The following is a 55361-nucleotide window of genomic DNA, read 5'->3' on the forward strand; positions in this document are numbered from 1 at the left end:
TGGCACCGGGAAGGACGTCGACGAGAAGAAGCTGGAGCGCGTGCTGCGCGAGCTGGTCAATCTCTCGCCGCGCGGTATTCGCGAGCATCTCCACCTCAACCGCCCGATCTACGCGGTGACCTCGGCCTACGGCCATTTCGGCCGCACGCCGGATGAGGAGAAGGGCACCTTCACCTGGGAGCGGACCGATCTCGAGGGACCGCTGAAGTCCGCCTTCGGACGCTGAACCGGCGGCTTGCGGGTTGATCGCGTCGGTCAAGCCGCAACCTGACCGGCTTTACGGTCGCCAGCGCAGCCATCCGCTCAGGGCGCGGCAGGAATGGCTGATGCAGGTCGTCCTGCCGGTCGCGGCTTTCGCGGCCGAGTGCGCGACCGATCCGCGGCGAGCCTTTCCGGCCTCCATAGCTGAGGTCTGGCTGGAAGTCGGTTTCGGCGGCGGCGAGCATGCGCGCGCGCTTGCGGCAGCGCACCCCACCGCGGGGCTGATCGCCTGCGAGGTCTTCGAGAACGGGCTGTGTTCGATGCTGTCCGCCCTCGTCCCGGATGACGGTTCGGAGAAAATTCCGCTCTTGCCCGCCAACCTCCGGCTTTGGAGCGACGACGCACGGACGTTGCTGGCCGCATTGCCCGCCGGGTCGCTGTCGAGACTATTCCTGATGTTTCCCGATCCCTGGCCGAAAACGCGGCATGCGAAGCGCCGCTTCATGCACCCGGCCAACATCGCCTTGGCGGCGCGTGTGTTGCGGCCGGGCGGTCTCTGGCGAATCGCGACGGACGATCCGACCTACCAGGACTGGACCACCGAGGTTCTCGCCACGCAGCAGGATTTCGACGTGCCGCCGCCCGCGACCGAACGGCCCGACGGCTGGCCGCCAACCCGGTACGAGGCGAAGGCCGCTTTGGCTGGACGGCCGTCGCTTTACTGGAACCTTACCCGCCGGCCGTGATCGGGGCTGGTCCGCGGACTTTCGCCCAGTTTTGGCCGGGCAGCTCAATGAGATGGTGCAGTAGCCAGGCGGCCAGGATCGGCAACAGGATCGCCGGCGGCACCCAAAGCCAGACGAAACGCCAGGGATCGCCACTTGCCAGATTGCCCGCCGCCAGCATCAACGCGCGCTGAACCGGCGCGTGGATGAGGTAAAGCGGGTAAGAAACAGCGCCGAGCCACAGAAGCGGCGGCAGGCACAACAGTCTCCTCGTCAGCCGGCCTACTGCGCTCTGAGCCCACAAGCTCGTCAGGCAGACCGCCCAAAACAAGGGCGCGCCGATTTTGGCGAACCCTCCGTCGAAGACAGCCGATAAAATGCATCCAATGAGGGCAACGGCGAAAAGCCCGCTCGATTTCGCCTCTCGCCGCGCCAGCGCATCACTCGCGACGCCGAGCGCGAAGTAGGCGGCCTCTTGCGGCAGGAAGGCACGGCCGAACTGCCACTCGGGCGGCAGCAACTCCAACGCCCGGCCCGCGATGCTCAGGATCAGCAATCCGGCGACCAAGGGCGCAGGGCGGGGGCGCCGAAGAACAAGGATCGCGGCGAGGCACAGATAGAACTGCCACTCCGTGCTGAGGCTCCAGGCCGGTCCGAGGATGGAAAACTCGGCATCCGGCAGCATCGCCGGAGGGAAAAGGCCCTGCGCCATCATCAGGTGGACGGCGAGATGCGTCATCGCCTGCGGCGGCCAGCCGGCGGCCACGATGTCGCGCGCCTCCGGCCGGCTCAGGGCGGGCAGCACGGCGTAAGGGTCGCCGAGCGATAACGCCGCGCATGCCGCCATCAGCGCGACGAGGTAAACCGGCAAGAGTCTCGCCGCCCGCGCGCGCAGAAAAGCCATCGCGACGGTCCGGCCAGGCCGCTCGCTTTGCCAGCGCCGCAGCGAGCGGAAGATCACCATGCCGCTCAGGATGAAGAAGACATCGACTGCCGCCCGGCCATGCGAGGCGCCTCGCGCCAGCCAGCCCAGCCATGAGGTTGCCGGAACGAAGGGCATCGTGTGGCCGAGCAGGATGTAGACGGCGAGGATACCCCGCAGCCCGTCCAGGCTTCTCAGTCTGTCCGTTGCCATCTGGCAACGATATCACGACCTGATTATGCCGTGGAGTGGCGTCCCAGCCGTAATTTCAGTGGCGGCTGTAGTGCGGCGTCAGGCTGGCGTGGCCGATGGCATGGCGGCGGAGGTAGATCGCGATGGCATCCGCCGGTTCGCCGTTCTTGAACGGCATCTGCGCCTGGGTCAGCGCCCAGACGGTGATGAGGTAATGATGCGGCAGACTGCCGCGCGGCGGGCAGGGGCCGCTATATCCCAAGACATTGAAGCTATTGACCGCCTGACGCGCTCCCGTAGGCCGCAACGCCGGATCGAAATCCGCATTCTGTGCCATGTCAGTTGTGGCGGCGGGAATATCGAACAGGATCCAATGCCAGAGCACGCCGACCTTGGCATCCAGATCGGCCATGGTGACCGCGAAAGCGGCGGTGCCGGATGGGGCATGGGCCCAGGTGAGCGGCGGCGACTGGTTGGCGCCCGAGCACCCACCGCGATTGGAGATCTGTAGCGGCGGCATGGCCGCGTTATTGTGCACTGCTGAGCTGCTCAGGCTGAAGGCGGCTCCCGTCGCCGCGGCCGAGGGAGTGCGCGCGGCCAATCCCAAAGCGCTCGTGAGAATCACGAGTCCCAGGACCAAACGGCGAAACCCGAGACGGTTCAGCAGCACATCCCGGCAATGCCGCGACAAACCGCTTGGCACGCCGCCGGGTTGCGAGTTATACATCACGCAACAAACACTCCCGCATATAATGGGAACAGATCACCGACCTAGAAAAGGGTGGCCAAGTGGCCGCCTTTTTTATTTCGTTTTCGAACGTTACGTCCCCCGGCCCGCATCTAGCGAGGGCCGGAAGCGCTTGGCAAGAGCGGTGGGATGAAGCTTGGCTATCCGGACAGCCGACCCGCTGCGCGCCGATGGCGCTTGCACCGGGATGATTGGATGTCTATATGCCCCTCATCCAATCATTCATGTCAGATCGAATGGGGGTGGCCCAAAAGGCCGCCTTTTTTGCATTGAGCAACGAAGACAGACCACACCACACCGGGATCGAAGCCCGAATCGCCGATATCGTGGAGCCTCGGCTGGCCGCGATGGGCTATGAGCTCGTGCGGATCGCCTTGCTCGGACGGGAGAGGCCGACCCTGCAGATCATGGCGGATCGCGCCGATGGCGGCTTGATCGCCGTCGAGGATTGCGAGGTGATCAGCCATCAGATCGGCGCCGTGCTCGACGTCGAGGATATCGTGCCCGGCGCCGCCTGGACGCTGGAGGTCAGCTCGGCGGGCATCGACCGCCCTCTGACACGGGTGCGGGATTGGAACCGTTTCGCCGGACACTCGGCCAAGGTCGAGATGTCGGTGCCGACTCTGGACGGCCGGAAGCGCTTCACCGGCACTTTGCTAGGCGCTGCTGGCGGCGAGGGCCGGCTGAAACTCGACGACGGAACCGAGGTTGTGGTGCTGCTCGCCGATATCCGGCGCGCGCGACTCGTTCTGACTGACGCCCTGATCGCCGCGACGGCCGCGCCGCCGCCGGTGAATTGATCGCCTAGCCGGCCGGCCCTGCCGACCGAATCGAGACCTGAGTGAGAGGCCACGAGTGATGGACACCGCGATAGCCCGCCCCGAATTGCTTTTGGTCGCCGACGCGGTCGCGCGCGAGAAGTCGATCGACCGCGACGAAGTCCTGGAAGCCATGGAGCAGGCCATTCAGAAAGCCGGCCGCGCGAAATACGGCCAGGAGAAGGACATCCGCGCCACCATCGACCGCAAGACCGGCGATGTCCGGCTGTCCCGCTGGACCGAGGTCGTGGAAACCGCGGAGAATGAAGACACCCAGATCCCGCTGCATATCGCGCTGAAGTTCAAGCCGGAGATCACGCTCGGCGAGTTCATCGTCGATCCGCTGCCGCCAATCGATTTCGGCCGTATCGCGGCGCAGACGGCCAAGCAGGTCATCGTCCAGCGCGTGCGGGAATATGAGCGCAAGCGCCAGTTCGCGGAGTTCAAGGACCGCGTCGGCGAGATCATCAACGGCGTGGTGAAGCGCACCGAATACGGAAACCTCATGGTCGATCTCGGCCGTGCGGAGGCCTTGCTGCGCCGCGACGAGCTGATTGCTCGCGAGAGCTTCCGCAACGGGGACCGCGTGCGCGCCTATATCTATGATGTCCGCGAGGAGCCGCGCGGGCCGCAGATTTTCCTGTCCCGCACGCATCCGGGGTTCCTGGCGAAGCTCTTCGCGCAGGAAGTGCCGGAAATCTATGACGGCATCATCGAGATCAAGGCCGTGGCGCGTGATCCCGGCAGCCGCGCGAAGATGGCGGTGATCAGCCGCGACAGTTCGATCGATCCGGTCGGCGCTTGCGTCGGCATGCGCGGATCGCGCGTGCAGGCCGTGGTGCAAGAGCTGCAGGGCGAGAAGATCGACATCATTCCCTGGAGCCAGCAGGCCGCGACCTTCGTCGTGAATGCCCTGGCCCCCGCCGAAGTTACCAAGGTGGTGATGGAGGAGGAGACCGGCCGGGTCGAGGTTGTGGTGCCCGATACGCAGCTTTCGCTGGCCATCGGCCGGCGCGGCCAGAACGTCCGGCTGGCGAGCCAGCTTACTCGCTGGGACATCGACATCCTGACCGAGGCTGAGGAGAGCGAGCGCCGGCAGGAAGAGTTCCGCCGCCGCTCCGGCCTTTTCGTCGAGGCGATGGACGTGGACGACGTGATCGCGGGCCTTTTGGTGACCGAGGGATTCACCACTTTGGAGGAGCTTGCCTTCACGCCCCTAGACGAATTGGCTGATATCGAGGGCTTCGACGAGAGCGTCGCGGCTGAGCTTATCCGCCGTGCTGAGGAAGCCCTGGTCCGTCGCAACAATGAGTTGGACGAGAAGCGCTTGTCCCTCGGCGTCACCGATGACGTCGCCGCTTTCGAGATCTTCACGCCGGCTATGCTGGTCACGCTGGGTGAGAAAGGCGTCAAGACTCTGGATGATCTCGCGGACCTCGCGTCGGACGAGCTTATTGAGATTCTCGGCACCGCCGCGCTCGATGAGGAAGCGGCGAATGAGATCATCATGCAGGCCCGCGCTCATTGGTTTGAAAATGAAGAGGGTGGTGAGGGCGTCGCGGATGAGGATGCGGATGACGTGACGCCGGGCGAAAACCCGGAAAGCGGGGAAGCGGTTGCCCACGACCGAAACTGAAACGACGGAGGCGGCTGACAACGACGCGGAAGACGAGAGCGGCCCGTCTCGCCGCTGCATCGTGACGCGGGAACGCGGTCCGGCGGAGACGATGATACGATTCGTTGTCAGCCCGGACCGCATAGTCGTGCCGGATATCTTGGCAACCCTGCCTGGGCGGGGAATGTGGTTGAGCGCGCGGGGCGATGTGTTAGAAACCGCTCTCGCTCGCAAGGCCTTCGCCCGGGCGGCCCGTGCGGAGGTGATTATCCCCGCGGGATTGCCGATGATGATCGAGACGGCGCTGTTCCGCAGGGTGCGGGACCTTCTCGGTCTGATCCGACGTGCGGGGCAGGCGGTCAGCGGCTTCGAGAAGACGCGGGAATGGCTGGTACTGCAGCGCGCGGCGCTTGTGGTTCAAGCATCTGACGGTAGCCCAGACGAGCGGGCAAGAGTTTTGAGTGGACGAGACGTGCCTGTGATCGCGCCGCTGCTGGCCCAGGAACTCGGGCAGGTATTCGGTCGGGATCGCGTTGTGCATGTGGCGGTGGCGGCTGGACGTTTGGCCGCGACGTTACGGACTGAGGATGGACGCTTGACCGGCATGCGCCGGTCGATTGCGGGCTGATTAAGCGGGCGGGTGAATGAGCGATACTAAAGATCAAGACGGCAAGGCGCGTCTGTCCCTGCGTCCCGCGGGGCGGCTGGAACTTGGGCGGACGGTCGATGCCGGTTCTGTCCGGCAGAGCTTCAGCCATGGACGTTCCAAGGTGGTGCAGGTGGAGGTGCGCAAGAAGCGCGCGGCCACGGCTCCGCTGCCGGCGGGGCCTACGCCTGCGGGCACGACCCCAGCACGGCCCAGTGGTGGGAGCCGGGGCCCAAGCGGTGCGCCAACCCGCGCGCTGACAGCGAACGAGCTTGCCATCAGGCAGCGCGTTCTCGCCGATCAGCAGCGCGACACCGCGAAGCGCGAGGCCGAGGCACGTGAGCAGGAGAAGATCTCGATCCTCTCCGCCGCCGAGGAAGCGCGCCGCCGTGAGGATGACGCGAGGCGCGCGGCCGAGGAAGCCGAACGCATGAAGGCCGAGGAGGCTGCGCGCGCGATCGCCGAGGAAGCTGAGCGGCGCGCTGCCGCTGAGGCTCACGAGCGAGCTGCCGCCGCACCTGTGCCGGTTGCCGATCAGCCGGTGGCGCCGCCACCGCCGCGTCCCGCGCCCGGTGAGACTCTGCGTCTCAAGACACCCTCTCGCCCCGGCGAGGAGGATGAGGATCAGCGCCCGGTTCGCCGTCTCGGCGTGCTGGTGCCGCCGCGCAAGCCGGCCGTCGTCGCGCCTAAGAAGGGTGCCGATGATCGCCGCCGTACCGGCAAAATCAATGTTCAGGCCGCGATCGAGGGTGACGACGAGCGGGTGCGCAGCATCGCCTCGATGCGCCGCCAGCGCGACCGTGAGCGCCGTCAGCAGGAACTCGAGCGTCTGCGCGCCGATCAGGTGAAGGTGGTGCGCGATGTCGTGCTGCCGGAAGCCATTACGGTGCAGGAACTCGCCAATCGTATGGCCGCGCGGGCCGGCGATGTGGTCAAGACGCTGATGCGGATGGGCGTGATGGCGACCATCACCCAGAGTATCGATGCCGACACCGCCGAACTCGTGGTGCAGGAATTCGGCCATCGCGTGAAGCGCGTGTCCGAAAGCGATGTCGAGATCGGTCTCGAAGGCGCGGATGACGAGGACGTTGACCTCATCAAGCGCGCGCCTGTTGTGACCGTCATGGGCCATGTCGATCACGGCAAAACGAGCCTGCTCGACGCGCTGCGCCGGACCGATGTCGCGGCCGGAGAGGCGGGCGGCATCACCCAGCATATCGGCGCCTATCAGGTGACGCTGCCTTCGCAGGAACGCATCACCTTCATCGATACGCCTGGCCATGCCGCCTTCACGGCGATGCGGGCACGCGGCGCCGGTGTCACGGATATTGTGGTGCTGGTCGTCGCGGCGGATGATGGCGTGATGCCGCAGACGATCGAGGCGATCAGCCATGCCAAGGCCGCGCATGTGCCGATCATCGTCGCCATCAACAAGATGGATAAGCCGAGCGCCAACCCCGAGCGCGTGCGCAACGAGCTGTTGCAGCACGAGATCGTGGTCGAAAGCCTCGGCGGCGATACGCAGGAAGTCCATGTCTCGGCGCTGAAGGGCACGGGTCTCGACAAGCTCGAGGAAGCGATCCTCGTCCAGGCCGAAATCCTCGACCTGCGCGCTAACCCCGATCGCGATGCGGAAGGTACTGTGATCGAAAGCCGCCTCGACCGCGGGCGTGGTCCGGTCGCGACGGTGCTGGTCCAGAAGGGCACCTTGTTCCAGGGCGATATCGTGGTGGCCGGCGCCGAATGGGGCCGGGTGCGCGCGATGCTCGATGCCAGCGGCCAGCCGGTGAAATATGCCGGTCCGTCCATGCCGGTCGAGGTGCTCGGCCTGTCGGCGGTGCCTTCCGCCGGCGAGCCCTTCGTGGTCGTTGCCGACGAGGCGCGGGCACGCGAAGTCGCCGAGTTCCGCACCCGCAAGGCGCGCGACAAGGTGACGGCGGGCCAGATCGCGGGCCGCGGCACGCTCGACCAGATGCTCGCCCGCATCCAGGCCGGCGTGCAGAAGGAAGTCGGTGTGCTGATCAAGGCCGATGTGCAGGGCAGCGCGGAAGCGCTCCAGGCCGTCGTGCTGAAACTCGCCAATGAGGAAGTGAAGGTTCGCGTGCTGCTGGCCTCGGTGGGTCAGATCACCGAGAGCGACATCCAGCTCGCGCGTGCCTCGAACGGCATCATCGTTGCCTTCAATGTGCGTGCCACCGTGCAAGCGCGGGAACTGGCGACGCGTGAGGCGGTCGATATCCGCTACTACAGCATCATCTACGATGTCGCCGACGACATCGAGAAGCTGGTGCGTGGCCGGATGGCACCGATCGTGCGCGAGAACTTCCTGGGCTACGCGCAGATCCGCAAGGTCTTCGACATCACCAAGTCCGGCAGGGTTGCTGGTTGCATGGTGACCGAGGGTCTGGTCCGCCGTGGCGCCGGTGTCCGCCTGCTGCGCGACAATGTGGTCATCCACGAGGGCGATCTGTCGCAGCTCAAGCGCTTCAAGGACGATGTCCGCGAAGTGGCGCGCGGCTACGAGTGCGGCCTGTCCTTCGCCGGGTTCCAGGACCTGCGTGAGGGCGACATGGTCGAGTGCTACGAGAGGGAACTCGTTCCGGCGTGATTGCCGAAGCTCCGACCCAGAGACAGCTTCGCGTCGGCGAAGAGATCCGCCACATCCTGGCGGGTCTCTTCGCGCGCGACATGATCCGCGAGCCGTCTCTCAATGGTGTCACCATCACCGTCACCGAGGTTCGCGTAAGCCCGGATCTCCGAAATGCGACGGCTTTCGTGACGCGTCTGGGGCGGGATGATGTGGACAAGCTGCTGCCAGCGTTGAAGCGCGCCGCGCCTTTTCTGCGCGGTCAGGTCGCGAAGGCGATCCGTTTGCGTGTGGCGCCCGAACTTTCCTTCCAGGCCGACACCTCGATCGACTACGCGATGCAAGTCAGCGCGCTGCTGCACCGGCCCGAGGTCGCACGCGATCTAGGCGCGGACGAGCAGCCTGCCGAGGGCAAGACTTCCACCGGTTAAGCGGCAGCTAGACCAGGCTCTCTCTGGTGTGAACCCTGCTCATGCCACCGCGTCATCCTCGGCGAAGGCCGAGGATCCACGCCTTGCCTTCGCTTGCGTGACGAAGGCAAGGCGTGGATGGCATGCCTTCGCATGCCATGACGGCGCTTTGAGGCACGGTTCAGTATCAAATCATCACGCTGTAGGCAGCGTGGCCGCACGTTTCGCATGCGGCCACGCTGATTGGTGGATGGCATCAAACGCGATAGCCTCGGCCTGACGCAATCTCAGTCCGAGGAGCCGCGCGTGGCGCCGATCTACATCACCTACCTCAATCGCCTCGATATCGAGGAACTCAAGATCACCGATGAGGAAATCCTGACGGCGATCGAGACCAGTCTCGCGACGCAAGGGCGCGGCGAAGCGGTGATCGAGCCGCGCATGCATCTGGAGCCGAAAGTCGCGAATGGCCATTTCAACGTATTGCGCGGTGCGCTGAAGGCTCCGATCGATTTGGCGGGCGTCAAGGTGGTCGGTGATTTCGTCGATAACTACAAGCTGGGCTTTCCCTCCGAACTCGCGGTGCTGTTGTTGCTCGACCCCGCGATGGGCGCGCCGAAAGCGATCCTGGACGCGAGCGGCATCACCGATATGCGCACCGGCGCAGTGACCGCGATCGGTGCGAAGTATCTGGCGCGCAAGGACGCCAAGGTGCTCGGCCATATCGGCGCCCGTGGCACAGCTTATTGGAACGTGCGCCTGCTCAACCACCTCTTCGACTTCGACGAAATTCGCATTCATTCCCGGCGCCGCGAGAGCCGCGAGGAGTTTGCCGAGCGGCTGCGCCAGGATCTCGGCAAGCCCGTAACCGTCACTGAGGATTGGCGAAGCTGTGTCGAGGGCGCCGATATCGTGGTCGAGGCTTCGCGGCTGAGCGAGCCGCAGCCGCTGCTGCTCACCGAATGGATCAAGCCCGGCGCGCTTGTTGTGCCCTACGGCACAATGAGCGCTGTCGAGTTGTCGCTGACCGACATCATGTCGAAGCTCGTGGTGGATGACTGGGGCCAGTGCAGTGGCGGGAAGTTCGGCAGTCTGCGCGCCCATGTCGAAAGCGGCCGGTTGTCCGAGGAAACGCTGTATGCCGAGCTTGGGCAGATCGTCGCCGGTCTGCGCCCCGGCCGGGAACGCGAGGATGAGACGATCCTGCTTTGGCATCGCGGGTTGTCGCTGTCGGATATCGCACTGGGTCATGCGATGCTGGAGAAGGGCGCGCGCCTCGGCATCGGCCAGCGCCTGCGTTTCGCCTGAATCCGATGGACGCGCTCGAAATAGGGACCGTTCCACTGCGTCCGCGCGCGGTCGCGGTCGCGGCGCGATCGGGGCTGGCGGTGCGCCTGCATCCGGCGGCCTGGGAGCGCATCGTGACGGGCCACGAGGCACTCGGCCGGCTGATCGTCTCGGGCGACGCGATCTATGGTGTGAGCACGGGTTTGGGCGCGGTCGCGGATACCCGCATCGCGCCGGACGGTGATGGGGTGCAGCGCCGTGTTGTGCTGGGGCGCATGGTCGGCGTCGGACCGCGCGCATCCGCCGAGCAAGTGCGCGCGGTGATGCTGGCGCGCCTCGCCGGTTTCGCCGAGGGGCGGTCCGGCGCTTCGCCGGAAATCGTCGCGGCCTATATCGGTCTGCTCAATGCCGGCGTCATCCCGGTCATGCCGCTGATCGGCTCGGTTGGCGAGGCCGATCTGGCGCCGCTCGCGCATATCGCCGGCGTATTGGCTGGGGCAGGCGAGGCGATGATCGACGGCGAGGCCCTGCCCGGACCCGAGGCGCTTGCTCGCGCGGAGCTTATCCCGCCGGTGTTCGGCGTGAAGGATGGTCTGGCGCTTGTTTCGTCCAACGCCGTGGCGACCGGTCTCGGCGCCCTGATTCTGGCGGATGCGGAGCGGCTGTTCGGTGCGTGGCTGGCCGCGGCGGCGCTGAGCTTCGAGGGCTACCGGGCGAATCTGGCGCCGCTCCACCCTCAGGCGGCGGCGCTGCGCCCCGCGCCAGGGCAGGGCGAGGTGGCAGCAGCACTCCTCGGCCTGTTCGAGGGCGGCGACCTCGTCCTGCCGGGCGCCGCGCGAAAGCTGCAGGATCCGCTGAGTTTCCGATGTGTGGTGCCGGTTCTGGGTGCCTGCCTCGCCGCGCTGCGTGGCGCGACGGCGGCCGTGGAGCTGGAACTTAATAGTTCGGACGACAACCCGGCGATCATCGCGGCTGAGGGAGCGGCGGACGACGCGGTGCAGCCGAACGCCAACTTCGACACGACGCACCTGGCGCTGGCTTTCGAAACCCTGAGCCTGGCTGTGGCGCGTGTGGCATCGGCGCAAGCCGCGCGGATCCTCAGGCTGATGTCGGCGGAGTCGAGCGGCCTGCCGCGATTCCTGTGTTCGGCGCAGGACGGGCGGAGCGGTCTGGCCGGGGTGCAGAAAACCGTGGCGGCGCTGGTGGCGGAGATCGGGCAGCGCGCTGGGCCGATGCCGATCTGGTCTGTGCCGGCAGCGGATGGCGTTGAGGATTATGCCACCATGGTCGTCTCGACGCTGGGCAAGCTCGGCGAGTCGCTGGAACGCCTGCGCTTGCTCTGCGGCATCGAATTGCTGGTGGCGGCGCAGGCTTGCGACCTGAGGTCTGAATTGCGGCTCGGCCTGGGCACCGCCGCCGTGCGGCGCGCGGTGCGGGGCACGGCGGCGATGCTGCTGGAGGATCGTCCGATCGCCCCGGACATCGAGGCTCTGGGTGCGCTGATCGCCAGCGGCCGGTTCGACGATTTCGCGGCAGGGATGTTTCGCTGAGCCTGACGATCCAAGGCTGCGGCGCGACCCAAAATGTCCGTCATGGCATGCGAAGGCATGCCATCCACGCCTTGCCTTGGTGGAGCAAGCAAGGCGTGGATCCTCCGCCTTCGCGGAGGATGACGTGGTAAAATGCGAACGCTCAACTGAAGACATCCCGCTGAGCGGATAGCCTTGCCTCGCGACCTATCGCAGGCTGGCCTGCGCGGCGGCGTAGGCGGCGGGCGTGGTCAGCAGGAACTGCGCCGCCTGGGAATCGAGCGCGGAGCCGAGCGCGGCGGGACAGGCCTGGCGGATCTGGAGAATGCGGCTCAGCGAAATGCCGGGACGAGCCGCGCGTGACGCATTCAGGGCCCCGGCAAGAACCTGCGTGCCGTCGGCCAGGGACTGCAGTGCCGCCTCCACCTGATCGGCGCCGCCGCTGGTGCAGACCTGCGGCATCACGCCCAAGCCCTGCAACGGCCAGCCCAGCGGCGCCAGCACGCGCGCCCAGGTGACGAGCAGATCGCCGCCATCCGGTAGCGCCGTGCCGGTCTGCACGAGACCTTTTCCCAGCGTCGCGCTGCCGACCACCACCGCGCGGCGGTTATCGGCCAGCGCCGCCGCCAGCACTTCGGCGGCGCTGGCGGTACGGCCATCGACCAATACGATGATCGGCAGGCCGCTCGCGGTATCGACGCCGCTGCCGCGCCAGAGCTGGTTGGCCGCGGGGTCACGGCCGATGGTGCTCGCGATGGTGCCGGAGACGACCAGCGTGCCCGCTATCGCGACCGCCTGGTCGAGCAGCCCACCGCGATTGCCGCGCAGGTCGAGGACGATGCCGCGAACGTTGCCCGTGGAACTCGCGATGGCCTGGCGCAGATGCTGGGCGGTGTTGCGCTCGAAGCCGGCGATCTGGATCGTGAGGATGCCGTTTTGCAGAGCCGGAAACACCGTCTCGGGCAGCAGGGCGGCGCGCGGCACCGCGATATGAACCGGCCGCCGGCTACCTTGGGGCAGGATGACAAGGTCCGCCGTACTGCCAGGCGCGCCGCCCAGCCAGTTGTCCAGCGTCGAAAGCGCTTGCCCCCGCGTCCGGTGGCCGTCGATCGACAGCACGCGGTCGCCGACGGCAAGGCCCGCTGTCGCCGCTGGCCCGCTCGGATCCACGCTCTCGATCGACGCGCCGCGCCCCCGCGAACCAAGCGCGAAGCCCGGTCCCGCCGAAAGCCTGTCGGGATCGGAGTCGCCGGGCGCGATGTAGCGGGAATAGGGGTCGAGATGGTTGAACAGCTCGTCGAAGAAACTCGTGACGATGCCAGTGGTGCCGGCGCTCGCGATGGCGGGCGAGACCTGCGTCGCCTTGTCGCAGAGCGTGGCGGCGATATTGCCCCAGCTAGCCGCATCGGTTGGCGGCGGCAGCGGCAGGGTGAGGACGGTCTGGTTGCGGCTGATCAGGTTGATCGCGGTGCTGCTCAGGGTCGGGCCAACAAGGGGGTCGAGCGCCGTGAGCCCCCGCAATCCCCATAGCGTCAGATTGGCCATCGGGATCGCGTTCAGCGTGCGCGGCGCCATGAAGGCGAAGGCGGCGCCATAGACCTGCGCGGCGAGTCTCGGGTTCCAGCCCTCGGCCGCCACGGGAGAACCGCTTTGGGCTTCGGCCGTGACCGGAAAGGCGAATAGCAGGAGAACGAGGAAGGCGCCGCGCCTCACCGGCGACCCGATCGCGGAACCGCCGAGCCTTGGCCGGATTTTGAGCGAGGCTGAGGCCGCCCGCCCTCGCTTCCGCGCGAACCGTCCGTGATCTGGAACAACAGGCCCCCCGTCAGTGGCCGCGCTTCCACCAAACGCACCGCGACAGTTTGCGCGAGGTGATAAACGACCCGGCTGCGGCGTCCGCTCAGGCTCTGGGTGGCTTCGTCATACATCCAGAAATCATCAGGGAGAGCAGAGAGCGGAACCATTCCGCTCGCACCGCTGTTAGCCAATGTGACGAAAATACCAAAGCGCGTAACGCCAGAAATGCGTGCGTCGAAGATGAAGCCGATCTTTTCCGCCATAAAAGCCGCCATGTAGCGGTCAGTCGCATCGCGCTCGGCCTGCGCGGCGCGGCGTTCAGTGGTGGTGATGTGTTCGGCGGTATCCTCGAGTCGGGCTTCCTCATCCGCCGTCATGCCGTCATCGCCGAGCTTCAGCCCTTTGATGAGCGAGCGATGCACCAGCAGGTCCGCATAGCGCCGGATCGGGCTGGTAAAATGCGCGTAGCGGGTGAGGGCGAGGCCGAAATGGCCGATATTCTCGGGGCTATAGGCAGCCTGGGATTGGCTGCGCAGCACTGCCTCATTGACCAGCGGCGCCTCCTCCGTCTCCGCGACGCGTTGCAGAACGGCGTCTAGGTCGCGCGGATGCAGCTGGTCACCGGGCGGCAGGGAGATGCCCATGGAATGGAGATAGGTGCGGAGCCCTTCGAGCTTCTGTTCCGATGGCGGCGCATGGACGCGATAGACCACCGGGCGCTGTAACCGCTCCAGCTCCTCGGCGACCGCGATATTGGCGAGAACCATGAACTCTTCGATGAGCCGATGGCTGTCGAGGCGCGGGCGGCGGGAAACGTTGGCGATTTTGCCTTCCTCGTCCAGCGCGACCTTCCATTCGGGCAAATCGAGGTCGAGCGTGCCGCGTGCCTGCCGCGCCCCGAGTAGCAGGCGGAACGCGCCATAGAGATCGTCGAGCGGTAGGCCCGGCGTTTCGCGCCCGGCGTTATGCGCTTCCTGAACCTCCTCATAGGTCAGGCGGGCGGCGCTGCGCATGAGGCCTCGGCCGAAGCGATGGGAGAGCTTGCGGCCGTCTCGGGCGATGCGCATCTCGGCAAAGAGGCAGGCGCGGTCCTCGTTCGGCCGCAGGCTGCACCAGCCGTTGGAGAGCGCCTCCGGCAGCATCGGCACGACGCGATCGGGGAAATAGACGGAATTGCCCCGGTCACGCGCCGAGCGGTCGAGCGGCGAATCCGCCCTCACGTAATGCGCGACATCGGCGATGGCGACGAATAGGCGATAGCCGTCGCCATCGGGCGTGGCGAATACGGCATCGTCGAAGTCCCGCGCATCGGCGCCGTCGATGGTGACGAGGGGAATGTCCCGCAGATCCTCGCGGCCGTCCGGCCCGACGCCGCGCGCGCGTTCCGCCTCGGCGACCACTTCATCGGGGAAGCTGTCGGGAATGCCGAGAGTCGCGATGACCAGCAGGCTAACGGCTTTCGCGGCGCCGGCATCGCCGAGGCGTTCGAGCACGCGGGCGGGTTTGAGGCCGAGACCGCCATGCGGCAGGGGCTCGGCGCGGACGATCTCGCCATTCTGGGCGCCGCCATCCTCGCCAGGCGGCACGATCCATTCGGCCTTCACCTTCTTGTCGGTGGGCTCGATCCGCATGAGGCCGCCTTTGCGGCGGAAAACACCGATGACGCGGCCGGGTGTCGCCTCGATGCGCTTGAGGGTGCGGCCCTCAAACTTCCGGGCGCCGCCACGGCCCTCGCCGATCGGCTTGAGGCGGGCGAGAACCTTCTGGCCGGGCGCGAGCGCCGGTTGGCCGCGTGCCTCGGGCTGCATGAAGATCGCGGGAGGCGGGCCGTCGCCACGCCAGCCGATGGGGCGGCCGATGGCGTCGCCCTCGCTGTCGATGCCGGTGATCTCGACCATCACGGCTTCCGGCATGCCCTCGCCGCCGCGCCGTGCCGCGCTTCCCGAAGGTGCGGTGAAACGCTTGTGTCCGGCGGGGGCCGCTTCGCCGCGCGACGCCAGTTCCTTGAGCGCGGCGCGCATCTCGACACGGTGCTCGGGACCCAGCCCGAAGGCGCGCATTGCCTCGCGTTTGCCGACGCGGCCGGGGGCCTCGGCGAGGAAGGCTCGGAGCGCGTCTCGGCTGGGGAAGCTGCGCGGCTCGACCGGGAGTTTGGCGGCTGCCTTGGGCTTCTTCCGCGCGGTCTTCATACGGTCTTGCTACTGCGCTGCGCGGCGGGGAGGCGCCTTGGTCGCGGCTTTCCGGGCGGCGGGTTTCGCTGTTTTGCCAGCGGGCTTGGGGGTCGCTGACTTAGCCGCCGGTTTGGCGGCGGCTGTCTTTTTGGCTGGAGCTTTGCGCGGTGTGGCGCTCGGTGCCGCTGTCTTTGCCGCAGGCTTGGCCTTCGCCTTCGTTGACTTCGCACCACGCGCACCGGGCTTCGGCTTGAGTTCTTTGCCCTTCTCGGCGAGCAGCGTGACCGATTCCTCAAGCGTGATGTCTTCCATCGCGACGCCGCGCGGAAGGTTGGCGACCATCTTGCCGTGCTGGAGATAGGGGCCGAACCGCCCCTTCTTGACCATCACCGCCTCGCCATCCTTGGGATGGGAGCCGAGCGCGCGGACGCTCGCCAGCTTCTTCGCCAGCAGATCAACGGCGCGATTGGCGCCCACGCTCAGCACATCGTCGTCGCGGTCGAGCGAAGCATAGACGGAGCCCATGCGGATATAGGGTCCGAACCGGCCGACGCCGGCTTCCATGGGTTCCTTCGCCTCGGGATGCAGGCCGATGAGGCGGGGCAGGCCCAGCAGGCCGATGGCCTGTTCCAGCAATATCGTCTCACCATCCACGCCGCGCGGCAGGGACATGCGCTTGGGCTTCTCGGCTTTCTTGCCCTTGGTCTCCGACGGCGGCGGTTCGCCTTGCTGGACATAGAGGCCGTAGGGACCCCGGCGGACCGTGATCTCCTCGCCAGTCTCGGGCGAGCGGCCGAGCACGCGCATGCCCTCCTTCAGCGTCTCCTCGCCCTCCTCGCCGCCATTGATGGCGAGGCGGCGGGTATATTGGCAGGCAGGGTAGTTCGAGCAGCCGATGAAGCTGCCATGGCGCCCGAGCTTCAGTCCGAGGCGGCCATTGCCGCAGGCCGGGCATTTGCGCGGATCGCTGCCATCGGCGGGCGGCGGAAAGAAATGCGCGCCGAGGTCATTGTCCAGCGCATTGATGACGTCGGAGATCTTGAGGTCCTTGGTCTGGTCCACGGCCTCCGAGAAGTCGTGCCAGAAGGCCCGCATCACTGCGCGCCAATCGGCTTTGCCGTCCGAGATCTCGTCGAGCTTCTCCTCCAGCGAGGCGGTGAAGCCGGTATCGACGTAGCGGGTGAAGAAGCTGGTGAGGAAGGCGGTGACGAGCCGGCCGCGATCCTCCGGCACCAACCGCTTGGCGTCCATTCGGACATAGTTGCGGTCGCGCAGCACCGAGAGGGTGGAGGCATAGGTGGAGGGGCGGCCGATGCCGAGCTCCTCCATTTTCTTGACCAGGCTCGCCTCGGTGAAGCGGGGCGGCGGCTGGGTGAAATGCTGGCTGGCCTTGACGCCACGGCGGGTGAGGGGATCGCCCTCCACCATGGCGGGCAGCACGCGGCTTTCGTCGTCTTCTTCCGACTGGTCGTCCCGGTCCTCGCGGTAGAGTTTGAGGAAGCCGTCGAAGGCCAGCAGGGAGCCGGTTGCGCGCAGCACGGTGCCCTGGCCGTCGGCGATGTCCACGGCCACCTGATCGAACTCGGCATGGCTCATCTGGGAAGCGACGGCGCGTTTCCAGATCAGCTCATAGAGCCGGGCCTGGTCATGGCTGAGGCGCCCGGCGACATCCTGCGGGCGGCGAGAGACATCGGTCGGGCGGATCGCCTCATGCGCTTCCTGCGCGTTTTTCGCCTTGGTGCTGTATTCGCGCGGGGCGCCGGGGATGTAGTTGGACCCGAATTCGGCCTTCACATGATCGCGGATAGCATGCACCGCCTCGCGCGCCATCTGCACGCCGTCGGTCCGCATATAGGTGATGAGACCCACGGTCTCGCCGCCGACATCGATACCCTCGTAGAGCTGTTGCGCGATGCGCATGGTCTGCTGCGCGCCGAAGCCGAGCTTGCGGCTCGCCTCCTGCTGCAAGGTCGAGGTGGTGAAGGGCGCGCTGGGATTGCGGCGGACACGCTTGCGCTCGATCTCGGCGACCGAGAAGGTGCCGGCTTCGACCGCCGCCTTGGCGGCCTCGGCGGCGGCGGAATTGGGCAGGTCGAACTGGTCGAGCTTGCGGCCCTTGAGGGTGGTCAGCCGCGCGGTGAAGGGGGCGCCGGCGGGCGTCGCCATCTGCGCTTCGATCGACCAGTATTCGCGTGCCCGGAAAGCCTCGATCTCGGCCTCGCGCTCGCAGACCAGGCGGAGGGCGACGGATTGCACGCGGCCGGCGCTGCGGCTCCCGGGCAGCTTGCGCCAGAGCACCGGAGAGAGGGTGAAGCCCACGAGGTAATCGAGGGCGCGGCGGGCGAGATAGGCCTCTATGAGTGGCTGATCCAGCTCGCGCGGCTTGCCCATAGCCGTTGTCACGGCGTTGCGGGTGATCTCGTTGAAGGTCACGCGATGGACGATCTTGCCCCGCAGCGCGTTCTGGTCCTGCAACATGGCGCGGACGTGCCAGGAGATCGCCTCGCCCTCACGATCCGGATCGGTTGCAAGGTATAGGGTGCCGGCGCCCTTGAGGGCGCGGGCGATCACGGCGACCTGGCGGGCACCGCGCTCATCCGCTTCCCAATCCATCGCGAAGTCCTGGTCCGGCCGCACGCTGCCATCTTTCGGTGGCAGATCACGCACATGGCCGAAGCTGGCGAGGACGGTGTAGCCGTCGCCCAGATACTTGTTGATCGTCTTAGCCTTAGCGGGGGACTCGACGACGACGACGTCCGGCATACTGCTCCTGCTCGCTCAGCCGCCAAATTCGGGGATCAGGACCACGCGATTGCCGGGAAGAGACTCGATGCGGCCGCCGAGTTCCAGGTCCAGCAGGGCGGCCATAATGGCGGCATGAGACGTGAACTGGCAGTGTCGGAGCAGATCGTCAACAGACGTAGGTGCCGGGCTGAGCATCTGCAGCACAGCATTTCGCGTTTCGATGGGTGCCTCTTCCGTTTCTGAAGCGTAATCGAACGCCTGCGCGGGCTCGGCCAGGCTCGCGGGCGGGCGTAGCTGCTCGGGCCCCTGCGGTAGGTTGGCGAGGACATCGGCGGCCGTCTCGGTGAGCTGGGCGCCTTGGCGGATGAGGTCGTTGGAGCCATGGCAGCGGGGGTCCAGCGGTGAGCCGGGCACGGCGAAAACCTCGCGGCCGGATTCGAGCGCGAGCCGGGCGGTGACGAGACTGCCGGAATGGCGCGCGGCTTCGACAACCACCACGCCGAGAGAGAGCCCGGCGATGATGCGGTTGCGGCGCGGGAAGTGGCGCGCCTGGGGCTGGGTGCCGAACGGCGCCTCGCTGACCACCGCGCCGGTCTCGGCGATGCGGCGCTGCAGGTCGATGTGCTGTGGCGGATAGGTCTGGTCGAGGCCGCCGGCGACGGCCGCGATGGTGATCCCGCGCGCCTTCAGCGCCGCCTCATGCGCGGCCGCATCCACGCCGCGCGCCAGGCCGGAGACGATGGCGAGACCGGCTTCCGCGAGCGACGCCGAGAGGTTGGCGGCGATGTGCTGGCCATTGAGGGAGGCCTGGCGGCCGCCGACGATGGCGACCGCGCGTTTCGCGAGGAGGGTGACGTCGCCGAGCACGCTCAGCGCCGGCGGGGGATCGGCCAGCATGGCGAGAAGGGGCGGGTAGGCGGGCATATGCGCCATCAGCAGCGTGGCGCCGAGGCGGGTCAGGGCCGCGATCTCATCCTCGACGGCGGCCACCGGCGGGATGGTCTTTTCCGTGCGCCCGGCGGCGCGGATGAGGCCGGGCAGGGCGTCGAGTGCGGCGGCGGCGCTGCCGAAGCGGGTGAGCAGGCGGCGGTAGGTTACCGGCCCAACGCCATCAGTCCGCGCCAGTCTGAGGCGGGCAACGAGGTCGCTGATGGGTCGGGTCCCGCGGCTCACGTCGCGCCGATACGCGGTTCGGTGCCCGCCAGAAGGCGGCGGATATTGGCGTGATGGCGGGCCAGCACCAGGATGGCGACGACAAGCGCCAGGATCGCGCGGGCCGGACCGCCGAAACCCCAGGCAAGCAGCGGCGAGAGGATGAAGGCCAGCAGCGCTGAGGCGGAGGAGATGCGAGTCGTTTTCGCGCCGACCAGCCAGATGAGGCACATGATCGCGCCCTCCGGCCAGCAGGCGGCGAGCGCCACACCGAGGCCGGTCGCGACACCCTTGCCGCCGCGAAAGCGCAGCCAGACCGGGAACATGTGGCCGAGCACCGCTAGACCGCCTGCCCAGAGCGGGGCGAAGCTGCCCGGTATGTCGAGCGCCGGGACATTGGCCACGATCAGAACCGCGGCGGCGCCCTTGAGCCCGTCGAGCAACAGGGTCGCGGCGGCGAGGCCTTTGCGGCCGGTGCGGAGAACATTGGTGGCGCCGATATTGCCGGAGCCGATCTGGCGGATGTCTCCCGCGCCGCCGAGGCGGGTGATAATGAGGCCGAAGGGGATGCTGCCAAGCAGATAGCCGACGAGCACCGCGAGGAAGGGGAATTGGGTCATCCGAATACCCTCCGTCCCGCTTTCCAGGTGCCGAGCACGCGACCCTCTAGCGCGCGGCCGTCGAAGGGCGTGTTGCGCGCCTTGCCGGGGAGTTTCCCGGCCTCGACCTTCCAGGCGCGGTCAGGATGAAACAGGCAGAGGTCGGCGGCGACGCCTTTTGTGAGCCTCCCCTGCGGCAGCCGCAACACGGTGGCCGGACCGGACGTCAGCAAAGCCAGCGCGCGGATGAGCGGGATGGCGCCGCCATGGACCTGCGCCAGCGTCACCGCCAGCAGGGTGGCGAGACCGGCGCCGCCAGCGGAGGCCTGGGCGAAGGGCTGGCGCTTGTCGTCAGCGTCGCGCGGCTGATGGTCGGAGGCGACGGCGTCGATCGTACCATCGGCGAGTGCCGCGACCACCGCCAGGCGGTCGCTGTCGGCGCGCAGCGGCGGTGAGAGTTTCGCGTAGGTGCGGAAATCGCCGATGGCGATCTCGTTGAGGTCGAAATAGGGCGGCGCCGTATCGCAGGTGATGCGCAACCCCTCCGTCTTCGCGGCGCGGATGAGGTCGAGCGCGGCGGCGGTGGAGATATGGGCGAAATGGACCCGGCCGCCGGTGAGGCGAACCAGGGCGATGTCCTGCGCGACCTGGATCGCCTCCGCCGCCGCCGGGATGGCCGGCAGGCCGAGACGTGTCGCCAGCTCGCCCTCGGTCGCGCAACCGCCCTCGGCGAGCGACGGATCCTCGGGGTGCTGGACCACAATGCCGTCGAAGCCGCGCGTATAGGAGAGGACCGCGCGCATGAAGCGGGCCGGGCCGATGGCGCGGCCGCCATCGGTGAAGGCGACTGCGCCGGCTTCACGCAACAAACCAAGCTCGGCGAGTTCCACCCCGGCGCAGCCGCGCGTCACGGCGCCATAGGGGAGGATGCTGAGGCTGCCGGTCTCGACACCACGCGCCAGCAGCAGCCGTACCAGCGCCGGATCGTCGATGGCAGGGCGGGAGTCGGGGAGCGCTACCAGCGTCGTGATGCCACCGGCGGCGGCGGCGCGGGCGACCGAGGCGATGGTCTCGCGATATTCATGGCCGGGCTCGCCGAGTTCCGCGCGCATATCCACCAGGCCGGGGCAGAGCACGGCGCCCTCGGCGGCGATGATGTCGGCGCCCTCGGGCTGGACGAGGCCCGTTGCGATCTCGGCGATCAGACCGTCGCGGAGCAGAACGTCGGCGGTCTGGTCGAAGCCGCTGGCCGGGTCGATGACCCGGGCGCCGGCGATGAATGTGTCCCGCAACTGCACCGGGGGCATGGCGTTCATCGGCGCACGATCTGCAGTGGCCGGGCGAGGCGGTCGAGCACCGCCATGCGGATGGCGACGCCCATTTCCACCTGCTCGCGGATGACGCTGTGGACGGGGTCGTCCGCCACCGCGCTGTCGATCTCGACGCCGCGGTTCATCGGGCCGGGATGCATCACCAGTGCATTGGGCTTGGCATAGGCGAGCTTGTCCGCATCGAGGCCGAAGAAGCGGAAATATTCGCGCGCGCTCGGGACAAGGTTGCGGGTCATGCGTTCTTTCTGCAATCGTAACATCATGACCACATCCACCCCCGCCAGTCCATCCGCCATGTCGTTGAAGACCAAGACGCCGAGTTCCTCGATAGCCGCCGGGATCAGGGTTGGCGGTCCCACCACGCGCACCTGGCTGCCCATCGACAAGAGAAGATGGATGTTCGAGCGCGCGACGCGGGAATGGCCGATATCGCCGCAGATCGCGATGGTCAGCCCTTCGAGGCTGCCGCGATGACGCCGGATCGTCAGCGCGTCGAGCAGCGCCTGGGTCGGGTGCTCATGCGTGCCGTCCCCGGCATTGATGACCGCCGCATCGACTTTCTGGGCGAGCAGGTTGGGCGCGCCGGATTGGTCGTGCCGCACCACCAGCAGATCGCATTGCATGGCGTTGAGCGTGGAGGCGGTGTCGAGCAGCGTCTCGCCCTTCTTCACGCTGCTGGTGGAGACCGACATATTGAGCACATCGGCGCCGAGGCGCTTGCCGGCGAGTTCGAAGCTGGTCCGCGTGCGCGTGCTGTCCTCGAAAAAAAGGTTGATGAGAGTGCGGCCGCGCAGCACGTCCCGCTGCGTCTTGCCCGAGCGGTTGAGCAGAACATAGCTCTCGGCGAGGTCGAGAAGATCCTCGATGACGGAAGGCGCCATGCCCTCGATGGCGAGGAGGTGGCGCATTCAGGCGGCATCCTGCGTCGCGGCCGTGACGGCGGCGATGCGGGCGAGACTCTCCTCCCGCCCCAGAGCGGCGAGAGTCGCGTCGATCGGCGGGCTGGTGGTGGTGCCGGTGAGCGCCGCGCGCAGCGGCTGGGCGACCTGGCCGAGCTTGCGGCCGGTGGCCTCGGCGAAGGCGCGGAGGGCGGCATCGACCGCGGCGGCGGAGAAGTCGGTCGCGGCGAGATGCGGCGCGAGGTTGGCCAGCATGGCGCGCGCTTCCGGAGTGAGCTGCAGAGCCGCCTTATCGGTTATCGCGAATGGCAGGCGGCGCGCGAGGAAGGCGGCGGAGGCCGCGAGTTCGAGCAGGGTTTTCGCGCGTTCCTTGAGGCCGGGCATCAGCGTGGCGATACGCGCCTCGGTCGTCTCGTCGAGGACGAGGCCGGGCTCATCCGCGAGACGGCGCGCGACGTCCCGCGCCAGCCGTGCGTCATCCGCCTGGCGCAGCCAGAAGCCGTTGAGGTGGGTGAGTTTGGCGTAGTCCATCCGGCTCGCCGCGCGGCCGACGCCATCGAGGTCGAAGAGGGAAATGGCTTCGTCCCGCGACAGTATTTCCGCGTCGCCGTGGCCCCAGCCGAGGCGGAGGAGGTAGTTGCACAAGGCTTCCGGCAGGAAGCCCTCGCGCTCGAATTCCAGCACGCTGACGGCGCCGTGACGTTTCGAGAGCTTTGCGCCATCCGCGCCGTGGATCAGCGGGATATGGGCAAAGCGCGGCAGGTCCCAGCCCATCGCGCGGTAGATCTGGACCTGCCGGAAGGTATTGGTGAGGTGATCGTCGCCGCGAATGACATGCGTGATCGCCATGTCGTGGTCGTCCACCACCACGGCATGCAGGTAGGTCGGCGTGTTGTCGCTCCGCAGGATGATCATATCGTCGAGCTCGGCATCGGCGACGCGGACCATGCCCTGCACCAGGTCGTCCACCTCGGTCACGCCGCCACGCGGGACCTTCAGGCGGATCGAGGGTTTGACGCCGGCCGGCGCCTCGGCCGGGTCGCGGTCTCGCCAGCGGCCGTCATAGCGCGGCGGGCGGCCTTCCTTGATGGCGGTCTCGCGCATCGCCGTAAGCTCCTCGGGCGTGCAGTAGCAGCGATAGGCGCGGCCTTGGTCCAGCAGCGCGTGCGCGACCTCGACATGGCGCGCCTCGCGGGCGGATTGGTAGACGGCTGGCTCGTCAGGCTGCAGATCGAGCCAGGCGAGACCTTCGAGGATGACCTGGGTCGCGGCGGCGGTGCTGCGGGCGCGATCGGTATCTTCGATCCGCAGCAGGAACTGGCCGCCGTGGTGGCGGGCGAAGAGGTAGTTGAACAGCGCGGTGCGTGCTCCGCCGATATGGAGCAAACCGGTGGGGCTGGGGGCGAAGCGCGTGCGGACGGTCATGGCCGCTCCATAGAACATTTGAGGGCGGCGTGAAAACGCCGTGAGGTGGCGGCGGCCGCCCGATGCGGCCCGCCTTTGGGCAGGCGCCCGGCTCGCCTTCGATCGATGGACGATGGCCGAGCATGGCCGGTTCCTGGCTTGGCTGCCGGTCTTCATGGGCGCGGGAGTGCTGCGATACTTCGCGGCGGAAAAGCCGGCGGTGCCCTGGCTTGGCCCGGCGATGGTTGCGGCGGCGCTCGTGGCGGTGATGGCGTCGCGGCTTTGGCTGGCGCCCCGCGCGGTGGCTTTGGCGGGACTCGCGGCAGCCATCGGCTTCGCTTCCGCCGCTCTGCGAACGGAGCGGATGGCGGCGATGCCCGACCTGCCGCGCCACGCCGCGATGATCTCGGGCATCATCCGCGCGGTCGAACCGCTGCCCGCCGGGCGGCGCTTGGTGCTGGATGATGTGCGGATCGACGACGCGGCTGCGCTCAGTCGCCGCATCCGCATAAGGGTGCGTGGCACTGACCGGCAGGCGCTGCTGCCTGGCGAGCGGGTCAGCATGAAGGTGCTGGTGCGACCGCCTTTCGCGCCGACCTATCCCGGCGGCTGGGATCTGCGGCGCGACGAATTCTACGCGGGTCTCGCAGGCGGTGGCTTCGCGCTGTCGGCGGTGACGCGTGAGAGTTTGCCCGAAGCGCAGGGGCTGAGCGAACGCTGGCAGGTACTGCGCGAGACTATCGCCGGCCGGATTCTGGCGGTGCTGCCGGGCACGACGGGCGCGGTGGCAGCGACGCTCCTCACCGGCATCGCGACCGCGATCCCGCCGGACGACCGCGCCGCCTTCGCGACCGCTGGGCTCGCGCATATCCTGGCGGTCGCCGGGCTGCATATCGGCATCGTCATGAGCACGGTTTTCGCGGCGTCCCGTGCCGCCCTCGCTTTGTCGCGCCATACGGCTTTGCGCTGGCCCATTAAAGAGATCGCCGCCGTCATCGCGATCGCGGCCGGTGGCGGCTACATGGCGCTGACCGGCATGCATCTGCCGATCATCCGCAGCTTTGCGATGGCGTCCCTGGTGACGGTCGGCCTGGTCCTCGGCCGCCGCGCCTTGTCGCTGCGCGGGCTTGGGCTGGCGGCGACGCTGCTGATGCTGACGCAGCCTGAGGCGGTGGCGGATGTCAGCTTTCAGATGAGCTTCGCGGCTGTGCTGGTGCTGATCGCGGGCTATGAGGCGATCCGGCAGCGGCCCATCGTGTTACTCGCGCGCGGTGCCGGCTTCTTGCGATGGCTGCGGCGCGACCTGCTGCTGGTGGCAACGACGAGCCTGCTCGCCGCAGCGGCAACGGCGCCCTTCGTCGCCTACCATTTCGGCCAGGTGCAGCCCTATTCGGTGATGGCCAATCTGCTGGCCGTGCCGTTGACGGCGTTCTGGGTGCTGCCGTGGGGACTGGCGGCGCTGGCGCTCATGCCGCTGGGCCTCGCCTTCCTCGCGCTTGTTCCGATGGGTTGGGGCTGTGCACTGCTGATCGGCATCGCGCGGCTCATCAGCCGGTTGCCCGCCGCGACCCTGGCTGTGCCGCCTGAGACGCGCCTCGCATTGGCGCTCGCGGCCTTTGGGCTGATTTGGCTGTGTCTGTGGCAGAGCCGCCTGAGGTTATTGGGTCTGGTGCCGCTTGTAATCGGCGCTTGCGTGCTGCCTTGCCTGGTCACGGTGCCGGATCTGCTGGTCTCGCCCGATCTCCGCATCATCGCCTTCCGCACGCCGGGCGCGATCTATCTGCTGCAGGCGGGCAAGGACGACTTCACGCTTGGCGAGTGGCACCGCTTCTTCGGCGCGCGGACGCTGCGGAGTTTTCCCGCGCAGGGCAGCTCACCCGATGGCAAAGTGGTTTGCAGCCCCGACGGCTGCCTGTTGCACGGCGCCTCGACCGCGCTGCTGTGGCGCGCGGAGGCACCACCGGAGAATTGTCGTGGGTTCGCGGTCCTGGTCACCACCGACTTCCTGGACGGTCTGTCCGGCCCGGCTTGCGCCGAGATGCCGGTCATCGATCGTTCGACCGTTCGGCGCGTGGACGCAGTCTCGGTCAGGCTGACGCCCAAGGGCGCCGTGCTGGCGGAGGACCGGCCGTTGCGTGGCGACTGGCCCTGGCTGCCGTCGCCTTGGCGGCCGGAAAACGGCTCCGATGAGCATTGGTAACGACTTCCGCATTGCATTTGCCCACAAGTCGGGCAAGACTTCGCATCAACGAATAAGCCGCGATCCGCGGGGGGACGTCATGAACGAGAGGTCGGCCGCCGAGATGCGGTCGCCGCAAGGTGCCCGGCTGGAACAGGCCGCACGCGCGGCATGGCTCTACTATGTCGGTGGCCGCACGCAGGATGAGGTGGCGGGGCAACTCAACATCTCGCGGCAGGCGGCGCAGCGGCTGATTTCGCTCGCGCTGTCCGAGAAACTCATCAAGTTCCGCTTCGACCACCCCATTGGGCCGCGCATGGAAACCGCCGAGGCGCTGTCGCGGCGCTTTGGCCTCACGGTCTGCGAAATCGTGCCGACGATGGGCAATGCCACAACGACTCTCGCCTCCGTCGCCATCGCGGGCGCGCAATTCGTCGAGAAATGGCTGGCGCAACGCGCGCCGCTGGTACTGGGGATGGGAACCGGCCGCACGCTGCGTGCGATCGCCAATGAGCTTTCGCCGATCGCTGCACCGCAGCACAAGATATTCTCGCTTTGCGGCACGATTCTGCCGATGGGACGCGCCATCGCGCTCGATCCTGTCTTGCGTCTTGCCGAAAGGTCCGGCGCGCAATGCTACTCGCTGCCAAGCCCGGTCATCGCCGCGACTGTCGAGGAACGCGAGATGCTGCAAAAGCAGCAGCCCTATACGACGGTACGCCACCTCATCAGCCAGGCACGCTGCATGTTGGTGGGCATCGGCGCGGTCGGCTGGCGGGAAGCCCTGCATGTCGATGGCGTGGTCTCCGACGCCGAATTGACTGAACTGATCGAGGAGGGGGCGGTGGGCGAAATCACCGGCTGGTCCTACGACGCGAGCGGAAAACTGCTCGGCGGCGCGATCAACGACCGGGTGGCGGGGCTGTGGCCCTTGGCGCTCGAATCGGGTGCCCTGCGGGTGGGCGCTGCCTTCGGGGCCCAGAAGGTAGCCGCTATACGGGCGGCCCTTTCGGGCGGCATGGTGAGCGGGCTGATCACCGACGAAGCGACGGCGGAAGCGCTTCTAGTGGAAGGGAGTTCTTGACAGTCGTTTCTCTACTTGATGTTCTGCTCAAAGCCTGGGCATACGCTCGGTTCCGGATTGGCTTAAAATTATAAACGACGAGGGGATGGACATGCGCATGAAGACCATCGCGGCTTTTGCCGCCGCTTTGCTAGCCGGCACGAGCCTCGCGGCCAGCGCCGAGACGATCACCATCGCGACCGTGAACAACTCGCAGATGGTCGTGATGCAGAAACTCGCTCCCACCTGGGAGAAGAAGACCGGCAACAAGATCAACTGGGTCGTGCTCGAGGAGAACGTGCTGCGCCAGCGCGTCACCACCGACATCGCGACCCATGGCGGCCAGTTCGATGTCATCACCATCGGGTCCTATGAGACGCCGATCTGGGGCAAGCAGGGCTGGCTCACGAGCGTCGGCGATATCAAGGGCTACGACTATAACGACGTGTTCCCGTCGGTCCGTTCGGCGCTCAGCGAGGGCGGCAACCTCTACGCGCTGCCCTTCTATGCCGAGAGCTCCTTCACCTATTACCGCAAGGATCTGTTCGACGCGGCCGGGCTGAAGATGTCGGACGCGCCGACCTATAAGGATATCGACGCCGCCGCCGCCAAGCTCACCGACAAGAGCAAACAGCAGTACGGCATCTGCCTTCGCGGCAAGCCGGGCTGGGGCGAGAACATGGCTTACCTCGATACCGTCGTGAATACTTTCGGCGGCTCGTGGTTCGACATGAAGTGGAATGCGCAGCTCGACAGCAAGCAGTGGAATGACGCTGTCACCTTCTACATCCACCTGCTCAAGGATTACGGCCCGCCGGGCGCCAGCTCCAACGGCTTCAACGAGAACCAGGCGCTGTTCGCCACCGGCCATTGCGCGATGTGGATCGATGCGACTTCCGGCGCCGGCATGATCTACGACAAGAGCAGCAGCCAGGTGGCCGACAAGGTCGCCTTCACCGCCGCGCCGGTCGATGTGACGCCGCATGGTTCGCATTGGTTCTGGGCCTGGGCGCTCGGCATTCCTAAGACCTCGACCAAGGCAGAAGTCGCCAAGGACTTCATCGGCTGGGCGACGTCCAAGGATTACATCGACCTCGTTGGCCAGACCAATGGCTGGACGACGCTGCCTCCCGGCACGCGCCTCTCCACCTACGAGAATGCCGACTATCTCAAGGCGGCACCTTTCGCCCCTGCCGTGAAGCAGGCGATCGATACGGCCGATCTCGATCATCCGACGATGAATCCGGTGCCCTATACCGGCGTCCAATACGTCTCCATCCCCGAGTTCCAGGCGATGGGCACGACGGTTGGTCAGCTCGTTGCCGCGGCCCTGACCGGCCAGAGCACGGTCGAGAGCGCGTTGAAGCAGGCACAGGCTTCCGTCACCTCGACGATGCAGCAGGCCGGCTACACGCAGTAACGCGTCTAGACGCGGTTTGGCGTAACTTCATGAACGGCTCGACGTACCGCGTCGGGCCGTTCATTGTATTTGAAACGAACCCGGGGACACACCGGGGGCCGCGAAGCGGGGGAGGATTTGGATGAGTACGGCCGCATCTGCGACAATGGGCGGCCCGCGCGCCAAGCCGGGCAAGAAAAAAGCGATAGGCGGCGGCGTCAATACTATGCCGCTGCTGGCTCCCGCGGTCGGCTTATTGCTGATCTGGATGATCGTGCCTCTGGCGATGACGCTGTTCTTCGCCTTCCGCCGCTACAATTTGCTCAACCCGATGATCCATGGGTGGGCCGGGTTCAACAATTTCAAATATCTTTTCGAGGACCCCGCACTTCTCCACTCGCTGCTGGTCTCGGTGATCCTGGTGGTCGGTGTCATCGCCATCACCATCATTCTGGGTTCCATTCTCGCCGCCATCTTCAACCAGCCCTTTCCGGGGCAGGGCGTCGCGCGCGTGCTGATGATCTCGCCCTTCTTCGTGATGCCAACGGTGAGCGCGCTGGTATGGAAGAACCTGCTCATGCATCCGGTGAGCGGCCTTTTCGCCGCCTTCGCGCGCATGCTCGGCTTTCAGCCGATCGACTGGTTCGGCTCCTTCCCGCTCAGTTCGATCATGCTGATCCTGTGCTGGGAATGGCTGCCTTACGCCTTCCTCATTCTGTTCACCGCGCTGCAGTCAATGGATGAGGAACAGCTGGAAGCCGCCCGGCTGGACGGTGCCACGGCCTACAACATCTTCGTCAGCATCCAATTGCCGCATATGGCGCGCGCTATCTCGGTCACGATCATGATCGAGATGATCTTCCTGCTCAGCGTCTTCGCCGAAATCTACGTGACGACGGCGGGCGGCCCGGGCTTCGCCACGACGAACCTGACCTTCCTCATCTACCAGCGCGCGCTGCTGGCCTTCAACGTGGGCGGCGCTTCCGCCGCCGGTGTCATCGCCATCATTCTCGCCAATATCGTCTCCGCCTTCCTCACGCGGAGCGTCGGAAAGAGGCTTGAGATATGAGCCATTCTGTCGCCAAGCAGCGCCATCCCGTCGCCGGCATCATCGCCTGGGTCGTGGCGCTCGTCATGTTCTTCCCAATCGCCTGGATGGCGCTCGCAAGTTTCAAAACCGAGGTGGAAGCGGTACAGACGCCGCCGCTGCTGTTCTTCATGCCGACGCTGGAGAATTACCGGGCAATTTTCTCCGAGGCGAATTACCTGCTGTTCGCGGGCAATAGCGTCGGTATCGCGGTCGGCGCAACCTTGCTGACGCTGATCATCTCCGTCCCGGCCGCCTTCGCGATGGCCTTCTACCCGTCGCCGCGCACCCGTGGCCTGCTACTATGGATGCTTTCGACCAAGATGCTGCCCGCGGTGGGTGTGCTGGTGCCGATCTACCTTCTGGTGCGCGACGCGGGGCTTTTGGATAGCCGCACCGCGCTGATCGTCATCAATACCCTCAGCAATATGCCGATCGCGATCTGGATGCTGTTCACCTTCTTCCGCGATCTGCCGAAGGACATCATCGAGGCGAGCCGCATCGACGGTGCCAATCTGCGGCAGGTTCTGGTGCATGTGCTGCTGCCGCTGGTGATGCCGGGCATCGCCTCCACCGGGCTGCTCTGTATCATCCTGTGCTGGAACGAGGCTTTCTGGAGCCTCAACCTCACGGCGCATAACGCGGCACCGCTCACCGCCTTCATTGCGTCTTTCTCGGCGCCTCAGGGTCTGTTCTGGGCGAAGCTTTCGGCGGCTTCGGTGCTGGCGATCGCGCCGATTCTCATCTTCGGCTGGTTCAGCCAGAAGCAACTGGTCAGCGGCCTGACCTTCGGAGCTGTGAAGTGAGACTACTGGGCAAAGTCGCCGTCATCACAGGCGGCGCGCGGGGCATCGGCCGCGCCATCGCGACGCGCTATGCGGAAGAAGGCGCGCGGGTGGTGATCGCGGACATCAACCAGGCGGAGTCGGAGAACGTCGCGCGAGAGATCGGGCATGACGCTCTCGGCGTTGGCCTCAATGTCACCAAGCAAGAGTCGATCGACGCGATGGTGCGTGACGTCGTGGCGCGGGCGGGGCGAATCGACATCCTCGTCAACAACGCCGGCGTTTTCGAGATGGCGCCGGTACTGGAGATCACACGCGAGAGCTACGCAAAGCAATTCGCGGTGAATGTTGAGGGTCTGCTCTTCACTCTTCAGGCTGTGGCGAAGCAGATGGTTTCGCAAGGAGAGGGCGGCAAGATCGTCAATTTCGCCTCCCAGGCGGGGCGGCGAGGGGAGGCGCTGGTCGCGGTCTATTGCGCCTCCAAGGCCGCGGTCATCAGCCTGACGCAGAGCACCGGCTTGGGCCTGATCAAATACGGCATCAACGTCAATGGCATCGCGCCGGGCGTGGTGGATACCCCGATGTGGGATGTGGTGGACGCGCAATTCGCGAAATACGAGAATCTCCCGCTCGGCGAGAAGAAGCGGCAGGTAGGCCTTGCGGTGCCTTATGGGCGTATGGGCAATGTCGGGGATATGGTGGGCGCGGCGGTGTTTCTGGCGAGCGCCGATGCCGGGTATATCGTGGCGCAGACGCTCAATGTCGATGGCGGGAATTGGATGAGCTGAAGGGGGCCGTTCATTCAGAGCGGGATGACTTTGGCTCGAAACCGTGCCCACTCCACCTCGTCATGCTCGGCGAAGGTCGAGCATCCACGCCTTGCTTGCTCGACGAAGGCAAGGCGTGGATGGCATGCCTTCGCGTGCCATGACGAGTATTTGGTTCGCGGTCCAGTATTAGATCAATACGTTTCAGCCCAAAGTCTTCAGCAGGTCCCGGAAATAGCGCGGCAGGTCATTCGGCTGGATGACCGCCGCTCTCACCGTCTGGTCGAAATGTTGCACCAGCGCGCGGACGTGTTCGCGTGACTGGAACACGAGATACATCTGGCCGACATAGATGGTCGCGCGGATCGGCCCGAAGATGGTGATCGGCGCGGAATACAAACGCCGCCCGTCATAAAGATACCAGCGATATCGGGGATAAAGCTCGTCGCACAGGGCGATGAGATGCTCCAGCTGCGCGCGGCGTGTCGCGAGCGGGAGATCCTCCCAGATCCCCGTGCCCCGTGCGAAGCTTTCGATCACCTGGATCGACGCGCAGACTTCCATATCCGTCTCGGGACGCCGCAAATAATCGAGACGAGATCGCGTGATTTCAATTCGTCGCTGTGGCGAGAGGGCGATGAAGTGCTCGTATTCGAAGGCGATGACCTCCTCGGTCTTCAGCACATCGGGGAAATTGCTGGGAATGTGCCGCACTTTGTAGCCGGTCGCTTCCTCGTGCCACTCGATCAAGCGCTCATCGACCGGCGACAGGGCATTGGCCTCGATGCGCGGTCTGTCATCGCTGAGCACGCCGGCTTCACGGTCCTCGATTTCCCGCAGACCCAGCAGCCAGTCCACCGAGACCTGGCCGATCCGAGCGATAGCGGCCACCGACTCGATCCGCGGCAGGCGATCGTTTGTGGGTGAAAGAATCTGCGACAGGGTCGAGCGGTCTATCCCGATAGCCCGGGCGAAGTCGCTCTGCCCCCCGCCGGAGCGGGACATGACCGAGAGCAGGCGGGTGCGGAAGACACGGACAAGCTCGGCGCGACTTGAAGAGGCTGAGATCATAAATACATTGTAAAGCCAATGCTGTGAATTATCAACAGAAGCGGATATTGGTTATCATTCCCACGATCCATTTGTTGGTTATCTTATTGAATCCCTCATATTCCCCGATCATCATAGGGGAATGCAATTACAGAGCCCAGCCGCCAGCCTGCGCCACCACTCAGCCGTCGAATGGCCGACCTGTTTTCTGGCGCTCGGGATCTATCTCTGCTGGGGGTTGCTGACCTTTTTCCACGCGTCCATTCCCTGGCCGGTATTGGTCGTTGGCGGCGGCTGGATCGTCGCCTGGCAGATGTCGCTGCAGCATGAGGTCATGCATGGTCATCCGACGCGTTATCGCTGGCTGAATGACGCGATTGGGTTGCCGCCGCTCACGCTTTGGCTGCCCTATCCGATCTACCGGCGGTCGCATCTTCGGCATCATCGAAACGCGCATCTCACCGATCCGCTCGAGGATCCTGAGAGCTACTACCTGACGCCGGAGCGTTTCGGCCGTCTAGGGAGCGCTGCCCGCGCCTTCCTGCGGTTCCGCAACACGTTTTTCGGCCGCATCACCTTCGGCGCCGTCCGCAGCATCGTGCTTTTCCTCTGGAGCGAGTTGCGTCACGCCCTGCAAGGCGATCGTGCGACCTTGCGCATCTGGTTGCCCCATCTTCTCGGTGTCGGGTTTCTCTTAGTCTGGGTCTGGGGAGTTTGCGGCATGTCGCCGCTGGTCTACGTGGCCTGCTTTGTGCTGCCGAGCCGCTCGCTATCGCAGATCCGCTCCTTCGCCGAACATCGTGCGGCCGACGTGCAGGACGAGCGAACCGCGATTGTCGAGAATTCCCCCGTCCTGGGCCTGCTGTTCCTCAACAACAATCTGCACGTCGTCCATCACGACAAGCCCGCGCTGCCCTGGTACCGCATCCCGGCCTATTACCAAGCAAATCGCGCACGGATCATCGAGGCGAATGGCGGGCTGGTCTATGACGGCTATGGCGATGTGATCCGGCGCTATTTCCTGACGCCGCATCACGAGGGCGCCCATCCCGGCCATGACGCCCCGCGCGTCTCGGTGCCATCGCCGGCGCGGCGATTAGCCCATGCGGCAGTGCTTTCTCAGGCGATTGTGGAATACCCCGCCGCTGCCGCCTCCTCCTCGAAAGCCGCGACGGCCGCGTAGGTTTGGGCCTTGACGGGGCGGATGTCCCGGATGCTCAAGCCGGTCATCGCCTGCCGCAGCGCCGGACGGTGAGCGGCGCCGGTCAGCACCCGGCGCAAGGCTTCGATGAGGGCCGGCTCGGTGTGGGACGAGGTGATGAACGGAATGGCGGGGCTGGCGGCGGTCTCGGCGATGATGCGAAGGCGAGTGATGTCCTTCGGCCGATAGTGCGCGACGAGGCCGAAGGTCACGCAGTCGATCGCGGCAACATCGGCCGAGCCCTCCGCCACCGCTGCCATGCTGGCGACATGGGCGCCGCTGACGGTGACGGAGCCGAAGAAACGGGCCTCGCGCGCGAGACGTGCCACGAGATGACGAGGCAGGTTCATCCCTGAATTCGAGTGCCATCCATTCATGGTGAAACGCGCGCCGCGAAGATCTTCGAGGTTGCGAAGCGGCGAGTCGGTTGCCACGACGATGAAGGATCGGTGGGTCGGCATGCCGCTCGGGTCCATCGCGCAGCCCGGCAGATCATGCAGCGGCGCGGCGAGGATTTCATATTGGCCGGGATAGAGGGCGAGCAGCGGGTAGCCGCACATGTGGCTGAGGAGCGTTTGGGGCTCGATCTCCTCTGGCAGGTCCAAGCTCGGCTGAACGATCGTCTCCGGGATGTTCGCAAAGCCTTCCTCTTGGAGAGCTTCGCGGATCGCGGCCCAAAATGTAGCGTTGGCGGCGGCCATCTCGGGCAAGGCGTACATCGACAGCGAGACGAAAGGCGTCATTGTTATTCGATGGCCGTTAGAAGCCGAGGATATCTCTGGCCTGGACCGTCCTCACTCCACCACGTCATGCTCGGCGAAGGCCGAGCATCCACGCCTTCCTTGCGCGACGAAGGCAAGGCGTGGATGGCACGCGGGGGGCCGCCCCGCCTTAGCGTGCCATGACGGATCTTAGGGGCCTGGTTCAATGCTTGGGCGCCACTTTTCAAAGAGTCGTCGTGACCCAACTCGGGCCAAGTCAGCCTCATGTCAGCAGCGCTTCCACTTCCGCCAGGAGCGCCACCATCTCGCGCGCCGCCTGGGACTTTGGGCTCGCTTCCGTCACACCCATGCCGACGGCGAAGGCATTGGCAAAACCCGCGCGGTTGCCGAGCGTGGATGTGAGCAAGGCATAGCCTCCGCCGGCGATCTCCTGCTCGACGAGGCTGCGCAAGCGGGAGGAGGCTGGCGTCCGGTTGAGCAGCAGCCGAACCAGCCGCTTCTCCGCCTGCGCGAGTTTCAGCGTTCCCTCGGCAGCCCAGAGATCTGGCGGACTCGGCTGGAGGGGCACGAGCACCAAATCAGCCTCCCGCACGGCGAGCTTCGCATCGGTGTCGATATGCGGTGGGCTATCGACGACAACCACGTCGTGGCTTTGCCGCAACCGGTTGAGCTCCGACCGCAACCGCCATCCCGATAAATCCGAGGCGGTGATCTTGGGGAGCGGCCGGGATTGGCGTTCCCGCAACTCGTGCCAGCGGGCCAGGCTGCGTTGCGGGTCGATATCGAGCACCGCGACGCGGCGCGTGGCGGCGAGCGCGGCAGCAAGATTGACGGCAACCATCGTCTTGCCCGCTCCGCCCTTCTGCTGTGCGATCGTAATCACGAATGACATGCGCACGACTCCATCGAGACGCCCATTATAGGACGAGATGGTGTCTATGCGTCTGCAACGACTCTCGCGGTCAACTTGCTGCCTGCACCGTCTGCCATCCCTCGGAGGCAAGGGCGTGCAGGATCTCATCCTCTCCGCATAACCCGACCACGCGGCCCTCCGCCGTCATGATGACGGGGAGCCCGGAGGTCTGCCGCGCCTGGATGACCGACTTCATCGTCGCCTCGGAACTGATCGCCGTGCACCAGCCTGGCTGCGTGACGTCGTTTTCGGTCGCGGCGAGCAGTACTGGCACAGGCTTGCCATCGACCTTTACCTGGATGTCGCGGCCATTGCCGAGATCCATGAGGATGTCGCGATGCGGATCGAGCACTTTCCAGCCGTCGCGGCTCGGCAGCTGGTCGAGCTGCCGCATGAAGGTCCGGCCGCGCAACACGTTCAGCGGATTCATGTGCTGGACGAATTCCCGGACATATTCGCTGGCCGGGCGCAGCACGATATCCTCCGCCACGCCGGATTGGATGATCCGGCCGCCTTCGAGAATGGCGATCTGGTTGCCCAGCTTCAGCGCCTCGTCGAGGTCGTGGCTCACGAAGATGATGGTTTTCCGGACCTCCTTCTGCAGGGCGAGAAGCTCGTCCTGAAGCTTGGTCCGGATGAGTGGATCGAGCGCGGAAAATGGCTCATCCATCAGCAGAATATCGGCATCGGTCGCGAAGGCGCGGGCGAGGCCGACGCGTTGCTGCATGCCCCCTGAGAGTTCGCGCGCGTATTTGTCGCCCCATTTATCCAGCGCCACGAGCTTCAGCTTCTCATCGACGATGCGGCGGCGCTCGGAATCCGAAACCCCGCGCAGCTCGAGGCCGAGGCCAACATTTTCGCGCACCGTGCGCCAGGGCAGCAGCGCGAATTGCTGGAACACCATGGCGATGCGCCTTGTGCGCATGAAGCGCAGAGTGGCGGCGTCGCAACTCGCCATATCGACCTGGCCTTGGTCACGCGCCACCAGGATGCGGCCGCGCGTCACCTTGTTCAGGCCGTTGACGGCGCGCAGCAGGGTGGATTTGCCCGAACCGGACAGACCCATGAGAACGCAGATCTCGCCCTCGCGAATTTTCAGCGAAGCACCTTGTACGCCCATGACGACGCCGGTTTTGGCGATGATCTCGTCCCGGCTGTGGCCCTTGTCCATCAGCGCGAGGGCCTCGTTCTTGGCACGAGCGCCGCGCCGGCCGCGGCCTGAGAACAGAATATCGACGTTCGAGAATTCGATGACCGTCTTGTCGTCCATGATCAGCCCTCCCCGCTCTCACGCGGGCGACAGACGCGATCGAGAATTACGGCCAGGACGACGATGCAGAGACCGGATTCGAAGCCGACATCGACCCGGACGGAATTCAGCGCTTCCACCACCGGCACGCCCAAACCACCTGCGCCCACCAGGGCCGCAATGACGACCATCGACAGGCTGAGCATGATGCATTGGGTTAGCCCGGCCATGATCGTCGGCAGCGCGTGCGGCAATTCAACCTTCCAAAGGAGCTGACGCGGAGATGCGCCGAAGGCCTGTCCCGCCTCGATCAATGGCAACAGCACGGAGGCGATGCCGAGCTGCGTGAGCCGGATTGGCGCGGGCAGGGCAAAGATGATGGTGGAGATCAGGCCCGGCACGGCACCAAGGCCGAATAGCACCAGCGTCGGGATGAGATAGACGAAGGTTGGCAAGGTCTGCATGAGGTCGAGGAACGGCCGGACGCCGACGAAAAGCCAAGGCCGATGGGCGCAAGCGATGCCGATCGGCACGCCGATGAGCATGGAAATCACGGTCGCGAAGATGATTAGCGACAGCGTCTCCATCGTCGCCGTCCAATAGCCCTGGTTGAGGATAAAGAGCAGGGCGATCGCGACGAAGAGCGAGAGTTTCCAAGACCGGCGCATCGCATAGGTGATGGCGATGACGATGAGGATCAGCACGATCGCCGGGATCGCTTCCAGCACGTAAGTGACGCCGTTGATGGCGCCAGCGATCCCGTTCGAGATGGCGTCAATGAAGTCCGTGCCGTTAATCGCGTTGACGATGCTCGCAAGCCAGTCGCCGATCGGGATTTTGTGACCGGAAACGAGCTTGGCGATTCCATCGAACATGCGGCACTCCGTTGCTAGTTGAAAACGATCGTAACACGGCGCACCGCTTCGGCGAAGGCGAAGATTCCTTTGGCGCCGGCGACCATCGCCGCCGGCGCGCTTTCTGACTTACGAGGTGGCGAGCGCCTTTTTGACGGCCTCATCGGCCGGCTGGCTGCCGTCCATCGTCGTCACGCCCTGCAGCCAGGGCGTCATCGCATCCGGATTGGCCTTCAGCCACTTCGTCGCCGCAGGCACGGGATCCATCTTGTCATACATGATCGAACCCATGATCGTGTTCTCCATGTCAAGATTGAACTTCAACTGCGTCAGGAACTTCCCGAGATTCGGGCAATCCTGCAGGTAGTTCGCGGCCACATTCGTATAGACGGTGGCGCCGCCGTAGTTCGGACCGAACACTGCGTCACCGCCCGACAAATACTTCATGTCGTATTTGGTGTTCATCGGGTGCGGCTCCCACCCTAGGAACACAATGCCTTTGTTGTGCTTGGTTTTACGGGAAACCTCGGCGAGCATGCCCTGCTCGCTGGACTGCACCAGCGTGAACTTGCCGACGCCATCGGTGTTGTTCTTGATCATATCGAGGATGAGGCGATTGCCGTCATTGCCCGGCTCGATGCCGTAAATCTTGCCGTCCAGTTCACTGTAGAACTTCGGAATGTCCTGGAAGGACTTCAGCCCCTGGTTGTAGAGATAGGTCGGAACCGCGAGCGTGTATTTGGCGCCCTCGAGGTTCGCCCCGACAACATAGACTGTTTTATTTGCGACATATGGCTTGATGTTATCCGCCATCGTCGGCATCCAATTGCCGAGGAAGACATCGATCTTCTTCTGCTTCATTTCCTCGTAGGTGACGGGAACCGAGAGCATCGTTGTCGTCGGATTATAGCCGAGCGCCTGAAGAATTGCCGTCGCGGTGCCCGTTGTGGCCGTGATGTCGGTCCAGCCGACATTGGAGAACGGTACGTTTTTACAGCTCGCCGGATCACCGGCGGCGCGCGCCGCCTGAACGCCGCCGCCAATCGTGACCGCGGCCAAGCCCATTGCCGCGACAGCCCGAAGAAGTTGTTTGCGCATCGCGCGGTTCCTTTTGACGAACGGAGTCTGGGAGCCCGAGGCGCTAGGCCTGGACAAGAGTTGAACATACTTTCAATAATCGGGTGGGGTCACGCATTTTTCGCCCAAGACGAGGCCAAATCAGCAAAATTAACCCGAAGCCCACCAAATTCTTCGGCTCGCTGGGCGAGATCTGGTGATGAAAGGCGGGGCCGAGGTCCATTTCGACATCGCTTGATTGCACGTTCAAGCAATTCTACAAGAGCCGGCCAACTCATCGACGGACAGGAGCATTCGTGGCCCGCCGAGATTCCGAGGATGTCCGACGCCGGCAATTGATCGATACGACGATCATCGTCATGGCGCAGGTCGGGTTCAATGGAACCACGCTTGGCCTCATCGCGAAACATGCAGGCGTCTCCACGGGGCTCGTCGCTCATTATTTCGGCGACAAGGACGGGCTGCTGGAAGCGACGCTTCGCGCCCTCGCTTCCCGCCTGAGCCTTGCCGCCGCAGCGCGGATGCGCGCGGCCACGTCGCCGCGCGCAAGGCTGCAGGCGGTAGTGGATGCAAATCTGGCGCCAGAGGAGATGGATTCGCAAACCGCGACCGTCTGGCTAGCCTTCTGGGGTCAGGCGATCCATTCGGAGCCGCTCAAGCGCATCCAGCGCGTCTATCAGCTCCGCGTCCTGTCCAATCTCCGCCACGCCCTGCGCAGCCTGGTGCCGGAAAGCGAGGTCGCGCGTCTCGCCATTATCATCGCCGCTATCATCGACGGTCTCTGGCTGCGTACCACGCTGTCCGCGTCCTGGAGCGAGGCGGATGCCGATGCGATACGCCGCATCGCCGCCGGTTTCGTGGAAAGCCAGATCATCGTCCGCACGGAAGGACTTCCCATGGCCGCCAAAGCCGTCCCGCATCCGCGGCACCTGAATTGGATCGGCGGCGCGCCCGTCGCCTCCGCCGCGGGCCGCAGCTTCACGACGATCAATCCCGCGACAGGCGAGGTGCTGGCGGAGATCGAGATCGCCGAAGCGCCCGAGGTCGAGGCGGCCGTATCGGCCGCACGGGCGGCGCAGAAGCTCTGGGGCCGCATGACGGGATCGGAACGCGGCCGGATTCTGCGCCGGGTCGCGGATATCCTGCGGGCAAAGAATGACGAGCTGGCCGAGTTGGAGACGCTCGACACCGGCAAGCCGATCCAGGAGACGCGGGTCGTCGATGTCATTTCGGGCGCCGACTGCATCGACTATTTCGCGGGTCTCGCGGGCGGGCTGGCGGGCGAGCATATCGATCTCGGTCCGGGTGCCATGGGCTATACACGGCGGGAGCCGCTGGGCGTCGTCGCCGGGATCGGCGCCTGGAATTATCCGTTGCAGATCGCCTGCTGGAAGGCCGCGCCGGCGCTGGCGGCGGGCAATGCGATGATCTTCAAGCCCGCCGAACTCACGCCGCTCACCGCGATCAGGCTCGCCGAGATCATGCGGGAAGCGGGGGTGCCGGACGGTGTTTTCAATGTCGTGCAGGGCTTCGGCGACACCGGGCGGCTACTGACGCGCCATCCCGGCATCGCGAAGATCTCGCTGACCGGCGAGGTCGGCACCGGCAAGAAGGTGATGGCGGATGCCGCCGAGACCCTCAAGCAGGTGACGCTGGAATTGGGCGGCAAGTCGCCGATCCTCGTGTTTGAGGATGCCGATATCGAGAATGCGGTGTCGGGCGCGTTGCTCGGCAATTTCTACTCGGCGGGCGAAGTCTGCTCCAACGGCACGCGGGTTTTCGTGCATCGCGCGATCAAGGAGCGGTTTCTGGCGCGCCTCACCGAGCGCACCGCGCGCATGGTGGTGGGCGACCCGATGGACCCCGCAACGCAGGTGGGCGCGCTGATTTCCGAGAAGCATATGGAGAAGGTGCTGTCCTACGTCGCGCGCGGCGTAGCCGAGGGCGCGCGGCTGGTCTGCGGTGGCGAGCGCATGACGCGCGACGGGCTCGATCGTGGCTTCTTCGTCTCGCCCGCCATTTTCGATGGCTGCCGCGACGATCATGCCATCGTGCGGGAGGAGATCTTCGGCCCGGTGATGACCGTGCTCGACTTCGAGCATGAGGACGAGGTCGTGGCGCGCGCGAACGATACCCCCTTCGGCCTCAGCGCCGGGGTGTTCACGCGCGATATCTCGCGCGGCCATCGGGTGATCGCGGAGCTTCAGGCCGGGACCTGCTGGATCAACACCTATAACGTGACGCCGATCGAGCTACCCTTCGGTGGGTACAAGCAGTCGGGCCTGGGGCGGGAGAACAGCCGCGCGGCGCTGGAGCATTACACGCAGCTCAAGAGCGTCTATGTCGCGCTCACCGATATCGACGCACCGTACTAACGGTGCTGCCGTCTCCCGCCGTGAGGTCAGAAGAACCGAATCATATGCAGTGCAGGCAGGGCACTGAATGGCGGTGTCGTAGTCGTTGTCGCGTTGACCGTGGTACATGATTCGTTGCCCAGAACGCGCGCGAAGCGGTCGAGCACGATGGGCAGAACCCCAGCCGCTATTCGCGCGGTTAGGTGCGGTTCGAAACCTCCATTAGGGGACGTGAAGTTATCAAACACGGAAAATCGAACAGTGCCGTGGCCAATTCTCGCATCAGACGTTTAGTCATCTCCTGATTTTCGACCAGGACACCCTAAGCCCGCCGGCACTAACAAAACCTGAGTCAATCATTCCAGCCAACGGAACAAGGATATGGAAAGCTTCGACTACATCATCGTCGGCGCGGGCTCCGCCGGCTGCGTGCTGGCGAACCGGCTGACCGAGGATGGCGAGCACAAGGTGCTGGTGCTGGAATATGGCGGGTCGGATCGCTCGATCTTCATCCAGATGCCGGCGGCGCTTTCCATTCCGATGAACCGGAAACGTTATAACTGGTTCTATGAATCTGAGCCGGAGCCGCATCTGGCGGGCCGGCGCATGCATACGCCGCGCGGCAAGGTGATCGGCGGCTCGTCCTCGATCAACGGCATGGTCTATGTGCGCGGCAATGCCCATGATTTCGAAAGCTGGGAGCGGCAGGGCGCGCGCGGCTGGGGCTATCGCCATGTGCTGCCCTATTTCCGCCGCGCCGAAACGCGGGAGGAGGGTGGAGACGCATATCGCGGCGCGGATGGTCCGCTCTACACCTCCTATGGCAAGCTGAAGAACCCGCTGTATCGCGCCTGGATCGAGGCGGCGAAGCAGGCCGGCTATCCGGAGACCGAGGATATCAACGGCTTTCAGCAGGAAGGCTTCGGCCGCATGGACATGACGGTCCGGCGCGGCCAGCGCTGGAGCGCCGCGAATGCCTACCTGAAGCCGATCCGTAGCCGGACCAATCTTGAAATCCGCAGCCATTGCCTCGTTACTTCGCTGATCCTGGAAGGCCGGACGGTGGTGGGCGTGCGCTACCGGCGGGGCAATGTCTCGCATGAGGTCAGGGCGTCGCGCGAAGTTATCCTCGCCGGCGGTCCGATCAATTCGCCGCAGTTGTTGAAACTCTCTGGTATCGGGCCTGCGGCGGAACTCGCGGAACACGGCATTACCACGGTCGCGGACCGTCCCGGTGTTGGTGAAAACCTCCAGGACCATCTGGAGTTTTACTTCCAGGTCGCGGTGACACAGCCGATCACGCTGTTTTCCGCGCAGGCGCTGCTGCCGAAAGCGGCGATCGGCTTGCGGTGGCTGCTGCGGCGGGATGGGCTCGGCGCCACCAATCATTTCGAGAGCTGCGGCTTCATCCGCAGCCGTGTGGGGATCGATTATCCGGACATCCAGTATCATTTTCTGCCGCTCGCGGTGTCCTATGACGGCAATAGCCTTGCCACCGAGCATGGCATGCAGGCGCATGTCGGCCCGATGCGTTCCAAAAGCCGTGGCTGGGTGCGGCTGCGATCAGCCGATCCCGCCGACAAGCCGCGCATCTTCTTCAACTACCTCAGCCATCCGGACGACCGGGAGGAGATGCGCGCCTGTGTCCGCCTGACGCGGGAGATTTTCGCCCAGCCCGCATTCGCTCCTTATCGCGGGCGTGAGATCCAGCCGGGTGCAGATGTGACGAGCGACGAGGCGATCGATGCCTTCGTCGCCGCGAAGGTGGAAAGCGCCTACCACCCGTCCTGCACTTGCAGGATGGGCGATGCCGCCGACCCCATGGCGGTGGTCGATCCGGAAACGCGCGTGATCGGCGTCGAGCGGCTGCGGGTGGTCGATTCCTCGATCATGCCGAGTGTGACCAATGGCAATCTCAACGCGCCGACCATCATGATCGGCGAGAAGGGGGCTGATCATATCCTCGGGCGGCCGTTGCTCGCGCCCTCCAACGCGCCCTTCTACACCGCCGCGAATTGGGAGCAGGCGCAGCGATGAGGTCCGCGTTTGCCTATGGCGCCGCGCTGATTGTCTTCGTGGCGCTCGACTTTGTTTGGTTGACGCTCACGGGCGGCTTCTATCGGGAGGTTCTGGGTGACTTGCTGGCGCCCAGTGTGCGCATCGCTCCGGCGGTTTTGTTCTATCTGGTCGATACCCTCGGGCTCCTGCTCTTCGTCATGCGGCCCGGCTTGGGCGGATCGGCTGCCAGCGTGCTTGGCCGGGGTGCTCTGTTCGGGGCCTTCACCTACGCGACTTATGATCTGACGAATTACGCGATCCTGCGCCGCTGGACACTGGGGATCACGCTCGCCGACATCCTCTGGGGCATGGTGATCAGTGCTCTGGTGTCACTCGCCGGCTGGGCGGTGCTCAGAAGAGGAAATCGCGCGAGCCCGGAATAGCCTCTCGAAAGGCGGCGGCTTCGCTCCGGCGAATGCATTCCGGAAGCGGATCGTTAACATCTTTCTGGTCTTATATCGTCACGAATAGCCGACGGATTGATAAGGACTCATTCAGGTCTCTCTCATTTCCGGATGGTGACAGGTGGGAGAACAATCCGTTCTCGACCGAGTCTCGTGACAATATCGCCGCCGCAGTGGCGCCGTAATGAGGTTCAACATGTCGAGCGTCGCGCCCTTTTCCTCGGTCTCTTCTGCGGATGGTCTATTCGGGTCTGAAGGCGTTGGCTCGACGACGCAGCCTGATTTCGCCGCGCTCTTCAATTCCTATCTCGATGACGACGACGAGACCGGCGGCGAGTCGCAGTCGTCGGCCGCTGGCCCCCTCGCGAGCGCGCAGGACAATGACATACTGCAGCAGATTACCGCCGGGGATTCCACACTGGGCGCGAAGTTCGAGAAGGATATGAAGAGCGGCGACAAGAAAGCGATCCTGAATGACATCCAGAATGCGTTGCATGAGGGTCTGATCTCGAAAGACGCCGCCTCCCAGTTCATGCAGCAGCCCGACATGGAGAAGTTGTTCAAGGGCACGCATATGGCGACGTACAAGGGTTACGAAGACGTCATCAACGAAGACGATACGAGAGGTTTCGACGGCGGCAAGGGCGGCTCCGATCTGCTAAAGGCCGGCGATAAATACGATGCCGAGCAGGTCGGAATGATTTTCGCTAAAATCTTCCTTGGCGTTGTCGCGGCGGCGGCGCTCGTCATTCCCGGCGTGGGTGAGGCGGTCGCTGGCGCAATGGGCGGCGTCGCCGCCGGTGTCGCGGTCGGTATAGGGGAGGGCGCGTCGGCGGCGGTCGATGTTGCGACCGGAGTAAGCTCGACGGTCGCCGGCGTCGTTGGCTCGGTCAGCGATGCCGCCGGTTCGGTCGCCGACGGCGTGGGTTCGGTCGTCGATGGCGTCTCGGACGCAATCAGCCCCGCCACCGATGCCGTCAATCAGGCCGTCAATCGGGCCGTCACGCCGGCGGCGGATCTCTTCGATACCACCAACGAGGACCTCTTACAGAGCGCTCAGGATGCGACAAACAAGGCCAATGATGCGGCCAATTTCGCGCAGCAGCAGGAGCGGAACGTCAGCCAGCAGCAAGACTACGATCAGCAGCAGGCCGCTCTGCAACTCCAGGCGTTGCAGGCGCAGGCAGCCGTAGGCGCCTGACGAGCAGGCGCCTTGCTTTCTGCGTTACGACGGTCGTTTTCTTCTCGGTGCGGCGCCATTCGTCGTGCGGATAGACGACGAAAGTCTCGACAAGGACGTGCTTGGCGCACTCGTTGAGACGGCATAGCCAGAGGAGCCGAGAGACGATCCAGGCTCGGGCGAAATCCTCTCGAACAGGGTGGCAAGGCGGCCTTTCGGTGCGGTATCGAGCCGTTCCGATAAGCGTATCTTAAACGCGCAATGCCTAAGGTCGGTGCGGTCAATCGGCGCCAGAGCGAATTCGCTTCGCGTGCGTTCGGGGAAAAGGAGGTCGGATCATGACGATAGCGCACGCTTCTAGACGGTCTGCTACCCAGTTTACGCGGACTCATGCCCTGGAAAACAAAGGCGAGGAGCAAGAGTCACAGCACGCGTTCACGACGCATGCTCCTATCGCGACTTTGCACCATCAGCCGGACAGAGAGCCGCCAAGACAGGCGAATCCGAGGCGTTTTGTCTCTTCCAAAAATAGTCCGCGCGGGCTTCTCACAAGGTCCTCGCGTCGCTTTTCGTCGGCGTTCTTGGGTGATCGTGCCGCTGACCTGGATGGTGACGACATTGAAGGGAGCAACGATGCTGATGCCAGGCAGACAGGCTCCAACAGCCTCAGGCCTGCTACCGGACGGCCCAGGGCGCGCACCTATGGCGATAAATACATCTTCATGGATCGGAAACGCCAGTCGCATAGGCCGGTTACGCTTAGAGCGGCTAAAGGAAAAATTCAGCCGCTGACGCCAGCTGAACGGAGGGCCACGCTCAGCGCGTATCGCGCTGCAGCGACATACGGTGGGAAGGCGCAGTCCTACAGAAAGAGAAGTCTCAGGGCACCTTGGCGGGCGCAGCCGAAGCCGCCATCCCAGAGCCGGGTGCGCTTACTAAACGAGCAGACTCTGCGAAACGCGATGATTCGACGCGGAAGTCGTAGCGATGTGCCCCGTAAAGCCGTCGCCAACATTCCCATAGGCGCCATGTTTGCCAGTGCGGCCCGCAGATAGCGACCGTCAATCGCCAAACGACAAGATCAAGTCTCGGTAGTGACACCACCGCGGACTGGAACTCGCCGTCCCGAACGCCCTTAGCTCTCGCCATCCGTCTTGAAGCGAAAGATCGTGCTCGACCGGAAGACGTGGCCAGGCTCCAGAACCGTCGAGGGGAAGCCCGGCTTGTTTGGTGAGTCCGGGAAATGCTGCGTCTCGAAACAAAAGGCGTCGGACTGGCGATAGGCGCGCCCCGCCGTGCCCGCCGAGCCGCCCCCTAGGTAGTTGGCGGTGTAGAACTGCACACCCGGCTCAGTTGTATCCACTTCCATGATGCGGCCGCTCACCGGATGATAAGCTCGGGCGGCGAGCGTCATCGCATGCGGCGCGGGTTTGTTCAGGACCCAATTGTGGTCGTAGCCATGGCCTAGCAGGATCTGCGGATGGGCGATCCGAATCCCGGCCGCGATCGGCTTGGGGTGGCGCAGGTCGAAGGGCGTGCCGTCGACCGGGGCGATCTCGCCTGTCGGGATGCCGGTCGGATCCGTGGGTGTGAAGGCATCGGCATTGATCTCGACGAGGTGCTCAAGCACCGAGCCGCTGTCATTGCCCCCGAGGTTGAAATAGGCGTGGTTGGTCAGGTTGATGACCGTGGCGGCCGTGGTCTCGGCCCGGTAGTCGATGCGGAATTCGCGTTGATCGTTCAGGCTATAGACGACCTCGACCGTGAGCGTGCCGGGGAAACCCTCATCACCGTCAGGGCTGGTGTGGGACAGGATAGCGGAGAGCGCGTGGCCGCTTTGGGCTGCGGTCACCGTCCAGATGGCACGGTCGAAGCCGCTTACGCCGCCATGCAGCGTGTTGCCCTTCTCGTTCGCCGCGAGGCGATACGTCTTGCCGTGCAGCGAGAATGCCGCCCCACCGATCCGATTGGCGTAGCGCCCGATGAGCGCGCCGAAATGGCCGGGATTCTCCTCGTATCCGGCCATATCGGCCTGATCGAGGGTCACGTTGGCGAGCCTGCCGTGGCGGTCGGGTACGAGGATCGCGGTCAAGATGCCGCCGAGATCGAGGAAGCGTACCTCGACCCCGTTCTCGGTGCGCATGCGATGCTCGGTCACCGCGCTGCCGTCAGCTAGGTGGCCGAAAGGGCGATGCGACAGGCCGATCGAGTCCCGATCCTTGGTGCTGGTCGTCATGATGCCCTCCGCCTGATGGCCGGACCCTAGACGACCCTCGGGGCGAGGGGAAATGCCGGGATCGGGCCTCGGCTTAACCCGCGGCCTTGAGCATCGGCAAAAGAAGATCCTGTACACCGGCGGCGACGATCTGCACGCCGATGGCGAGAAGAATGAGCGCGACCAGCCGCGTGACGATGCGCGAGCCGGTGTCGCCGAGGCTGCGGACCACGAAATCCGCATAGCTGTAGATAATCCAAACGATGAGGGCGATGGCGATCGAGGCGATGGAGACGCCGAGGTAGAAGGGGATTGTGCGATCGCCCGGATGCGCGGCCCCCAAGGCGATGGCGACCGAGATCGAGCCGGGTCCCACAGTGAAGGGCAGAGTGAGCGGGAAGAAGGCGACATCGGCGAGATCGGCGGTGGCGACGGTTCGTCCGTCCTGATGAGCCTGGTCGCGCTTCTCGGCCTCCCGCACCTCGGGCGACTGCAGCATGCTCCACCCCCGCGCCGCGACCACGAGACCACCGGCGATCCGCAGCGCGCCCAGGGTGATGCCGAAGAAACTCAGGAGATAGGAGCCGGCCCAGAGCGAGATGAGCAGCAGCACCATCGAATAGAAGCCAACCTTGCCGGCCAGTTTGCTCCGCTCGGCATGGCTGCGGCCTGCCGTAACCTGGGCGAAGATCAGCGCGCCGCCGATCGGATTGACGATCGAGAATAGCGCCGGGAAGGCGAGGAGAAACGCCTTCGGCACCGTGGAGACATCGCCGATCGTGAATAGAGAGGTCATCGGCGCGCTCCCAACGTGGCGCCAGGATGCCGCAGCCTCGAAGCTGGTCAAGCCCGGCGGTGCAGTCGGTTCGCGGCTGTCCGCCACTTGGCCATTGCTGGCGGAGGGGCCTAGACTTTGCGACCGCCTCGGCCATTTCGCTGCCGAAGGCGAGTAAAAAGACGTTGGTAGAACGCAAAAACAGGAGAACGCTCCGATGAGTGCTACCCTAATTCATCCTACTGTGGATAAAGGCGTCGTGCCGGGGAAAGCGGGCTTCGCCGGCGGCACGCTGGTGTGTCACTGCAAGAGCGATCAGGTAAAGGTCGAGGTCGCTTCGGATGTCGCGCATAATCATGTGTGCGGCTGCACTCAATGCTGGAAGCCTGAGGGCGCGGACTTCGCGGTCATCGCGGTGGTGCCGCGCGATAAAGTGCGGGTTGTGGCGCATGAGGAGAAGCTGGCGGTGACCAACCCTGCCGCCACGATCCAGCGCCATGCCTGCAAAGCCTGCGGCGTTCATATGTTTGGCCGCATCGAGAAGAAGGACCACCCTTTCTACGGCCTCGATTTCGTGCATACGGAGTTGGCGAGCGAAACCGGCTGGTCGCCGCCGGGCTTCGCGGCCTTCGTGTCCTCGGCGATCGAGGGGGGCGTTTCACCCGGCCAGATGGCCGCGGTCCGCGCCCGTCTCAAGGAATTGGGACTTGAGCCTTATGACTGTCTCTCGCCGGCGCTGATGGATGCGATCGCCACCCATGTCGCCAAGGCGAGCGGTAAGCTGCATTGATACAAGGCGGAGCGAAAGAAGGATGACCCGGCCATTCTCCAAGCATTGACCGGCCTGCTTTGCAGCCTGCCAACCACCCTCGCGACGGTCGTGGCGATGGTGGTGGCAGGTTTACTTTCCGCAGGCTGCCTGCTGGCGGTCCATCGCCTGATCCCGCACAACCTCCGCAGCCTGCACAACGACATCGCGGGATTCGTGCTCGCCATCGTCGGCGTGATCTATGCCGTGCTGCTGGCTTTCATCGCTATCGCGGTGTGGGAGAACTACACCGCCGCCGACAACCTGGTGCAGACCGAGGCCAATCTGGTGGGGGATCTATACCGCGCCACGATCAGTCTGCCCGACGATGTCGCGCAGGGGTTGAGGCGCGATCTCTTCGCTTACACCGAAGCTGTCGTGAAGACCGAGTGGCCCGAGCTCGCCGGCGGTAAGGTCATGCAGCATGGCGGATGGCTGGCGCTCGACAACGTGCACCTCAAGCTCGCCGCGCTGCATCAGGAGGACCCGGGCACGCTGGCGGCTCAAACCTCGATGCTGCACATGCTGAACCAGCTTTACGATGTCCGGCGCGGCCGCTTCCACGCCGCGGCGGCAAGCCTGCCGGAGATCTTGTGGTGGAATTTGCTGGCGGGCGGTGGGATCCTGATTGTCTTCAGTTGTCTGTTCGGGGTGCCGCGACTTGCCATGCACGCGGTCATGGTCGGGTTGCTGGGTGCATCGATCGGGCTGGTGCTGATGCTGATCGTGCTGCTGGACAACCCCTTCAGGGGCCGCAGCCACGTCTCCGCCGAACCCTTCGACTCGTTGTCGAAAGCAGTGGAGACGATGGAGTATCCGGGCTTCATGGCGCCAGCGATGCGCGTGCGTTAGGCTGGCGAAACGATCAGGCGCGTCGCCGGTCACCCGGCTTAGCGAGTCGGACCGAGGTTACGCCGGTCTGTCCCCTAGACTCATGCAGCGCACCGCAGGCTTGGCATTCGATGATTTCACCGCCGGCCGCCGATGGTTCCCGTGCTGCATCTTCTCTCAGGCAGACCGGGCACCCGCGCAACGAACGCATCGCCGTATGCGGAATACGCCAGAAAACGCGAAGCAATGCCCGCACGGCAGGATCAATCTCAACCCGCTCCTGCTCCCAGTTGCGCCAGGTCGCCACTGGCAACTGCAGCTGTTCCGCCAGTTCGACCTGACTTAATCCAAGCTTCCGCCGCACCGAGGCAGGAGAAGGATACCAGTCGTCATGAACGACGTCTGGGTCCTCGCCATCCTCGATCATATGGCCCCGAATGTCTGCCTGCGTTGTGGCGGTCGTCTTAGGCCTGTTTATCCGGCCAGCGCCCAGCTCTGAGGCTGTCAGCCTCACTTCAGCCATCTGTCCAGCTCCTTCTGATGGGCACGTCTCGCGGAGATGATGTGCTTAGCGCTGCCGCGTTGCGTGTAAATAATGGCGTAAAGCTGCCCACCGACGCGGCCAATCTGTCTTCGTACCTCGCCGTAATCGAACCGATCACCAACCCGCTCCAAATAAGAACTGGAGAAGAGGCGGGCGACGTATTCAAAGTCTAATCCGCGCGCCGCGTAGCATCGGTCACTCTTGGCATGATCCCAAGTAAATGAGGCATCCTCGCTCACGCACTAGACTACGCTCCTAGCGTAGGCAGCTAAAGAGATTTGTGTGGACGAGGGGTCGCTTTACAGCTGCTCCAGCTCGGCCTTCGCCACGCGTCCCATCTGGTCCAGCTCCAGGTGGCAGCGGATGCCGTGGTCGCCTTCGCGCTGGATGAGGGCTGGTTCCTGAGTCTCGCAGATGGCGCCGATCTTGCGGGGGCACCGGGTGTGGAAGACGCAGCCGGAGGGCGGGTTCATCGCGCTCGGGATCTCACCATGGAGGCGCCGGGTGCCCTCGCTGTCAGTCTGCGCGGCGGCGGCGAGCAGGCTTTCGGTATAGGGGTGGTGCGGTCCGCCGAAGACCCGCTCGGCCGGGCCGATCTCCATCAGGCGCCCGAGATACAGCACGGCGATGCGGTCGGAGATGTAGCGCACGACACGCAGGTCGTGGGAGACGAAGAGGTAGCTCACCCCCTGCTCGGCCTGGAGATCGGCGAGCAGGTTGAGGATCGCCGCCTGGACCGAAACGTCGAGCGCGGAAGTCGGCTCGTCGCAGACGACGACTCTCGGGTCGCCCGCGAAGGCGCGGCCGATGGCGACGCGCTGCTTGAGGCCGCCCGAAAGCTGGCGGGGCCGCATCGGCAGATAGCGCTCGGCGAGACGGATATGGCCCATCAGCGCGGTCAATTTCGTCGCCAGCGCGGCGCCACGATAGCGGCCGAGCTTGCGCATCGGGCGAGACATGATGCGGCGGATGGTCTGGCTGCGGTTGAGCGCCGCGTCTGGGTTCTGGAAGATGATCTGCAGCGCTTCGAGTTCGGCGGGCTGGCGCTTCACGGCGGCGGCGGCGAGCTTGTTGCCGTCGAGTTCGATGACACCGTTGAGATCGGGCGCGGAGAGGCCGAGCAACAGCTTGGCGAGAGTGGTTTTTCCGCTGCCGGATTCGCCGACCAGACCGAGCGTCTCGCCCGGCCAAAGCTCCAGCGAAATGTCATGCAAAGCACGGATCGGGGTGAGCGCGCTGCCGAAGGTCTTGCTCACCTCGGCGGCCCTCAGTACGGGGCGCAGGGCGGCGCGGCTGGCGGTGCTTTTCGGCGGCGAGGGCGGGGTCGCCCGCGGCAGCGCCGGCGCCTCTTCGTGGAAGTGGCAGCGGCTGAAACGGCCGCCGGGGAGGGCGATGAGCGGCGGCTCCTCCTGCCTGCATAGGTCGCGGGCGAGGCCGCAGCGGTCGGCGAAGACACAGCCTTTGAGACCCGCAAGGGATGTCGGCAGGAATCCCGGAATGGTATCGAGCCGCGTCTCATGTTTGGAGAGGCCGGCTTGCGGCAGGCAGCGCAGCAGTCCCACAGTGTAAGGGTGCCGTGGCGCCGCGAAGACTTGCCGCGTGGGTCCTTCCTCGACCAGCGTTCCGGCGTAAAGCACTCCGACGCGGGCGCACATGCGGCTGATGACCGCCAGGTTGTGGCCGATGAACAGCACGGAGCTGCCGAATTCCTGGCGGAGTTGCTGGATGAGGTCGAGCACCTCCGCCTCGACCGTGGCGTCCAGCGCCGTCGTCGGCTCGTCGAGAATGAGCAACGTGGGATCGACGGCGAGCGCCATGGCGATCACCACGCGCTGCAGCATGCCGCCCGAAAGTTCGTGCGGGTAGCGGTGCATGACACGCCCGGCATCGACAATGCGAACGCGTTTGAGCATCGCCTCGGCACGGTCCAAGCGTTCGGCGGCGGGCACGCCCGCCACCTCGAAGACCTCGGCGAGCTGGCGGCCGATGCGTAAGGAGGGGTTCAGCGCCCGGCCGGGGTCCTGGTAGACCATCGAGATACTGCGTGTGCGGAGGCGCCTGAGTGCGACGGCATCCATCGCCAGCGCATCCTCGCCCGCGATGCGGATGGCACCGGCGCGCACGCGGCCGTTGCTCGGCAGATAGCGGGTGACCGCGAGGGCGACGGTCGATTTGCCGCAGCCGGATTCGCCGACGAGGCCGAAGGTTTCGCCGCGGCCGATGCGGAAGGAGACGCCGCGGATGACTTGCCTGTCCCGGCCACGCACCCGATAGGCGATGTCGAGATCCTGCACGTCCAGCGCATCAGCGGCCGCTGCGGAGGTGCCGAGGGTTGTGGCGTCAGGCATCGACCACCCCATGGATGCCTTCAGCGGCCAGATTGACGCCGACAACAAGCGAGCCGATGGCGAGGGCGTCGAACAGCACCGTCCACCAATAGCCGCCACCGATCAGCCCGTAATTCTGCGAGATGGCGAGACCCCAATCCGATGAAGGCGGCTGAATGCCCAGGCCGAGGAAACTCAGCGAGGCGACGGTAAAGATGGCGTAGCCAAGGCGAACGGTCGCTTCCACGAGGATGGGCGGCAGGACGTTCGGCAAGATTTCGACGGTCATGATGTAGAGCGGATTTTCGCCGCGCAGATTGGCGGCGGCCACGTAATCGAGGTCGCGTTCGCTCAACACGGCGGCGCGTACTGTGCGAGCGATGACGAGACCGAAGGACAGGCCGATGACGATGATGACCGTGGTATTCGAGATGCCGAGCGCGGTGATCACCAGCATCGCGATGATGAGCAGTGGCAGCGCGAGAAACGCTTCCATGATTCGGCTCACGACATCATCGGTCAGGCCGCGCGCATAGCCGGTGAGCAGGCCCAGGAATGTTCCGACTATGGTGCCGAGCAGCGTCGCGAGCGGGGCCACAATCAGGATGTCACGCGAGCCGACGATGACGCGGGAGAGCACGTCGCGGCCATATTGGTCGGTGCCGAACCAATGATCGCCGGAGGGTGGTGTGAGGGTATTGAGCAGGTCGGTGTCGTTCGAGCCGTAAGGCGCGATGAACGGTCCGGCGATCGCCATGACGATCCAGAAGATAAGGATGACTGCGCCAATAACGAAAGACGGCGAGCGCAGCAGCAGTCCGAGGCGTTGGCGGCGGATGACGTCGGGCGTGTCGAGCGAGGGTGCGTTCGGCGGAACGGGCGCGGCCTCGACGTCCGGCGTGAGGGCCGTGCTCATTCGCGTCGTCCGAAGGAAATGCGCGGATTGAGCGCGGAATACAGCATGTCGGCGACTAGGTTCGCGACGATGTAGGTTAGACCGATGACCAGGATGCCGGCGGCGAGCATCGGGAAATCCTTCGCCTTCGCCGCCGCGAAGATCAGGCCGCCAATGCCGTGGTAGTTGAAGAGCGTCTCGACCACGACGAGTCCGCCGATCAGATAGCCGCTCTGCACAGCGACAACGGTGATGGTAGGCAACAGCGCATTGCGTAACACGTGCCGCCAGATCACTTGGCGATAGGTAAGCCCCTTGAGTACGGCGGTGCGCGTATAGTCGGAGGCGAGGGCTTCGACCATGCCGGCGCGCGCCATGCGAGCGATATAGCCGAAGATGATCATGAAGAGCGGGATTGCCGGCATCAGCAGGTAATAGAGTTGGGTGAGTCCTCCGGCGCTGTTCGGCGCCGTTGCTGTAAGCGGGAAGACGTGCAGCCAGATGCTGAACACCATGATGAGCACAATGCCCGACACGAATTCGGGCACTACGGTCGCCGACAATCCGGACAGCACGATGGCGCGGTCAATCCAGGTGCCGAGCCGCAACGCCGCCACGACACCGCCGAGGATGCCGAGCGGCACGACAAAGACGAAGGCCACGCCGGCTAGTTTCAGCGAATTGACCAGCGCATGGCCGATGAACGGGCCGACCGGCGCGCGGTAGGTATAGGACATGCCCATATTGCCCTGCACCATGCCGCTGACCCAATGCCAATACTGGAGGAGAAGCGGCTGATCGACGCCGAGCTGGTGGTTCAAAACGGCGACCGCCCGCGCATCGGCGAGCGGTCCCAGAATGGCGCGGCCCACATCGCCGGGCAGCACCTGGCAGCCCGCGAAAACGATGATGCTGAGCAGCACAAGGGTAATGACCGCGAGCAATAGACGGTAGGCGAGGGCCTGTGCGAATCTCATCCTGCCTGCGGTCTCCCCTATGGTCAGGTTTTCGCGATGCTCACACGATCGAGGAACGGACGGTCCGCCACGGCAGGCAGGCCCGAGACGTTCTTCGAGGTTGCATAGAGATAGTTGTAGAAATAGCCGAAGATGATCGGCGTCTCGTCGAGCAGCAGGCTCTCGATCTTGCCGGAAACGGCGCGCTGCCCGCTGAGATCCAGCGCCTTCACATAATCGACAACGAGGCCGTCATAGGTCTTGTTGTTGAAATGCGCCGCGTTCCACGGACCGCCGGTTACCAGCGGCGCACCAAGGAACACATTCGGCACACCACGATTGCCGTAATCGGTTATGCCGAGCGGGCTGTCGAGCCAGTCGGATTGACCGAAGACCGCCTTGCCGTAATAGGCGCCCTGATCCTCGACATGCAGCTTGATGTCGATGCCGATCTTCTTCGCGAAGCTCTGGATGAGCACGGCGTAATCGGGAATTTCGAGGAACTGTTCGGTGGTCAGCGTGACAGAGAAGCCGTTGGACACTCCGGCGGCGCCTAGCAGCTCGCGCGCTTTCTTCAAATCCTGGTCGCGCTGCGGAATCGAGGTGTCGGTCGATGGGAAAGCGGGGCAGAAGGGACTGTCATTGCCGACATCCGCATGGCCCTGGAACAACCCGCGCACGAGCGCCTTGCGGTTGATCGAGAGCGCGAGCGCCTGACGCACGCGCTTGTCGCGGAACGAGCCCTGGTCGCAACGCATATGCACCTGCTGATGCGCGCTCGACTTGCAGCTGACGATCTTGAAATCAGGATTGTTGAGGATCGCGCGGCCGGCGGCGACGGGCATCTGCGCCAGCATATCGACCTGGCCGCCCTGCAACGCCAGAACCTGAGGCTGCATGTCGGAGTAGAAGGTGAATTCGAGCCGGTCGGGAAGCGCCTTCGGCCCCCAATAGCTGTCGTTTCGGGTGTAGGAGCAGCCGACCTTCGGGATGTATTTTTCGAGCTTGAACGGCCCGGTGCCGATGAAGCTCTGCTCGAACCCGCCCGTGTAATTCGCCGGCAGGATGTAGCAGTTATAGTTGTCGGAGGAGAGAATATAAGGGAAGTTTCCGCTGGGCGCGTCGAGATGGAATTCGACGGTCAGATCGTCAACCTTGTGCGATGCGCCGACCGAGAGCACGCCCTTGAAGGCGGATAGCGCGTTGGAGGCGTTCTTAGGATTGGCCAGCCGCTCCACGCTCGCGATCACCGCATCCGCGTTCATCGGTTCGCCATTGGTGAACTTCACGCCCGAGCGCAGCTTGAAGGTCCAGACCGAGCCGTCCGTGTTGGGAGACCAGCTCGTTGCCAGAACCGGACGGAGGGTGAAGTCGGGATTGAGGGCGCAGAGGTATTCGGCGCTTTGCATCGCAACCATCAACCCGCCATCGTCGGCGATTGTAACGGGATCGATCGCGCCGGCCGGCATCGTCATGGCGACGCGCAAAGTGCCGCCCGAGGTTCCATCCGCTCGCGCACCGCGGCTGCCGGCCATGCCCATGGCGCCCGCAAGCGTTCCGAGCAGCGGCAGGGACAGGCCGAGGCGCGTGCCGTGAATGAGAAACCCGCGGCGATCGACCCGCCCGGCCAGGGCGTTGTCCATCAGGTCGTTGTCGACTTCCGACAGGTTGCGCCGAATGGCGGAGATCAGGCTATCGCGCTGGGACATCATATCCTCTTTTATTGTGGCCGCGTGGCAGGAAGGGGCCGATCCTCTAAAGTGGCCGCCGGTGTCCCCGGCCATTGGGCGAGCCACAGGCATACACTCCACGGCATGAATGACGGACGGAAAATCTAGCTTTGTCAAATCCCGCGGACCCGCCAATCCGGATCTTTTGGCGTTACAACTT

General features: G+C 65.1%; 46 protein-coding genes. 22 read left to right on the forward strand and 24 right to left on the reverse strand.

Translation table 11 applies throughout. The features are described 5' to 3' along the window. On the forward strand, positions 1-226 hold a 226-nt coding region (locus tag GSQ83_RS26790; protein WP_158805912.1), incomplete at its 5' end, for a methionine adenosyltransferase domain-containing protein. Positions 227-242: 16 nt separating this feature from the next. Continuing rightward, a complete protein-coding gene (locus tag GSQ83_RS26795) occupies positions 243-947 on the forward strand; it encodes a tRNA (guanosine(46)-N(7))-methyltransferase TrmB (protein WP_158805913.1) in 705 nt (234 codons plus the stop codon). Here GSQ83_RS26795 and GSQ83_RS26800 read toward each other — a convergent pair. Together GSQ83_RS26800 and GSQ83_RS26805 are read right to left on the reverse strand one after the other, a co-directional pair. Then, positions 931-2061 carry an acyltransferase gene (locus GSQ83_RS26800; protein WP_158805914.1) on the reverse strand — a complete coding sequence of 377 codons (1131 nt, stop codon included), beginning with the start codon at positions 2059-2061 and terminating at the stop codon, positions 931-933. The genes GSQ83_RS26795 and GSQ83_RS26800 overlap by 17 nt on opposite strands. A gap of 55 nt (positions 2062-2116) precedes the next feature. Continuing rightward, positions 2117-2767, reverse strand: a complete 651-nt coding sequence (locus GSQ83_RS26805; protein ID WP_254065951.1) for a YbhB/YbcL family Raf kinase inhibitor-like protein — start codon at positions 2765-2767, stop codon at positions 2117-2119. Positions 2768-3024: 257 nt separating this feature from the next. Between GSQ83_RS26805 and rimP the strand changes: the two genes are divergently transcribed. The 7 genes from rimP (at position 3025) to hutH (ending at position 11701) form a co-directional block, all read left to right on the forward strand. Continuing rightward, the gene (gene rimP / locus GSQ83_RS26810) at positions 3025-3588 is read left to right on the forward strand and encodes a ribosome maturation factor RimP (RefSeq protein ID WP_158806093.1); all 564 of its coding nucleotides are present in this window, start codon (positions 3025-3027) and stop codon (positions 3586-3588) included. 58 nt (positions 3589-3646) lie between these two features. Next, positions 3647-5242 carry a transcription termination factor NusA gene (nusA, locus tag GSQ83_RS26815; RefSeq protein WP_158805916.1) on the forward strand — a complete coding sequence of 532 codons (1596 nt, stop codon included), beginning with the start codon at positions 3647-3649 and terminating at the stop codon, positions 5240-5242. Continuing rightward, on the forward strand, positions 5223-5849 hold the full coding sequence (locus GSQ83_RS26820; protein WP_158805917.1) for an RNA-binding protein: 627 nt from the start codon (positions 5223-5225) through the stop codon (positions 5847-5849). Before nusA ends, GSQ83_RS26820 begins: the two co-directional genes overlap by 20 nt. 16 nt (positions 5850-5865) lie before the next feature. Further along, positions 5866-8475 (forward strand): translation initiation factor IF-2, encoded by a 2610-nt coding sequence (infB, locus tag GSQ83_RS26825; RefSeq protein ID WP_158805918.1) that lies wholly within the window; start codon positions 5866-5868, stop codon positions 8473-8475. Then, positions 8472-8885 (forward strand): 30S ribosome-binding factor RbfA, encoded by a 414-nt coding sequence (rbfA, locus tag GSQ83_RS26830; protein WP_254065930.1) that lies wholly within the window; start codon positions 8472-8474, stop codon positions 8883-8885. The genes infB and rbfA overlap by 4 nt, the downstream gene beginning before the upstream one ends. 285 nt (positions 8886-9170) lie before the next feature. Then, positions 9171-10172 (forward strand): ornithine cyclodeaminase family protein, encoded by a 1002-nt coding sequence (locus tag GSQ83_RS26835; protein WP_158805920.1) that lies wholly within the window; start codon positions 9171-9173, stop codon positions 10170-10172. A 5-nt stretch (positions 10173-10177) separates the two neighbouring features. Further along, positions 10178-11701, forward strand: a complete 1524-nt coding sequence (gene hutH, locus GSQ83_RS26840) for a histidine ammonia-lyase (RefSeq protein WP_158805921.1) — start codon at positions 10178-10180, stop codon at positions 11699-11701. 186 nt (positions 11702-11887) lie between these two features. Here the strand turns inward: hutH and GSQ83_RS26845 are convergent, their stop codons facing one another. The 8 genes from GSQ83_RS26845 to gltX are packed head-to-tail and all read right to left on the reverse strand — an operon-like array spanning position 11888 to position 23799. Beyond that, positions 11888-13393, reverse strand: a complete 1506-nt coding sequence (locus GSQ83_RS26845) for a S41 family peptidase (RefSeq protein ID WP_158805922.1) — start codon at positions 13391-13393, stop codon at positions 11888-11890. Further along, the gene (gene rnr / locus GSQ83_RS26850; RefSeq protein ID WP_158805923.1) at positions 13390-15666 is read right to left on the reverse strand and encodes a ribonuclease R; all 2277 of its coding nucleotides are present in this window, start codon (positions 15664-15666) and stop codon (positions 13390-13392) included. Before rnr ends, GSQ83_RS26845 begins: the two co-directional genes overlap by 4 nt. 9 nt (positions 15667-15675) lie before the next feature. Further along, positions 15676-18411: a type I DNA topoisomerase gene (gene topA, locus GSQ83_RS26855; RefSeq protein WP_158805924.1), complete on the reverse strand. Its 2736-nt coding sequence runs from the start codon at positions 18409-18411 to the stop codon at positions 15676-15678. A gap of 15 nt (positions 18412-18426) precedes the next feature. After that, positions 18427-19566 (reverse strand): DNA-processing protein DprA, encoded by a 1140-nt coding sequence (dprA, locus tag GSQ83_RS26860; protein ID WP_254065931.1) that lies wholly within the window; start codon positions 19564-19566, stop codon positions 18427-18429. Beyond that, positions 19563-20165, reverse strand: a complete 603-nt coding sequence (gene plsY / locus GSQ83_RS26865; RefSeq protein ID WP_158805925.1) for a glycerol-3-phosphate 1-O-acyltransferase PlsY — start codon at positions 20163-20165, stop codon at positions 19563-19565. The genes dprA and plsY overlap by 4 nt, the downstream gene beginning before the upstream one ends. After that, the gene (locus tag GSQ83_RS26870) at positions 20162-21436 is read right to left on the reverse strand and encodes a dihydroorotase family protein (protein ID WP_371418086.1); all 1275 of its coding nucleotides are present in this window, start codon (positions 21434-21436) and stop codon (positions 20162-20164) included. The genes plsY and GSQ83_RS26870 overlap by 4 nt, the downstream gene beginning before the upstream one ends. A gap of 20 nt (positions 21437-21456) precedes the next feature. Then, the gene (locus GSQ83_RS26875; RefSeq protein WP_158805927.1) at positions 21457-22383 is read right to left on the reverse strand and encodes an aspartate carbamoyltransferase catalytic subunit; all 927 of its coding nucleotides are present in this window, start codon (positions 22381-22383) and stop codon (positions 21457-21459) included. Further along, on the reverse strand, positions 22384-23799 hold the full coding sequence (gene gltX / locus GSQ83_RS26880; protein WP_158805928.1) for a glutamate--tRNA ligase: 1416 nt from the start codon (positions 23797-23799) through the stop codon (positions 22384-22386). A gap of 40 nt (positions 23800-23839) precedes the next feature. On the opposite strand from gltX, the gene GSQ83_RS26885 reads away from it, so the two are divergent. The 6 genes from GSQ83_RS26885 (at position 23840) to GSQ83_RS26910 (ending at position 31079) form a co-directional block, all read left to right on the forward strand. Further along, positions 23840-25978: a ComEC/Rec2 family competence protein gene (locus GSQ83_RS26885; protein ID WP_158805929.1), complete on the forward strand. Its 2139-nt coding sequence runs from the start codon at positions 23840-23842 to the stop codon at positions 25976-25978. A gap of 79 nt (positions 25979-26057) precedes the next feature. Then, positions 26058-27041 (forward strand): sugar-binding transcriptional regulator, encoded by a 984-nt coding sequence (locus tag GSQ83_RS26890; RefSeq protein ID WP_158805930.1) that lies wholly within the window; start codon positions 26058-26060, stop codon positions 27039-27041. 91 nt (positions 27042-27132) lie between these two features. Continuing rightward, positions 27133-28440 (forward strand): sugar ABC transporter substrate-binding protein, encoded by a 1308-nt coding sequence (locus GSQ83_RS26895; protein WP_158805931.1) that lies wholly within the window; start codon positions 27133-27135, stop codon positions 28438-28440. A 121-nt stretch (positions 28441-28561) separates the two neighbouring features. Continuing rightward, positions 28562-29488 carry a carbohydrate ABC transporter permease gene (locus GSQ83_RS26900; RefSeq protein WP_216850602.1) on the forward strand — a complete coding sequence of 309 codons (927 nt, stop codon included), beginning with the start codon at positions 28562-28564 and terminating at the stop codon, positions 29486-29488. Then, positions 29485-30312, forward strand: coding sequence for a carbohydrate ABC transporter permease (locus tag GSQ83_RS26905; protein ID WP_158805932.1), 828 nt, complete (start codon positions 29485-29487; stop codon positions 30310-30312). The genes GSQ83_RS26900 and GSQ83_RS26905 overlap by 4 nt, the downstream gene beginning before the upstream one ends. Then, the gene (locus GSQ83_RS26910) at positions 30309-31079 is read left to right on the forward strand and encodes an L-iditol 2-dehydrogenase (protein WP_158805933.1); all 771 of its coding nucleotides are present in this window, start codon (positions 30309-30311) and stop codon (positions 31077-31079) included. The genes GSQ83_RS26905 and GSQ83_RS26910 overlap by 4 nt, the downstream gene beginning before the upstream one ends. A 183-nt stretch (positions 31080-31262) precedes the next feature. Here the strand turns inward: GSQ83_RS26910 and GSQ83_RS26915 are convergent, their stop codons facing one another. After that, positions 31263-32129, reverse strand: coding sequence for a helix-turn-helix domain-containing protein (locus tag GSQ83_RS26915; protein WP_158805934.1), 867 nt, complete (start codon positions 32127-32129; stop codon positions 31263-31265). Between the two features lie 121 nt (positions 32130-32250). On the opposite strand from GSQ83_RS26915, the gene GSQ83_RS26920 reads away from it, so the two are divergent. Beyond that, a complete protein-coding gene (locus tag GSQ83_RS26920) occupies positions 32251-33291 on the forward strand; it encodes a fatty acid desaturase (protein WP_158805935.1) in 1041 nt (346 codons plus the stop codon). Here the strand turns inward: GSQ83_RS26920 and GSQ83_RS26925 are convergent. From GSQ83_RS26925 to choX, 5 genes are all read right to left on the reverse strand, one after another. Then, a complete protein-coding gene (locus tag GSQ83_RS26925) occupies positions 33228-34052 on the reverse strand; it encodes a phosphate/phosphite/phosphonate ABC transporter substrate-binding protein (RefSeq protein ID WP_158805936.1) in 825 nt (274 codons plus the stop codon). The genes GSQ83_RS26920 and GSQ83_RS26925 overlap by 64 nt on opposite strands. A gap of 241 nt (positions 34053-34293) precedes the next feature. Next, positions 34294-34923, reverse strand: coding sequence for a ParA family partition ATPase (gene parA / locus GSQ83_RS26930; RefSeq protein WP_158805937.1), 630 nt, complete (start codon positions 34921-34923; stop codon positions 34294-34296). Between the two features lie 70 nt (positions 34924-34993). Then, on the reverse strand, positions 34994-36214 hold the full coding sequence (gene choV, locus GSQ83_RS26935) for a choline ABC transporter ATP-binding protein (RefSeq protein ID WP_158805938.1): 1221 nt from the start codon (positions 36212-36214) through the stop codon (positions 34994-34996). A 2-nt stretch (positions 36215-36216) separates the two neighbouring features. Beyond that, positions 36217-37068, reverse strand: a complete 852-nt coding sequence (gene choW, locus GSQ83_RS26940) for a choline ABC transporter permease subunit (protein WP_158805939.1) — start codon at positions 37066-37068, stop codon at positions 36217-36219. A gap of 108 nt (positions 37069-37176) precedes the next feature. Further along, the gene (gene choX / locus GSQ83_RS26945) at positions 37177-38145 is read right to left on the reverse strand and encodes a choline ABC transporter substrate-binding protein (RefSeq protein WP_158805940.1); all 969 of its coding nucleotides are present in this window, start codon (positions 38143-38145) and stop codon (positions 37177-37179) included. A gap of 275 nt (positions 38146-38420) precedes the next feature. Here choX and betB point away from each other — a divergent pair, with 275 nt between their 5' ends. The 4 genes from betB to GSQ83_RS26965 all read left to right on the forward strand — a co-directional run bounded on the left by betB (position 38421) and on the right by GSQ83_RS26965 (position 44141). Beyond that, complete coding sequence (gene betB / locus GSQ83_RS26950) at positions 38421-40499, forward strand: betaine-aldehyde dehydrogenase (protein WP_254065932.1); 2079 nt, start codon at positions 38421-38423, stop codon at positions 40497-40499. Between the two features lie 360 nt (positions 40500-40859). After that, entirely contained in the window at positions 40860-42515 is a 1656-nt protein-coding gene (gene betA / locus GSQ83_RS26955) for a choline dehydrogenase (protein ID WP_158805941.1), read from the forward strand. Beyond that, a complete protein-coding gene (locus GSQ83_RS26960) occupies positions 42512-42919 on the forward strand; it encodes a DUF2177 family protein (protein WP_158805942.1) in 408 nt (135 codons plus the stop codon). The genes betA and GSQ83_RS26960 overlap by 4 nt, the downstream gene beginning before the upstream one ends. A gap of 217 nt (positions 42920-43136) precedes the next feature. Beyond that, on the forward strand, positions 43137-44141 hold the full coding sequence (locus GSQ83_RS26965) for a hypothetical protein (RefSeq protein WP_158805943.1): 1005 nt from the start codon (positions 43137-43139) through the stop codon (positions 44139-44141). Positions 44142-45255: 1114 nt separating this feature from the next. Here GSQ83_RS26965 and GSQ83_RS26970 read toward each other — a convergent pair. Together GSQ83_RS26970 and GSQ83_RS26975 are read right to left on the reverse strand one after the other, a co-directional pair. Further along, on the reverse strand, positions 45256-46356 hold the full coding sequence (locus tag GSQ83_RS26970; RefSeq protein ID WP_158805944.1) for an aldose epimerase family protein: 1101 nt from the start codon (positions 46354-46356) through the stop codon (positions 45256-45258). A 73-nt stretch (positions 46357-46429) separates the two neighbouring features. Continuing rightward, complete coding sequence (locus tag GSQ83_RS26975; RefSeq protein WP_158805945.1) at positions 46430-47131, reverse strand: MarC family protein; 702 nt, start codon at positions 47129-47131, stop codon at positions 46430-46432. 196 nt (positions 47132-47327) lie between these two features. On the opposite strand from GSQ83_RS26975, the gene gfa reads away from it, so the two are divergent. After that, positions 47328-47900, forward strand: coding sequence for an S-(hydroxymethyl)glutathione synthase (gene gfa, locus GSQ83_RS26980; protein WP_158805946.1), 573 nt, complete (start codon positions 47328-47330; stop codon positions 47898-47900). A gap of 45 nt (positions 47901-47945) precedes the next feature. Then, a complete protein-coding gene (locus GSQ83_RS26985) occupies positions 47946-48770 on the forward strand; it encodes a DUF4239 domain-containing protein (RefSeq protein ID WP_158805947.1) in 825 nt (274 codons plus the stop codon). 13 nt (positions 48771-48783) lie between these two features. Here GSQ83_RS26985 and GSQ83_RS30170 read toward each other — a convergent pair whose 3' ends face one another. The 6 genes from GSQ83_RS30170 to GSQ83_RS27015 are packed head-to-tail and all read right to left on the reverse strand — an operon-like array spanning position 48784 to position 55180. Then, positions 48784-49272, reverse strand: coding sequence for a DNA-binding transcriptional regulator (locus GSQ83_RS30170; RefSeq protein WP_216850603.1), 489 nt, complete (start codon positions 49270-49272; stop codon positions 48784-48786). Then, positions 49260-49532: a BrnT family toxin gene (locus GSQ83_RS26995; protein WP_158805948.1), complete on the reverse strand. Its 273-nt coding sequence runs from the start codon at positions 49530-49532 to the stop codon at positions 49260-49262. The genes GSQ83_RS30170 and GSQ83_RS26995 overlap by 13 nt, the downstream gene beginning before the upstream one ends. Before the next feature lie 60 nt (positions 49533-49592). Then, on the reverse strand, positions 49593-51641 hold the full coding sequence (locus GSQ83_RS27000; RefSeq protein WP_158805949.1) for an ABC transporter ATP-binding protein: 2049 nt from the start codon (positions 51639-51641) through the stop codon (positions 49593-49595). Further along, positions 51634-52536 carry an ABC transporter permease gene (locus GSQ83_RS27005; protein ID WP_158805950.1) on the reverse strand — a complete coding sequence of 301 codons (903 nt, stop codon included), beginning with the start codon at positions 52534-52536 and terminating at the stop codon, positions 51634-51636. The genes GSQ83_RS27000 and GSQ83_RS27005 overlap by 8 nt, the downstream gene beginning before the upstream one ends. Beyond that, positions 52533-53492 carry an ABC transporter permease gene (locus tag GSQ83_RS27010; protein WP_158805951.1) on the reverse strand — a complete coding sequence of 320 codons (960 nt, stop codon included), beginning with the start codon at positions 53490-53492 and terminating at the stop codon, positions 52533-52535. Before GSQ83_RS27010 ends, GSQ83_RS27005 begins: the two co-directional genes overlap by 4 nt. Positions 53493-53515: 23 nt before the next feature. Beyond that, entirely contained in the window at positions 53516-55180 is a 1665-nt protein-coding gene (locus tag GSQ83_RS27015) for an ABC transporter substrate-binding protein (RefSeq protein WP_158806097.1), read from the reverse strand. Positions 55181-55361 lie beyond the last annotated feature (181 nt).

This window comes from Acidisoma sp. L85 (genome assembly GCF_009765865.1).
Taxonomy (GTDB): Bacteria; Pseudomonadota; Alphaproteobacteria; order Acetobacterales; family Acetobacteraceae; genus Acidisoma.

Excerpts from the sequence above, each read along its gene's own strand:
- GSQ83_RS30170 (WP_216850603.1), bottom strand. The coding sequence starts at position 49,272 with ATGGCTGAAGTGAGGCTGACAGCCTCAGAGCTGGGCGCTGGCCGGATA.
- GSQ83_RS26800 (WP_158805914.1), bottom strand. The coding sequence starts at position 2,061 with ATGGCAACGGACAGACTGAGAAGCCTGGACGGGCTGCGGGGTATCCTC.
- choW (WP_158805939.1), bottom strand. The coding sequence starts at position 37,068 with ATGTTCGATGGAATCGCCAAGCTCGTTTCCGGTCACAAAATCCCGATC.
- GSQ83_RS26890 (WP_158805930.1), top strand. The coding sequence starts at position 26,058 with ATGAACGAGAGGTCGGCCGCCGAGATGCGGTCGCCGCAAGGTGCCCGG.
- GSQ83_RS27010 (WP_158805951.1), bottom strand. The coding sequence starts at position 53,492 with ATGAGATTCGCACAGGCCCTCGCCTACCGTCTATTGCTCGCGGTCATT.
- gltX (WP_158805928.1), bottom strand. The coding sequence starts at position 23,799 with ATGACCGTCCGCACGCGCTTCGCCCCCAGCCCCACCGGTTTGCTCCAT.
- parA (WP_158805937.1), bottom strand. The coding sequence starts at position 34,923 with ATGTCATTCGTGATTACGATCGCACAGCAGAAGGGCGGAGCGGGCAAG.
- GSQ83_RS26915 (WP_158805934.1), bottom strand. The coding sequence starts at position 32,129 with ATGATCTCAGCCTCTTCAAGTCGCGCCGAGCTTGTCCGTGTCTTCCGC.
- gfa (WP_158805946.1), top strand. The coding sequence starts at position 47,328 with ATGAGTGCTACCCTAATTCATCCTACTGTGGATAAAGGCGTCGTGCCG.
- GSQ83_RS26900 (WP_216850602.1), top strand. The coding sequence starts at position 28,562 with ATGAGTACGGCCGCATCTGCGACAATGGGCGGCCCGCGCGCCAAGCCG.
- GSQ83_RS26965 (WP_158805943.1), top strand. The coding sequence starts at position 43,137 with ATGTCGAGCGTCGCGCCCTTTTCCTCGGTCTCTTCTGCGGATGGTCTA.
- plsY (WP_158805925.1), bottom strand. The coding sequence starts at position 20,165 with ATGACCCAATTCCCCTTCCTCGCGGTGCTCGTCGGCTATCTGCTTGGC.
- GSQ83_RS26975 (WP_158805945.1), bottom strand. The coding sequence starts at position 47,131 with ATGACCTCTCTATTCACGATCGGCGATGTCTCCACGGTGCCGAAGGCG.
- betA (WP_158805941.1), top strand. The coding sequence starts at position 40,860 with ATGGAAAGCTTCGACTACATCATCGTCGGCGCGGGCTCCGCCGGCTGC.
- GSQ83_RS26895 (WP_158805931.1), top strand. The coding sequence starts at position 27,133 with ATGCGCATGAAGACCATCGCGGCTTTTGCCGCCGCTTTGCTAGCCGGC.
- GSQ83_RS26905 (WP_158805932.1), top strand. The coding sequence starts at position 29,485 with ATGAGCCATTCTGTCGCCAAGCAGCGCCATCCCGTCGCCGGCATCATC.
- rimP (WP_158806093.1), top strand. The coding sequence starts at position 3,025 with ATGGGGGTGGCCCAAAAGGCCGCCTTTTTTGCATTGAGCAACGAAGAC.
- GSQ83_RS27015 (WP_158806097.1), bottom strand. The coding sequence starts at position 55,180 with ATGTCCCAGCGCGATAGCCTGATCTCCGCCATTCGGCGCAACCTGTCG.
- GSQ83_RS26960 (WP_158805942.1), top strand. The coding sequence starts at position 42,512 with ATGAGGTCCGCGTTTGCCTATGGCGCCGCGCTGATTGTCTTCGTGGCG.
- topA (WP_158805924.1), bottom strand. The coding sequence starts at position 18,411 with ATGCCGGACGTCGTCGTCGTCGAGTCCCCCGCTAAGGCTAAGACGATC.
- GSQ83_RS26970 (WP_158805944.1), bottom strand. The coding sequence starts at position 46,356 with ATGACGACCAGCACCAAGGATCGGGACTCGATCGGCCTGTCGCATCGC.
- infB (WP_158805918.1), top strand. The coding sequence starts at position 5,866 with ATGAGCGATACTAAAGATCAAGACGGCAAGGCGCGTCTGTCCCTGCGT.
- rnr (WP_158805923.1), bottom strand. The coding sequence starts at position 15,666 with ATGAAGACCGCGCGGAAGAAGCCCAAGGCAGCCGCCAAACTCCCGGTC.
- GSQ83_RS27005 (WP_158805950.1), bottom strand. The coding sequence starts at position 52,536 with ATGAGCACGGCCCTCACGCCGGACGTCGAGGCCGCGCCCGTTCCGCCG.
- GSQ83_RS26875 (WP_158805927.1), bottom strand. The coding sequence starts at position 22,383 with ATGCGCCACCTCCTCGCCATCGAGGGCATGGCGCCTTCCGTCATCGAG.
- choX (WP_158805940.1), bottom strand. The coding sequence starts at position 38,145 with ATGCGCAAACAACTTCTTCGGGCTGTCGCGGCAATGGGCTTGGCCGCG.
- GSQ83_RS27000 (WP_158805949.1), bottom strand. The coding sequence starts at position 51,641 with ATGCCTGACGCCACAACCCTCGGCACCTCCGCAGCGGCCGCTGATGCG.
- GSQ83_RS26920 (WP_158805935.1), top strand. The coding sequence starts at position 32,251 with ATGCAATTACAGAGCCCAGCCGCCAGCCTGCGCCACCACTCAGCCGTC.
- hutH (WP_158805921.1), top strand. The coding sequence starts at position 10,178 with ATGGACGCGCTCGAAATAGGGACCGTTCCACTGCGTCCGCGCGCGGTC.
- nusA (WP_158805916.1), top strand. The coding sequence starts at position 3,647 with ATGGACACCGCGATAGCCCGCCCCGAATTGCTTTTGGTCGCCGACGCG.
- GSQ83_RS26805 (WP_254065951.1), bottom strand. The coding sequence starts at position 2,767 with ATGTATAACTCGCAACCCGGCGGCGTGCCAAGCGGTTTGTCGCGGCAT.
- choV (WP_158805938.1), bottom strand. The coding sequence starts at position 36,214 with ATGGACGACAAGACGGTCATCGAATTCTCGAACGTCGATATTCTGTTC.
- GSQ83_RS26925 (WP_158805936.1), bottom strand. The coding sequence starts at position 34,052 with ATGACGCCTTTCGTCTCGCTGTCGATGTACGCCTTGCCCGAGATGGCC.